This is a genomic window from Micromonospora globosa, from assembly GCF_000717585.1.
Taxonomy (GTDB): Bacteria; Actinomycetota; Actinomycetes; order Mycobacteriales; family Micromonosporaceae; genus Micromonospora; species Micromonospora aurantiaca.
Genome location: NZ_JNZR01000017.1, coordinates 55,822 through 112,528, shown reverse-complemented (window position 1 = coordinate 112,528; position 56,707 = coordinate 55,822). Strand labels below are relative to the sequence as shown.

At 73.8% G+C, this 56,707-nt stretch carries 49 protein-coding genes, 2 pseudogenes and 1 riboswitch (2 of these 52 running past the window's edge); of the genes and pseudogenes, 25 read left to right on the top strand and 26 right to left on the bottom strand.

The window, feature by feature from the left end:
- Positions 1–49, top strand: partial view of an FAD-binding oxidoreductase gene (locus IF06_RS0116910; protein WP_030272124.1) — the end only. It extends 1,352 nt beyond the left edge of the window; the window shows 49 of its 1,401 coding nt (coding positions 1,353–1,401); its start codon lies beyond the left edge, outside the window; its stop codon occupies positions 47–49.
- On the opposite strand, the gene IF06_RS0116905 is transcribed toward IF06_RS0116910, so the two are convergent.
- Positions 46–549: a hypothetical protein gene (locus tag IF06_RS0116905; protein ID WP_030272122.1), complete on the bottom strand. Its 504-nt coding sequence runs from the start codon at positions 547–549 to the stop codon at positions 46–48. The genes IF06_RS0116910 and IF06_RS0116905 overlap by 4 nt on opposite strands.
- Positions 550–615: 66 nt before the next feature.
- Entirely contained in the window at positions 616–2,433 is a 1,818-nt protein-coding gene (locus IF06_RS0116900) for a glycerol-3-phosphate dehydrogenase/oxidase (RefSeq protein ID WP_030272120.1), read from the bottom strand.
- A 68-nt stretch (positions 2,434–2,501) separates the two neighbouring features.
- Between IF06_RS0116900 and IF06_RS0116895 the strand changes: the two genes are divergently transcribed.
- The 3 genes from IF06_RS0116895 (at position 2,502) to IF06_RS0116885 (ending at position 6,196) form a co-directional block, all read left to right on the top strand.
- Positions 2,502–4,913, top strand: coding sequence for a S8 family serine peptidase (locus tag IF06_RS0116895; protein ID WP_013288850.1), 2,412 nt, complete (start codon positions 2,502–2,504; stop codon positions 4,911–4,913).
- A gap of 43 nt (positions 4,914–4,956) precedes the next feature.
- Positions 4,957–5,883 carry a GNAT family N-acetyltransferase gene (locus IF06_RS0116890; protein ID WP_013288851.1) on the top strand — a complete coding sequence of 309 codons (927 nt, stop codon included), beginning with the start codon at positions 4,957–4,959 and terminating at the stop codon, positions 5,881–5,883.
- A gap of 70 nt (positions 5,884–5,953) precedes the next feature.
- Entirely contained in the window at positions 5,954–6,196 is a 243-nt protein-coding gene (locus IF06_RS0116885; protein WP_013288852.1) for a hypothetical protein, read from the top strand.
- A gap of 72 nt (positions 6,197–6,268) precedes the next feature.
- On the opposite strand, the gene groL is transcribed toward IF06_RS0116885, so the two are convergent.
- The 3 genes from groL to IF06_RS0116870 form a co-directional block, all read right to left on the bottom strand.
- On the bottom strand, positions 6,269–7,891 hold the full coding sequence (gene groL / locus IF06_RS0116880) for a chaperonin GroEL (protein ID WP_013288853.1): 1,623 nt from the start codon (positions 7,889–7,891) through the stop codon (positions 6,269–6,271).
- Between the two features lie 274 nt (positions 7,892–8,165).
- Positions 8,166–9,545: a hypothetical protein gene (locus IF06_RS0116875; protein ID WP_030272118.1), complete on the bottom strand. Its 1,380-nt coding sequence runs from the start codon at positions 9,543–9,545 to the stop codon at positions 8,166–8,168.
- Between the two features lie 110 nt (positions 9,546–9,655).
- Complete coding sequence (locus IF06_RS0116870) at positions 9,656–9,859, bottom strand: cold-shock protein (protein WP_013288855.1); 204 nt, start codon at positions 9,857–9,859, stop codon at positions 9,656–9,658.
- A 218-nt stretch (positions 9,860–10,077) separates the two neighbouring features.
- On the opposite strand from IF06_RS0116870, the gene IF06_RS0116865 reads away from it, so the two are divergent.
- The gene (locus tag IF06_RS0116865) at positions 10,078–10,593 is read left to right on the top strand and encodes a GNAT family N-acetyltransferase (protein ID WP_030272116.1); all 516 of its coding nucleotides are present in this window, start codon (positions 10,078–10,080) and stop codon (positions 10,591–10,593) included.
- A gap of 63 nt (positions 10,594–10,656) precedes the next feature.
- Here IF06_RS0116865 and paaN read toward each other — a convergent pair whose 3' ends face one another.
- The 3 genes from paaN to thrC form a co-directional block, all read right to left on the bottom strand.
- Positions 10,657–12,330, bottom strand: a complete 1,674-nt coding sequence (paaN, locus tag IF06_RS0116860; protein ID WP_030272114.1) for a phenylacetic acid degradation protein PaaN — start codon at positions 12,328–12,330, stop codon at positions 10,657–10,659.
- A gap of 52 nt (positions 12,331–12,382) precedes the next feature.
- A complete protein-coding gene (locus IF06_RS0116855) occupies positions 12,383–13,402 on the bottom strand; it encodes a GNAT family N-acetyltransferase (protein ID WP_030272112.1) in 1,020 nt (339 codons plus the stop codon).
- Positions 13,403–13,784: 382 nt separating this feature from the next.
- Complete coding sequence (gene thrC, locus IF06_RS0116850; RefSeq protein ID WP_013288859.1) at positions 13,785–15,074, bottom strand: threonine synthase; 1,290 nt, start codon at positions 15,072–15,074, stop codon at positions 13,785–13,787.
- Between the two features lie 12 nt (positions 15,075–15,086).
- Positions 15,087–15,219: riboswitch (SAM riboswitch) on the bottom strand.
- Between the two features lie 170 nt (positions 15,220–15,389).
- Between thrC and IF06_RS0116845 the strand changes: the two genes are divergently transcribed.
- Positions 15,390–16,043: a DUF4232 domain-containing protein gene (locus IF06_RS0116845; protein ID WP_232236699.1), complete on the top strand. Its 654-nt coding sequence runs from the start codon at positions 15,390–15,392 to the stop codon at positions 16,041–16,043.
- Between the two features lie 55 nt (positions 16,044–16,098).
- Here IF06_RS0116845 and IF06_RS0116840 read toward each other — a convergent pair whose 3' ends face one another.
- The 4 genes and pseudogenes from IF06_RS0116840 to IF06_RS34970 all read right to left on the bottom strand — a co-directional run.
- Positions 16,099–16,545 carry a DoxX family protein gene (locus IF06_RS0116840; protein ID WP_013288861.1) on the bottom strand — a complete coding sequence of 149 codons (447 nt, stop codon included), beginning with the start codon at positions 16,543–16,545 and terminating at the stop codon, positions 16,099–16,101.
- Positions 16,546–16,697: 152 nt separating this feature from the next.
- A complete protein-coding gene (locus IF06_RS0116835; protein WP_013288862.1) occupies positions 16,698–17,615 on the bottom strand; it encodes an ABC transporter permease subunit in 918 nt (305 codons plus the stop codon).
- A pseudogene (locus IF06_RS0116830) lies at positions 17,615–19,672 on the bottom strand (ATP-binding cassette domain-containing protein); the annotation flags it as partial. The pseudogene IF06_RS0116830 and the gene IF06_RS0116835, both read right to left, overlap by 1 nt.
- Positions 19,673–19,776: 104 nt before the next feature.
- Positions 19,777–20,479 (bottom strand): annotated as a pseudogene (locus IF06_RS34970) (alpha/beta hydrolase); the annotation flags it as partial.
- A gap of 374 nt (positions 20,480–20,853) precedes the next feature.
- Here IF06_RS34970 and IF06_RS0116825 point away from each other — a divergent pair.
- The 7 genes from IF06_RS0116825 to IF06_RS0116795 are packed head-to-tail and all read left to right on the top strand — an operon-like array spanning position 20,854 to position 29,179.
- On the top strand, positions 20,854–22,032 hold the full coding sequence (locus IF06_RS0116825) for a hypothetical protein (RefSeq protein ID WP_013288864.1): 1,179 nt from the start codon (positions 20,854–20,856) through the stop codon (positions 22,030–22,032).
- Positions 22,019–24,715, top strand: a complete 2,697-nt coding sequence (locus IF06_RS0116820; protein ID WP_030272106.1) for a nitrate- and nitrite sensing domain-containing protein — start codon at positions 22,019–22,021, stop codon at positions 24,713–24,715. The genes IF06_RS0116825 and IF06_RS0116820 overlap by 14 nt, the downstream gene beginning before the upstream one ends.
- Positions 24,712–25,176, top strand: a complete 465-nt coding sequence (locus IF06_RS0116815) for a roadblock/LC7 domain-containing protein (RefSeq protein WP_013288866.1) — start codon at positions 24,712–24,714, stop codon at positions 25,174–25,176. The genes IF06_RS0116820 and IF06_RS0116815 overlap by 4 nt, the downstream gene beginning before the upstream one ends.
- Complete coding sequence (locus tag IF06_RS0116810; RefSeq protein ID WP_013288867.1) at positions 25,173–25,622, top strand: DUF742 domain-containing protein; 450 nt, start codon at positions 25,173–25,175, stop codon at positions 25,620–25,622. Before IF06_RS0116815 ends, IF06_RS0116810 begins: the two co-directional genes overlap by 4 nt.
- The gene (locus tag IF06_RS0116805) at positions 25,600–26,361 is read left to right on the top strand and encodes a GTP-binding protein (protein ID WP_013288868.1); all 762 of its coding nucleotides are present in this window, start codon (positions 25,600–25,602) and stop codon (positions 26,359–26,361) included. Before IF06_RS0116810 ends, IF06_RS0116805 begins: the two co-directional genes overlap by 23 nt.
- 45 nt (positions 26,362–26,406) lie before the next feature.
- Positions 26,407–26,901 (top strand): hypothetical protein, encoded by a 495-nt coding sequence (locus IF06_RS0116800; protein WP_013288869.1) that lies wholly within the window; start codon positions 26,407–26,409, stop codon positions 26,899–26,901.
- Positions 26,902–26,938: 37 nt separating this feature from the next.
- Positions 26,939–29,179 (top strand): AAA family ATPase, encoded by a 2,241-nt coding sequence (locus IF06_RS0116795; RefSeq protein WP_013475078.1) that lies wholly within the window; start codon positions 26,939–26,941, stop codon positions 29,177–29,179.
- A gap of 19 nt (positions 29,180–29,198) precedes the next feature.
- On the opposite strand, the gene IF06_RS0116790 is transcribed toward IF06_RS0116795, so the two are convergent.
- The 4 genes from IF06_RS0116790 to IF06_RS0116775 form a co-directional block, all read right to left on the bottom strand.
- A complete protein-coding gene (locus IF06_RS0116790; RefSeq protein WP_030272101.1) occupies positions 29,199–30,230 on the bottom strand; it encodes an SRPBCC family protein in 1,032 nt (343 codons plus the stop codon).
- A 3-nt stretch (positions 30,231–30,233) separates the two neighbouring features.
- Positions 30,234–30,689 carry a hypothetical protein gene (locus IF06_RS0116785; RefSeq protein WP_013288872.1) on the bottom strand — a complete coding sequence of 152 codons (456 nt, stop codon included), beginning with the start codon at positions 30,687–30,689 and terminating at the stop codon, positions 30,234–30,236.
- A 149-nt stretch (positions 30,690–30,838) separates the two neighbouring features.
- Positions 30,839–31,348, bottom strand: coding sequence for a GNAT family N-acetyltransferase (locus IF06_RS0116780; protein ID WP_036310976.1), 510 nt, complete (start codon positions 31,346–31,348; stop codon positions 30,839–30,841).
- 150 nt (positions 31,349–31,498) lie between these two features.
- A complete protein-coding gene (locus IF06_RS0116775) occupies positions 31,499–32,401 on the bottom strand; it encodes a hypothetical protein (RefSeq protein WP_030272098.1) in 903 nt (300 codons plus the stop codon).
- Between the two features lie 151 nt (positions 32,402–32,552).
- Between IF06_RS0116775 and IF06_RS0116770 the strand changes: the two genes are divergently transcribed.
- The gene (locus IF06_RS0116770; protein WP_030272096.1) at positions 32,553–32,765 is read left to right on the top strand and encodes a hypothetical protein; all 213 of its coding nucleotides are present in this window, start codon (positions 32,553–32,555) and stop codon (positions 32,763–32,765) included.
- 6 nt (positions 32,766–32,771) lie between these two features.
- Here the strand turns inward: IF06_RS0116770 and IF06_RS0116765 are convergent, their stop codons facing one another.
- From IF06_RS0116765 to IF06_RS0116750, 4 genes are all read right to left on the bottom strand, one after another.
- Positions 32,772–33,260: a DUF3263 domain-containing protein gene (locus IF06_RS0116765; protein ID WP_030272094.1), complete on the bottom strand. Its 489-nt coding sequence runs from the start codon at positions 33,258–33,260 to the stop codon at positions 32,772–32,774.
- 136 nt (positions 33,261–33,396) lie between these two features.
- A complete protein-coding gene (locus IF06_RS0116760; RefSeq protein WP_013288877.1) occupies positions 33,397–34,410 on the bottom strand; it encodes an ABC transporter permease subunit in 1,014 nt (337 codons plus the stop codon).
- Positions 34,407–35,405: an ATP-binding cassette domain-containing protein gene (locus IF06_RS0116755; RefSeq protein ID WP_013475073.1), complete on the bottom strand. Its 999-nt coding sequence runs from the start codon at positions 35,403–35,405 to the stop codon at positions 34,407–34,409. Before IF06_RS0116755 ends, IF06_RS0116760 begins: the two co-directional genes overlap by 4 nt.
- Before the next feature lie 142 nt (positions 35,406–35,547).
- Complete coding sequence (locus IF06_RS0116750; RefSeq protein WP_013288879.1) at positions 35,548–36,333, bottom strand: DeoR/GlpR family DNA-binding transcription regulator; 786 nt, start codon at positions 36,331–36,333, stop codon at positions 35,548–35,550.
- A gap of 199 nt (positions 36,334–36,532) precedes the next feature.
- Here IF06_RS0116750 and IF06_RS0116745 point away from each other — a divergent pair, with 199 nt between their 5' ends.
- The 3 genes from IF06_RS0116745 (at position 36,533) to nagA (ending at position 39,613) form a co-directional block, all read left to right on the top strand.
- Positions 36,533–37,462, top strand: coding sequence for an SIS domain-containing protein (locus tag IF06_RS0116745; RefSeq protein ID WP_013288880.1), 930 nt, complete (start codon positions 36,533–36,535; stop codon positions 37,460–37,462).
- Between the two features lie 112 nt (positions 37,463–37,574).
- Positions 37,575–38,507, top strand: coding sequence for an ROK family protein (locus IF06_RS0116740; protein WP_013475069.1), 933 nt, complete (start codon positions 37,575–37,577; stop codon positions 38,505–38,507).
- On the top strand, positions 38,504–39,613 hold the full coding sequence (gene nagA / locus IF06_RS0116735; RefSeq protein WP_013288883.1) for an N-acetylglucosamine-6-phosphate deacetylase: 1,110 nt from the start codon (positions 38,504–38,506) through the stop codon (positions 39,611–39,613). The genes IF06_RS0116740 and nagA overlap by 4 nt, the downstream gene beginning before the upstream one ends.
- A gap of 13 nt (positions 39,614–39,626) precedes the next feature.
- On the opposite strand, the gene IF06_RS0116730 is transcribed toward nagA, so the two are convergent.
- Positions 39,627–40,835 (bottom strand): DUF4032 domain-containing protein, encoded by a 1,209-nt coding sequence (locus IF06_RS0116730; protein ID WP_013288884.1) that lies wholly within the window; start codon positions 40,833–40,835, stop codon positions 39,627–39,629.
- A gap of 112 nt (positions 40,836–40,947) precedes the next feature.
- Here IF06_RS0116730 and IF06_RS0116725 point away from each other — a divergent pair, with 112 nt between their 5' ends.
- Positions 40,948–41,715: a phosphatase PAP2 family protein gene (locus tag IF06_RS0116725; protein WP_030272090.1), complete on the top strand. Its 768-nt coding sequence runs from the start codon at positions 40,948–40,950 to the stop codon at positions 41,713–41,715.
- Between the two features lie 85 nt (positions 41,716–41,800).
- Positions 41,801–44,353: a chitinase C-terminal domain-containing protein gene (locus IF06_RS0116720; RefSeq protein ID WP_030272088.1), complete on the top strand. Its 2,553-nt coding sequence runs from the start codon at positions 41,801–41,803 to the stop codon at positions 44,351–44,353.
- Between the two features lie 97 nt (positions 44,354–44,450).
- Here the strand turns inward: IF06_RS0116720 and IF06_RS0116715 are convergent, their stop codons facing one another.
- Entirely contained in the window at positions 44,451–45,596 is a 1,146-nt protein-coding gene (locus IF06_RS0116715) for a hypothetical protein (protein WP_030272086.1), read from the bottom strand.
- Between the two features lie 297 nt (positions 45,597–45,893).
- Here IF06_RS0116715 and IF06_RS0116710 point away from each other — a divergent pair, with 297 nt between their 5' ends.
- Complete coding sequence (locus IF06_RS0116710) at positions 45,894–47,135, top strand: APC family permease (RefSeq protein WP_030272084.1); 1,242 nt, start codon at positions 45,894–45,896, stop codon at positions 47,133–47,135.
- Between the two features lie 198 nt (positions 47,136–47,333).
- On the opposite strand, the gene IF06_RS0116705 is transcribed toward IF06_RS0116710, so the two are convergent.
- Positions 47,334–49,118, bottom strand: coding sequence for a potassium channel family protein (locus IF06_RS0116705; protein ID WP_186461593.1), 1,785 nt, complete (start codon positions 49,116–49,118; stop codon positions 47,334–47,336).
- Positions 49,119–49,205: 87 nt separating this feature from the next.
- On the opposite strand from IF06_RS0116705, the gene IF06_RS0116700 reads away from it, so the two are divergent.
- From IF06_RS0116700 to IF06_RS0116685, 4 genes are all read left to right on the top strand, one after another.
- Complete coding sequence (locus tag IF06_RS0116700) at positions 49,206–49,685, top strand: MSMEG_6728 family protein (protein ID WP_030272080.1); 480 nt, start codon at positions 49,206–49,208, stop codon at positions 49,683–49,685.
- A gap of 197 nt (positions 49,686–49,882) precedes the next feature.
- Complete coding sequence (locus tag IF06_RS0116695; protein ID WP_030272078.1) at positions 49,883–51,427, top strand: FAD-dependent oxidoreductase; 1,545 nt, start codon at positions 49,883–49,885, stop codon at positions 51,425–51,427.
- Between the two features lie 54 nt (positions 51,428–51,481).
- Positions 51,482–52,618, top strand: a complete 1,137-nt coding sequence (locus tag IF06_RS0116690; protein WP_030272076.1) for a hypothetical protein — start codon at positions 51,482–51,484, stop codon at positions 52,616–52,618.
- Positions 52,619–52,786: 168 nt separating this feature from the next.
- On the top strand, positions 52,787–53,227 hold the full coding sequence (locus IF06_RS0116685) for an HNH endonuclease (protein ID WP_013475060.1): 441 nt from the start codon (positions 52,787–52,789) through the stop codon (positions 53,225–53,227).
- A gap of 75 nt (positions 53,228–53,302) precedes the next feature.
- On the opposite strand, the gene IF06_RS0116680 is transcribed toward IF06_RS0116685, so the two are convergent.
- Positions 53,303–53,926, bottom strand: coding sequence for a TetR/AcrR family transcriptional regulator (locus tag IF06_RS0116680; protein WP_030272074.1), 624 nt, complete (start codon positions 53,924–53,926; stop codon positions 53,303–53,305).
- Between the two features lie 69 nt (positions 53,927–53,995).
- On the opposite strand from IF06_RS0116680, the gene IF06_RS0116675 reads away from it, so the two are divergent.
- Positions 53,996–54,547: a peroxiredoxin-like family protein gene (locus IF06_RS0116675; protein WP_030272072.1), complete on the top strand. Its 552-nt coding sequence runs from the start codon at positions 53,996–53,998 to the stop codon at positions 54,545–54,547.
- Between the two features lie 48 nt (positions 54,548–54,595).
- Here IF06_RS0116675 and IF06_RS0116670 read toward each other — a convergent pair whose 3' ends face one another.
- Positions 54,596–55,360, bottom strand: a complete 765-nt coding sequence (locus tag IF06_RS0116670) for an enoyl-CoA hydratase/isomerase family protein (protein ID WP_030272070.1) — start codon at positions 55,358–55,360, stop codon at positions 54,596–54,598.
- Between the two features lie 76 nt (positions 55,361–55,436).
- Positions 55,437–56,707, bottom strand: partial view of a M4 family metallopeptidase gene (locus tag IF06_RS0116665; protein WP_013475056.1) — the 3' portion only. It continues 1,129 nt past the right edge of the window; only the last 1,271 of its 2,400 coding nucleotides appear in the window; its start codon lies off the right edge, out of view — the gene reads right to left on this strand; the stop codon is at positions 55,437–55,439.

Below are 56,707 nucleotides of genomic sequence, written 5' to 3'. Positions count from 1 at the left end.
GGCGGCGCTGGACCCGGCGGGGCTGCTCAACCCCGGCAAGGTCTTCTAGCCCTTGTCCTCGGCCGGCGTGGCCTGGGTGACGAGCAGCAGCACGTCGTAGGCCACCTTCGGCTTCGGCTCGCCCGGGCAGTCCTGGATGGTGACTGTCAGGTCCGGCGGCACGAGCAGCGTCGAGGTCAGCACGCCGATGCAGCCCTGCTTGTAGCTGCGGGCCTGGTCGGTCTCCTTCGCGATCGCCGGGTCCGCGAGCATCCGCTGGAGCCGCCGCGTCTGGTCCGGGCTCAGCGTGCCGGTGGCGTCCACGCCGTCGCCGGCGCAGTCGCGGCACTGCCAGCGGCCGGACGGGTCCACGTCGAGGTTGCGGACCGGGCCGTCACCGAGCCGCTGCACCAGGGAGACGCGTCTGCCGTCCGGTGTCGGGCCGGCCGTGCCCGCCGCCCCGGGTGCGGTGGCGCCCTCGGCCCGTCCGAAGGAGCAGCCGGTCAGAGCGGCCGCAAGCAGGACGACGGCGGACAGAGCGGGGACGCGCGACCAGGATGGGCGAACCACGCGGGGAAACCTACACTTCCGTAGGTAGCGCGCACTACCGGCCGAGCGGCCCGGGTAGGGGATCCCCTACCTGGGGGAGGCCGGAAGTTCAACGCCCGGACCGTCGGTGCCCCGGTCGGCCTCGAATCCGCGGACGTCGGGCGCGCCGAGGCGGGCCGCGTCGGCAGCGATGTCGTCCGGCATGAGCTGCGACTCCCGCTCGGCCAGCACCCGCGCCCGGTAGTGGGCGACCTCCCGGTCCCGGGTCGCCGCGTCCCAGCCGAGCACCGCACCCATCAGCTCCGCGGCGTGCTCCGCCGACTCCAGGCCGCGGTGGCTGGTCTCGATCGAGATCCGGGTACGCCGGGTGAGCACGTCCTCCAGGTGCAGCGCGCCCTCGGCGCGGGCGGCGTACGTCACCTCGGCGGCCAGGTATTCCGGCGCGCCCGCGAGCGGCGAGCCGAGCAGCGGATCGGCGTCGACCAGGGCGAGCAGTTCCAGCGTGAGGCTGCCGTAGCGCTCCAGCAGGTGCTCGACCACGCCGACCGCCACCCCGTGCCGGCGGGCCAGGTCGGCCCGGTCCCGCCACATGGCGGCGTACCCGTCGGCGCCGAGCAGCGGCAGGTCGGCGGTACGCGAGGAGCGGGTCCGGCCGAGCCGGTGCATCGCGCGGTCGACCACGTCGGAGGCCATCACCCGGTAGGTGGTGTACTTCCCGCCCGCGACCAGCAGCAGGCCGAGCATCGGCTCCACCACGGCGTGCTCGCGGGACAGCTTGGAGGTGGAGTCCGCCTCGCCGGCCAGCAGCGGGCGCAGCCCGGCGTAGACGCCCTCGATGTCGGCGGTGGTCAGCGGCCGGTCCAGCACCATGTTGACCTGCGACAGCAGGTAGTCGATGTCGCTCGCGGTCGCGGCCGGGTGGGACCTGTCGAGTTGCCAGTCCGTGTCGGTGGTGCCGATGATCCAGTGCCCGCCCCAGGGGATGACGAACAGCACGCTCGTCGCGGTACGCAGGATCAGGCCGGTCTCGCCGACGATCGCCGAGCGGGGCACCACGAGGTGCACCCCCTTGGAGGCCCGGACCCGCAGCTTCGGGCGCAGCCCGACGTCGTTGAGCATCCGCGACATGTCGTCGCTCCACACGCCGGTGGCGGCGATCACGGTGCGGGCGCGTACCTCGAACTCGGCGTCCGGCGAACCGGCGGGCGCCTCCAGGTCGCGGACCCGCACGCCGGTGACCTCCCGGGCCTGCCGGGTCAGGCCGACCGCGCGGGCGCTCGTCACCACAGTCGCGCCGAGGCTCGCCGCGGTACGCGCCAGCGTCACCACCAGGCGGGCGTCGTCGACCTGGCCGTCGTAGTAGCGGATCGCGCCGGCCAGCTTGTCCGGCCGGAGGCTGGGGAAGATCCGGCGGGTGCCCTCGCGGGTGAGGTGCCGGTGCAGCGGCATGCCGCGACCGCCGCCGAAGATCCCGGCGAACGCGTCGTACGCGGCCACGCCGAGGCCGTAGTAGGAGCGGCGGAAGAACCGCCGGGGCAGGTCGCCCGCGCCGCCCTCGGCGGGCAGCGGCACCAGGATCGGCACGGGCCGGACCAGGTGCGGCGCGAGCCGGGTGGCGAGCAGACCGCGCTCGGTCAGCGCTTCGTGGACCAGGTGGAACTCCAGCTGCTCCAGGTAGCGCAGGCCGCCGTGGATCAGTTTGCTGGACCGGCTGGACGTGCCGGCGGCGTAGTCGCGCGCCTCCACCAGGGCGACCTTCAGCCCTCGGGAGGCGGCGTCGAGCGCGGCGCCCGCTCCGGTGACGCCACCGCCGATGACCAGCACGTCGAACCGCTCGGCCCGGAGGCGGCGCAGGTCGTCGGCGCGGCGCTCGGCGGACAGCCGGCCGGCCGTGGATCGGGACACACTCGGGTCACGCACCAGTCAACGGTAACCGTCCCGGGCGCGCGGCGACACGGCCCGGCCGTACCGTGATGACCATGCTGACCGGTCCGCCGCTCGCCCCCGTACCGCCGCCACCGCGCGAGACCGGTCCGTGGCCGGTCGTGGCGGCGGTGGCGACCGGGGTGTGGATCGTGCTGGTCACCGTGCCGGGCCAGATCACCGGCTGGCTGGTCGACCAGGTGGCGCTGGTCATCGGCGCGGACCGGCCGGTGGCGGCCTGGCCGGTGGTCGCGGTGGCCACGGTGCTGCTGGCCGGCGCCCCGGCGCTGGCGCTCGCGCTCGCGCCCCGCTCCCCCGCGCTGCGGGCGACCGGCCGGGCCTGGACCGCCGCCGTGGTCGCGCTCGGCGCGACCACGCTGCTGCGGACGGTGCCGCCGGTGCACCACGAGGCGTACCTGGCCGCGCTCGCGGTGACCGCCGCGGCGCTCGCGCTCGTCGCCGTCCGTCTCGGCCGGGTCCGGCCACCGGTGGTGGTGGACGCGACCCCGGAGGGCCGGTTCGGGTCGGTGTCGCTGCTGGCGATCGCGGCCGGGCTGGCCGTACTCCTGCCGTGGGCCTGGGTGGGCGCGCTCGGCGGAGCGCTGGAGACGCTGCTGGCCGGCCTGGCCGCCGCCGCGCTGGGCGCGCTCGCCGGGGCACTGCTCGGCGCCGGTTTCTGGGCCGCGTTCGGGCCGGGTCCGGTCCGGCTGGTGCTCGTCGGCGGTCTGGTCGCGGGGGTCGCATTGACGCCGCTCGCGGCCGGCGCCGGGCAGTCGGGCGTGCAGTTGCCAGCGCTGGTGCTGCTGCCGCCGCTCGGTTTCGTGCTGGCCGCGCTGGAGGCGGCGGCCCGCCACGCGGGTCGTCCGGCCGGGCCCGCGCCGGTGCGCCGGCTGGTCGGGCTCGCCCTGCTGGGGCCGCTCGCGTTCACCGACCCGGAGGAGATCAGCCTCCTGCTGTCCGCCACCCGCGACGCGCCGTTCTGGGTCGCGGTGGGCACCGGCGTGGCGTTCGCCGTCGCGGGCCTGCTCGCAGTCGGGTACGGCGTGCTGCTCGCCCGGTCCCGCACCCGCGCGCCCCGGCGCGGTCCGGCCGCGCTGGTCGCCGCCGCGCTGCTCGCCGCCGTCGCCGTGGTGTACGTGGTCCCCGGCCGGCCGGGACTGTACGGCGAGCGGCTGCTCGTGGTGCTGCGCGAGCAGGCCGACCTGACCGGCCTGCCGGCCGGGACGCCGGGCCGGGCCGGACGGGACGTCCGGGCGACCGAGGTCTACCGGCGGCTGGTGGCCACAGCCGACAGCACGCAGGGCGACCTGCGCCGCACGCTGGCCGGGATGCGGCTGAACCCGACGCCGTACTACCTGGTGAACGCGATCGAGACGGACGGCGGGCCGGCGGTGCGGGCCTGGCTGTCCAGCCGTCCCGAGGTGGCCCGGGTGCTGGTGAGCCAGCGCCTGCGCCCGCTGCCCGCGCTCGCCCCGCAGGCGCGCGGCGACGCCCCGGCGCCGGCCGGCCCGGCCTGGAACGTCTCGCTGATCGGCGCGGACCGGGTCTGGTCGGACCTGGGCGTCACCGGGTCCGGCGTGGTGGTCGGCAGCTCCGACTCCGGGGTGGACGGCCGGCACCCGGCGCTCGCGGGCGGCTTCCGGGGCGGCGACGACTCGTGGTACGACCCGTGGGAGGGCCGCCGCGCCCCGGCCGACCGGGGTGGCCACGGGACGCACACGCTCGGCAGCGCGGTGGGCCGGGACGGGATCGGCGTGGCGCCGGGTGCGAGCTGGGTCGGCTGCGTCAACCTGGAGCGCAACATGGGCAGCCCGGCCCGCTACCTCGACTGCCTCCAGTTCATGCTGGCGCCGTTCCCCGAGGGCGGGAACCCGCTCACCGACGGCCGTCCCTCACGCGCCCCGGACGTGCTCACCAACTCGTGGGGCTGCCCGCCGGTGGAGGGGTGCGACCCGGGGGCGCTGCGACCGGCGACCGCCGCGCTGACCGCGGCCGGCATCCTGGTGGTGGCCGCGGCCGGGAACACCGGCCCGTCGTGCGGCTCGATCAACGATGCGCCCGCGCCGTACCCGGACGTGCTGACCGTCGGGGCGGTGGACCGGCAGCGGCGCGTAACCGAGTTCTCCAGCCGCGGCCCGGCGCCGGACGGTCGGGCCAAGCCGGACCTGGTCGCCCCGGGCGCCGCGGTGCTGTCCGCGATGCCGGGCGGCGGGTACGCCACCCTGGACGGCACCTCGATGGCCACGCCACAGGTGGCGGGCGTGGTGGCACTGATGTGGTCGGCGAACCCGGCGCTGGTCGGAGACCTGGAGCGGACCCGGGCGATCCTGCGCGACACCGCGCAGCCGGTCACCCAGCCCGCCGGGGCGGACACCTGCGGTGGACCGCAGGACGTCTCCGGCGCCGGCCTCGTCGACGCGTACGCGGCGGTCCGCGCGGCCCGGTCGGTGGCGACCGGTTAACAACCCTGTCCATTGGTCTGCCGATGCCCTAGGGTCGGCGTCCATGGACGTGGAGATCATCGAGCTGGGCCGGGACCGGCTGCCCGAGGTGGTCGAGCTGTGCCGGCTCTCGTTCGATCTGCCGGAGGACGCGGCCGAGGCGTCAGCCGTGGTGGTCACCGTGGCGGAGCGGGCCGCAGCCGACCGTCCGGTGCTGCGCCTCGGTGCGGTACGCGACGGCGCGCTGGTCGGCGTACTCGTCGGGTCGCTGTCGGCGGCCGATCCGCGCCTCGGCCACGTCGACCTGGTCGCTGTCGCGCCCACTGAGCGCCGCCAGGGCGTGGGCGGGGCGCTGCTGACCGAGGCGGAGAGCCGGCTCGGCGCGCTCGGCGCGGCCGAGGTGCTGCTCGCCGGCAACCCGCCGCACTACGCCTGGCCGGGCGTCGACGTGCGCTACACCCCGGCGGTCTGCGCCGCGCAGCGGCTGGGTTACCGGCAGGACCGTACCGCCTGGAACATGACCGCCGAGCTGTCCGAGGGGTCGGCGGCGCTGCGCCCCACCGAGGCCGCCGAGCAGCGGCTGGCCGGGCGGGGCGTGACGGTACGCCGTGCCGCCTCCGACGACCTGCCGGCGCTCGCCGCGTTCGCCAGGTCCACGTTCGGCGGCGCCTGGGACGGTGAGCTGGCCGGTTCGGTGGGGCGGCCGGACGCGGGTGTGCACCTGGCCGAGCGGGACGGCGAGATCCTCGGGTTCGCCGCGTACGGTTCGGCGCGGCCGAGCTGGTTCGGGCCGATGGGCACCGCACCGGCGGCGGAGGGCTCCGGGATCGGCGGCGTGCTGCTGCGCCGGTGCCTGCGCGACCAGGCGGCGGCCGGGATCACCGCGGCGCAGATCGGCTGGGTGGGGCCGGTGCCGTTCTACTCGAACGCGGCGGGCGCCCGGATCGAGCGGGTGTTCTTCCTCTACCGGAAAGCCATCAAAGGGGCATAGACGTCAATAGTGCCATTCAGCCTCCTTCGCCATCGACCGGGCTCTACGGTCGGAGCAGAGGAGGCGGTGCATGACCACGAATGACGAACGGGCCGAGGATCCGGCGGCGGCCCGGCGCCCGGCCGACGAGCTTCCCGGCCAGCTCCCGTTCGACCGGCTCGACGTCGGCGACGCCGAGCAGCTCGCCGAGCTGACCGGCGCAGACGCACCACCGGTGGAGGAGCCACGGCAGCCGGTGGACGAGCCGAGGCGGCCGCCACCGCCGTACGACAGGGCGCACAAGCGGCGCAACCAGCGCCGGCTGCCCACCTGAGCCGGATACGCGGAAAGGGGGCGGACCGCTGACGCGGCCCGCCCCCTTTCGGCGTACTGGGTGGAGCTGGACTCAGAAGTCCATCTCCCCGCCACCCGGGCCCGCCGGGGCGGCCGGGGTCTTCTCCGGCTTGTCCGCCACGACGGCCTCGGTGGTGAGGAACAGCGCGGCGATCGAGGCGGCGTTCTGCAGCGCGGAACGCGTCACCTTGGCCGGGTCGATGATGCCCGCGGCCAGCAGGTCCACGTACTCGCCGGTCGCGGCGTTGAGGCCGTGACCCGGGTCGAGGTTGCGGACCCGCTCGACGACGACGCCACCCTCCATACCGGCGTTGACGGCGATCTGCCGCAGCGGGGCGTCCAGCGCGATCTTGACGATCTGCGCGCCGGTCGCCTCGTCGCCGGCCAGGTCCAGCTTGTCGAAGGCGGTCTTGCCGGCCTGCACCAGCGCGACGCCACCACCCGGGACGATGCCCTCCTCGACGGCGGCCTTCGCGTTGCGGACGGCGTCCTCGATGCGGTGCTTGCGCTCCTTCAGCTCGACCTCGGTGGCCGCGCCGACCTTGATCACCGCAACACCGCCGGCCAGCTTGGCCAGACGCTCCTGCAGCTTCTCCCGGTCGTAGTCGGAGTCGCTCTTGTCGATCTCGGCCCGGATCTGGTTCACCCGGCCCTGGATCTGCTCGGCGTCGCCGGCACCGTCGACGATGGTGGTCTCGTCCTTGGTCACCACGACCTTGCGGGCGCGGCCCAGCATCTCGAGGCCGGTCGCGTCCAGCTTGAGGCCGACCTCCTCGCTGATGACCTGGCCACCGGTGAGGATGGCGATGTCGGTCAGCATGGCCTTGCGGCGGTCACCGAAGCCCGGCGCCTTGACGGCGACCGACTTGAAGGTGCCACGGACCTTGTTGACCACCAGGGTGGCGAGGGCCTCGCCCTCCAGGTCCTCGGCGATGATCAGCAGCGGCTTGCCCGACTGCATGACCTTCTCCAGGATCGGGAGCAGGTCCTTCACCGACGAGATCTTGCTGTTGACGATCAGGATGTACGGGTCGTCGAAGACGGCCTCCATACGCTCCGGGTCGGTCATGAAGTAGGCGGAGATGTAGCCCTTGTCGAAGCGCATGCCCTCGGTGAGCTCGAGCTCCAGGCCGAAGGTGTTGCTCTCCTCGACGGTGATGACACCTTCCTTGCCCACCTTGTCCATCGCCTCGGCGATGATCTCGCCGACGCTGGGGTCGGCGGCGGAGATGGAGGCGGTGGAGGCGATCTGCTCCTTGGTCTCCACGTCCTTGGCGAGCTTGAGCAGCTCCTCCGAGACGCTGGCCACGGCGGCCTCGATGCCCCGCTTCAGGGCCATCGGGTTGGCGCCGGCGGCCACGTTGCGCAGACCCTCACGGACCAGGGCCTGGGCCAGGACGGTCGCCGTCGTCGTGCCGTCACCGGCGACGTCGTCGGTCTTCTTCGCGACCTCCTTGACCAGCTCGGCGCCGATCTTCTCGTACGGGTCCTCGAGCTCGATCTCCTTGGCGATGCTCACACCATCGTTGGTGATGGTGGGGGCACCCCACTTCTTCTCGAGCACGACGTTGCGGCCCTTGGGGCCGAGGGTCACCTTCACGGCGTCGGCGAGCTGGTTCATGCCCCGCTCGAGGCCGCGGCGCGCCTCTTCGTCGAACGCGATCATCTTGGCCATACGGCGTTGTCCTCCTGGACACTCACGGGCCACCCGGATGCCCGGATGGGCCGTCTGGTGTACGCACCTTGGGGACGTCGCCACCTGGCGACGACGACGTCTCCTCGGTCGGGCCGGACAGCCCGCGACGACCGGCCTCGTACCGCTCCGGCGTCCCTTCGGACACCGGCGCGGCCGTGGCCCTACCGCCCCGACCTTCTGGCACTCACCGTACGCGAGTGCCAATGACTTGTTTAGCACTCTCCCTAGCCGAGTGCAAGCACGACAGCCCCGCTCAGCCGAGTTCCGCCGCCAGCCGGGCCGCGTTCACCGGGCCTTCCTGAGCCCGCTGTTCGGCGTACGTGACGACCAGCCCGACCTGCTGCGCCAGGTAGGCCGGGGCAGCCAGCAGGGCGCCGAACACGGCGAGCGCCACGGCGCCGATCGCGGTGCCGACGGCCTTCATCGGCTCGACGCCGAACACCGCCCCGCTGATCCCGCCCACGACCGCGTCCAGCACCGTCGCCGCGAGGAGGACAGCCATCACCAGCGCGACCCGGCCCAGCACCATGCCGAACCGGCTGTGGAACATCCGCCACGCCCGCCCGATCGGCTCCCGCCGCTCGAACAGGTAGACCGGACCGAACAGGGCCAGCGCGAACGCGGCGTAGAGGCCGGGCAGCAGGCAGAAGCAACTGCCGATCATGACCAGCAGCGAGACCAGGAGCGTCCAGCCCCACAGGCCGAGGGCACGGCGCAGCCCGTACCGGAAGGCGGCACCGAGTCCGGTCGGTTCGCCGGCCGCCTGGCGGGCGACCACCCAGGTGCCGGCGGCCCAACCCGCCGCCTGGAGCAGGCCGAAGACCAGCCCGGCGGACAGGAGCACGCCGTAGAAGGCGAACATCTGCCCCCAGAAGCCGGCCGGCAGCACCGGCGCACCGTCCGGGGCGGTCGCCATCTCGCCCTCGGGGCTGAAGACGAGCGTGAGGACGCCGATCACCGCCGCCGGGACGACCTGGGTGAGCAGCACGATGGGCAGCAGTTGCCGCCAGCCGCGCCGCAGCGCGGCGGTGCAGCGGGCGAACCAGGGACCGATGCCCGCGTGCGGCGGGTTGACGAGCGGATCCTGCGGGTCGATGCCCGGGAACCAGCCGGCGTACGCCCCGGGACCGGCCGGCACCGGGTACGCCGCACCGGGGACCGGGTAGGCCGCACCGGGCATCGGATAGCCCGGGTACGCGGGGCCGCCCCAACCCGGCGGCGGGGTGCCCGGCGGCGCGTTCCAACCATGCGGAGGAGTGCCCGGCGCGTTCCAACCGTGCGGAGGAGTGCCCGGCGCGTTCCAGCCCTGCGGAGGAGTGCCCGGCGCGTTCCAGCCCTGCGAGGTGTGGCCGGGTGAGGTGTCATCCGGCGCGGTCCATCCGGGCGGGTTGGCCGGGAACGGGGCGCCGGGCTGCGGGGTGTCGTACCCCGGCTCGGCCGGGACGATCGGCACGGGGCCGGTGTGACCGGCCCACGGGTCGGCGCCGGACGCGCCGGAGGCGGGCGTGGCCCCTCCGGTGGTCCCCGGCGGTCCCGGTGCCGGCTCGGCGGCGGGCGGCGGGGGCGCGGTCGGGTCGGCCGGAGGGCCGGACGCCGCCGGCTCGGTGGAACCCGACGGGGGCAGATCGGACATGGGCCCTCCTCAGCGACTACGGCTGGAACGGCTCATGATCTTCCATGGTGGTCGGCCGCAACGCAGCCCCCGGGCCGGGGTCCGGTCGCGGGAGCACCGCCCGCCGCAGGTCAGGCGATGACGCGGACCCGCTCGGCCTGCGGACCCTTCTGCCCCTGCGCGATCTCGAACTCGACGCGCTGGCCGTCGTCGAGCGCCTTGTAGCCGTCCATCTCGATCGCGGAGAAGTGGACGAAGACGTCCTGCCCGCCGTCGACGGCGATGAAGCCGTAGCCCTTTTCGGCGTTGAACCACTTCACGGTGCCCTGTGCCACGGTGCACTTCCTCACTCTGCGCGGCGTTCCAACACCCGGAAACCGGCGGACCGGCACCGGTGGCGCACCGGTCCAGCGATCGGCGACGCTGAATTCGGTGACCGAAATCGCACGCTACACGAGGCGTGACGACGGCGCACGACCACAAATCGGGCATATTCCGGGGCGTACCCGGGCCTGTCGCACACCCGCCGCGGGCCGTCCGGTATGCATGCGGCATGACCAGCGTGAGCACCACGACCACCGTCCGCCGGGTCCGGCCGGAGGACGCCGGCCGGATGCGGGCGCTCCGGCTGGAGATGCTGGCCGACTCCCCGCTGGCCTTCCTGGAGACGGTGGCCGAGGCCGCCGCCCGGTCGCACGCGGAGTTCGCGGCCCGGGTCGCGGCCGTCTCCCGGGGCGACCACACCGCGCAGTTCGTGGCCGACCCGGGCGGCCGTCTGGTCGGCCACGCCGGCGGCATCGCCGCGCCGGACGAGCCGGGCCTGACGCTCGTCTACGCGGTCTACGTGACACCGGCCCGACGGGGCAGCGGCCTGCTGGCGGCGCTCGTCGACGAGGTGGCGGCCTGGTCGCGCGCCTGCGGACGGCCCGAGCTGATGATGGAGGTGGTGGTCGGCAACGACCGCGCCTACCGGGCCTATCAGAAGCTGGGCTTCGTGGACACCGGCGTACGCGTGCCGCACCCCCGGATCGCCGGCCTGCACGAGCTGCAGATGCGCCGTCCGGCCTGAGCCGGCGCGGCGTTAATAAGGGGCCCCTCCTCTACCGGAGGCGTTAAGAAGGGGCCCCTCCTTTCAGACGTGCCGGCGGCTCTGCACGATGCGGAACCGGTTGGCCACGTACGCGCCGTCGGTCAGCGCCGAGTTGGCCGCCGCGTTCGCGCCCGAACCGTGGAAGTCGGAGAACGCCGCCGACTGGTTGACGAACACACCGCCGGTCAGGTTGCAGGACAGGTGCACCCCGGCGTCGATCGCCGCCGCCTCGGCCGCGTCCAGCACCGCCTCGTTCGTGGAGTAGACGCCCGCGGTCAGCGCGCCCTTCTCCCCCACCGTCTCGCGCAGGATGCGCAGGCTGTGCTCGGTGGAGTCGGTGGCGATGGCGAACGAGATCGGCCCGAACCACTCCCGCGAGTAGGTGGCGGTGTCGGACGCGTCGAGCTTCACCACAGTCGGCGTACGCACCACCGCGCCGGGGAAGGACGGGTGCTCGACGGTGCGCGACTCCAGCACCGGCTCGCCGACCTTGGTGACCTCCTCCAGCCGCTCCAGCACGCCGTCGTTGACGATCGCGCCGGTCAGCTCGACGCCCCGGGCCGGGTCGGCGGTCAGCTTGGCGACCGCGCCGGCGATCCCGGCCGCCACCTCGTCGAAGCTCTTGTGACCCTGGTCGGTGTCGATACCGTCGCGCGGGATCAGCAGGTTCTGCGAGGTGGTGCACATCTGGCCGCTGTACAGCGTCAGCGTGAAACCGAGGTTGCGGCAGAGCCCGGCGAAGTCGTCGGTGGAGTCGATCACCACCGTGTTCAGGCCGGCCTTCTCGGTGTAGACGGCGGCCTGCCGGGCGTTCGCCTCCAGCCAGTCGCCGTACTCGGTGGAGCCGGTGAAGTCGACGATCTTCACGGCCGGGTGCAGGGCCAGCGTGGTGGCGAGCTTCTCGCCGTCGGTCTCGGGGGCGAGCTGCACCAGGTTCGGGTCGAAGCCGGCCTCGGCGAGCACCTGCCGGGCGTACCTGACGGTGATCGCCAGCGGCAGCACCGCGCGCGGGTGCGGCTTCACCACCACCGGGTTGCCGGTGGCGAGCGAGGCGAACAGACCGGGGTACGAGTTCCAGGTCGGGAACGTGTTGCAGCCGATGACCAGCGCGACACCGCGCGGCACCACGTGGAACGTCTTGGTCATCCGCAGCGGGTCGCCCTTGCCCGCGGCCTTCTCCCACCCGGCGGTCCCCGGGTGGCGGGTCATCTCGGCGTACGCGTAGGCGACCGCCTCCAGCGCGCGGTCCAGCGCGTGCGCGCCACCGGCCTGGAACGCCATCACGAACGCCTGGCCGCTGGTGAACTGCACCGCGTTGGCCAGCTCGAACACGTTGCGGTGCAGCCGGTCCAGGATCTCCAGGCAGACACCGGCCCGGGCCTGCGGGCCCGCGTCGCGCCAGGCGGGCAGCGCGGCGCTCGCGGCGGACACCAGCTGGTCGGCGCCCGCGTGCGGGTAGCGCACGTCCAGCGCCACCCCGAACGGGCTGGCCTCGGTGGCCACCGTGGTGCCGTCACCGGCCTGGTCGAGCGGGAAGTCCCCGCCCAGGTACGCCTCGAAGGCGGCCTTGCCGTCGGCGGCGGCGGTCTCGCCGTACACCCGGGGGCTGGGCGACTCGGGATAGGCCGACCAGTACCCGCGCTCCGCGATGGCGGTCAGCGCCCGGTCGAGGGTCTCGCGGTGCCTGTCGTACAGGGGGTGCGGGGTCTCCGTCATGCCCGCCATCATGCAACAGAAAGGCACCAGATCAGTAGGGGCGTGTCACAACTCAGATCGTCAACTGCCAGTCGACCGAACCGGCGGCGGGGCGGAACCCGAGTTGCTCGTTGATCGCGATCATGTGGCGGTTCACGGCCGCGTTCCAGGTGTCGACGGCCCGCAACGCCGGTTCGTGCGCCAGCGCGTACGCCAGGTTCCCGGCCTTGCAGAGCAGGCCCAGCCGGTGGCCGCGGTGGCCGGGGTCGACGAGGGTGATCTGCTGCCAGGCGTGGTCGGTGCTGCTCGCGTCCAGGCTGAGCTGGGTCCACCCGACCAGGCGGCCGGTCGCCTCGTGCACCGCGCCGGTGTTGTACCGGCGTACGCCCCGGGCGTCCAGCGCCCGCTCCGCGTCCCGCACCCGCGCGGCGTCCACCTGCTCCGGCTCCCAGTCCAGCTCGCCCATCGGCGCGTCGAGCAGCAGCCGGCCCTCCAGGTAGGCGACGTCCGCGACGTACTCCTCGGGCGTGTGGTCGCGCCACCACACCGGCCGGTAGCCGGTCGCCGCGGCGCGCGCGTCGGCCAGCAGCGCGGCGAGCCGGTCACGGTCGAGCCCGGCCACGTCGAGGCGGCGGCGGACGTCGGCCAGCGCCGGCTTGGCGCCCACGGCGGCGGCGAACGCGGCACCGGGGAAGACCCGCCCCTCCTCGCCGGGCAGCGCGGCGACGGTAGCGCCGACCAGTCGTTTGCCGCCGTGCTCCCGCAGCAGCCGGACGCCGTGGTCGTGCAGCGTGCGCCCGATGCCCTGCCGCCGGTACGCCGGGTCCACGGTCAGCTCGACGCTCGCGTTCTCGGTGTTGTCGATCGTGTGCAGGTAGAGCCGGAGCCAGCCGACGGGCTGCCCGTCCAACCGGGCCACCAGCCAGCGCGTGTCGATGCCGGGCATCGGGTGCCGCAGCGGCGCCTCGAACCGCCGCCGGCAGAGGTCGGGCAGGTCCGGCTCGTCGACGGCCTGCGCGCCGCAGGCGATCCGGTAGACCGCGTCGAGCGTCTGCCGGTCGGTCGGATCCAGCGGCGTCACCGTGAGCGTCATGCCACCGAGGGTGCGCCGGACACAGCGAAGAGGCCAGCGGTTTTCCGCTGGCCTCTTCGGACGTTGGTCGGGAGGGACGTCCGCACAACGCCTCCGGCGTTGGGTCGCAAGAACTTGAAAAGTCTCCGGCGGATGCCCTCCCGCACGAAGCATCTTGCGCCGTCCGGTTCCTGCCGTCAAGTCCTTGAGGGCGGTTTTCTGGCACTCACCGCACATCACCGGTTACCCACCGGTCTCACCCGATCCCCCACCCGGGCGAGCCCCACCTCCCCCACCCGGCCACCCCCGCCGACGGCGGTGACCAAGGAGTTCGTGTCACGAAACGGCCCGGCCGGCGACACATACTCCTTGATCACCGCGCAGGTGGCGGAGGACCGGAAGGTCAGGCCAGGAGGCCGGCGTCGCGGGCGGCGCGGAGGCTGGGCTTGATGCGGTGGGTGGGGCCGACCTGGGTGGCCACCGCGTCGAGCGTCTTCAGGCCCTCGCCGGTGTTGAACACCACCGTCTCGGCGGCCGGGTCGAGCCGGCCCGACTCGACCAGCTTGCGCAGCACCGCGACCGTCACGCCGCCGGCCGTCTCGGCGAACACCCCTGTGGTACGGGCGAGCAGCCGGATGCCCGCGCGGATCTCGTCGTCGTCGGCGTAGTCCATCCAGCCGCCGGTACGCCGCACCGCCTCCAGCGCGTACAGCCCGGCCGCCGGGTCGCCGATGTTCAGCGACTTGGCGATGCCGGCCGGCTTGACCGGCACGATCGTGTCGGTGTCGCCGTGCAGCGCGGTGGCGATCGGGTTGCAGCCGGCCGACTGCGCGCCGAACACCTTCCAGCCGCCGGCCGGCGCCTCGACCAGCCCGATCTCGACCAGCTCGGCGAACGCCTTGTCGATCTTGGTGAGAAGTTCGCCGCTGGCCATCGGGATGACCACCTGGGCCGGGATCCGCCAGCCGAGCTGCTCGGCCACCTCGTAGCCGAGCGTCTTGGAGCCCTCCGCGTAGTAGGGCCGGACGTTCACGTTGACGAACGCGGTGTCCTCGAACTCGTCGGTCTCCACCAGCTCGCCGCAGAGCCGGTTCACGTCGTCGTACGAGCCGTCGATGGCGACCAGGTCGCCGCCGTACACAGCGGTGGTGACGACCTTGCCCTGCTCCAGGTCGCCGGGGATGAAGACGATCGACGGCACGCCGGCCCGGGCCGCGTGCGCGGCGACGGAGTTGGCGAGGTTGCCGGTGGAGGCGCAGGCGTAGCGGGCGAAGCCGAGCGCGCGGGCCGCGGTGAGCGCCACCGAGACGACCCGGTCCTTGAACGAGTGGGTGGGGTTCGCGCTGTCGTCCTTGACCCAGAGCGGCGCGGTGAGCCCCAGTTCGGCCGCGAGGTGCGGGGCGGCGACGAGCGGGGTCAGCCCCGGGTCGAGCGTGACCCGGGTGGCCGGGTCCTGACCGGCCGGCAGCAGCGCCGCGTACCGCCAGATGTTGTCCGGACCGGCCTCGATCTGCTCACGGGTGACGGTGGCGAGCGCGGCGGTGTCGTAGTCGACCTCCAGCGGCCCGAAACACTCGTAGCAGGCGTGCTGCGCGGCGAGCGGGTACCGCGCCGAACAGGCACGGCAGACCAGGGCGCGGGCCGGGCTGAGGGTGGTGTCGATACCGGTGGCGACGGGAAGCGTCGACGTCATGTCGAGGAGTTCCTCTCATCTTTCCCCGCATCGCCGGGTGCGGCGGGGACGGAATTGGCACCTGCCCGCTGTCGCTCGTCGTCGAGCGTGCGGGTGGTTGCCGGGGCGTCGTCGGGCCGTATCCCTCAGCCCCTCTGGATGAGGTATTCAGTTGTGCCGCCGAGTCTAGGCGCTGCTCACGGCCGCGCCACCTCGGGATCCCACGCTGTGGGCCGGCTCGGCGTCCGACCACCGCGACCGGCTCCACCACAGCGGGCTACCCGGGCCTGCTCGATGCGGTCCTCGCCGAGCGCGGCCGAGTGGCATGATCACCCGATGCGGAGATCGGCGCGCCTGATCGGCGCCCTCACCGGCGTGACGCTGATGGCAGCCTGCGCCCCGGCGCAGGGGCCCGCGGAAGGACTGTCCGATCCGATGCCCACGGCGCCGCCCCGGCCGGGTGCCCCCACGGCCGAGCCGACGCCCGCCGCCACCTGCTCCCCGGAGGGCGTCGCGATCACCGAGCTGGGGGTGAGCGCCGCGATGGGGCTGCGGGCGATGGGCCTGGACCTGCTCAACTGCGGCGACCGGCCGTACGAGCTGCGCGGCTATCCGGCGGTCGCGCTCCGGGACGCCGACGGCGACCCGATCGAGGTGCGGATCATCCCGGGCGCCAAGCCGATCACCTCCGGCTTCGACCACCCGCCCACCCGGATCGTGCTGGCCCCCGGCGAGCGGGCCGGCGCGGCGCTGATCTGGCGGAACCTGGTCACCGACGCGACGGTGCCGGCGACGAACGGCACCGGACTCGACGTCGCGCCGGTGGCCGGCCGGCCGGCGCACCCGGTCGCCCTGGACGGGCCGATCGACCTCGGCAACACCGGCCGGCTGGGCGTCAGTGCGTGGGAGCGCCGCAAGCCCGGCCCGGCCGACACGCCCACGCCGGCCGCCCCGCCCCCGCCCACGACTCCGCCGGTCAATCCGCTGTAGGAACCAGAGCCCGGCACGGGAGCACTCCGACCGGGATCTGGTTCGGCGCGAACGCTCAGACCGGGACCGAGGCCGGCGCGGCGGCGGGCTCGGTCGCGGTGGACCGGCGGCGGGCCAGCAGCGCGTCGAGCGCCCAGTTTCCCGGGCCGAGCACCGCGACCAGCAGGAACGACCAGCAGAAGAGCGCGGCCAGCTCGCCGCCGTTCTGCATCGGCATCAGGTGGTGCGGCTGGTGCACCACGAAGTACGCGTACGCCATCGAGCCGGAGGCGAGCAGCGCGGCCGGCCGGGTGAACAGGCCGACGAGGACCAGCGCGCCGCACACGAGCTGGATCAGCGCCGCCCACCAGCTGGGCCAGGTGGCGAACGGGACGGCACCGCCGGTGGCCGGGTTGCCGCCGAACAGGCCGAAGATCGAGGCGGCGCCGTGGCAGAGGAAGAGCAGGCCGGTGACGATGCGGAACAGGGACAGCACGGGGTCTTTCAGCTGCGCCGGGATCATAGGGAACCTCCTGGTACGGGTGCCGGACGCCGTCCAGGATGGCGGGAGTATTGATTGATGTTAATCGATATCTTTGCAGGCGGGACAATCACATGGGAACGCTCCCATGATATGGGCCGAGGCGCTCCCGTGGTGACCCCGTCCGGGTCACCTCAGCTCGTGACGTCCTTGCGGGTGAAGCGCCAGAAGGCCAGGCCCCAGAACAGCGTGGCGTAGACGACCGCCGAGAACGCGCCCTTGACCACGTCGTCGGTCTGCATCGGCGTCGACAGCAACCCCAGCCAGGCGCTGCTGTAGTGGGTCGGCAGCAGGTTCCGCAGCCCGCCCAGCGCGGTGATCTGGTCCAGGATGCTGGACAGGATCCACAGCAGCACCGCGCCGCCGACCGCGCCGAGCGCGGCATCGGTGGTCACCGACAGCAGGAACGCCAGTCCGGCCACCACCAGCAGCACGACCGCGAGATAGCCGAGCACGCCGAGCAGCCGCAGCAACCCGTCCGCCGGCGCCAGCTCGGCCGAGACCTGGCTGCTCAGCGGCTTCCAGCCGTACCGGAGCGTGCCGGCGAGCAGCGCGGTGCCGGCCAGCAACAGCAGGGCCAGCCCGGAGTACGCGAGCGCGACGACCAGCTTCACCGCGAGCAGCCGGGCCCGGGGCACCGGCACCGCCAGCAGGTAGCGCAGGCTGCCCCAGCTCGCCTCGCTCGCCACCGTGTCGCCGCAGAACAGCGCCACCACCACGACCAGCAGGAACGACGCGGACACCAGGATCGAGAACAGGGTGAAGTTGAGCCCGCCCGACGTGGCCAGGTCGGCCAGGCTGGAGAACTCGCCCCGCCCGCCGCCGTCGTCGTCCCCGGCGTCGAACTGGAACGCCACCAGGATGATCAGCGGCAGCAGCACCATGAACCCCAGCGCGAGCTGGGTACGCCGGCGCGACGCCTGCCGCCGGAACTCCGCGCCGAACGGGAGCGTGGCCGAGGGCCGGTAACCGGCCGCCGCCCCGCCCGCGCCCGGCGCCGCCGTACCGGACGTGCCGCCACCAGGCGACGATGCCACAGACGAACCCGCCATCACCGGTCCCCGCTTCCCCGAGAGTTCTCGCCCACCAGGGCGAGGAACGCGTCCTCCAGGCGGCGCCGGGGCACCACCCGGTCCACCCCGATGCCGGCGCGGACCAGTTCGGCCACCACCTCGCTGCGGGCGGTGCCGTTGGTGTCGACCACCAGCCCGCCCTCGGCGTCGGGCAGCACCCGTACGCCGTCGAGCCGGTCGAGCACCGTACGCGCCGCGTCCGGGTCGCTCACCTCGAACAGCACGCTCGGCGACTCGCCGACGATCTCCTCCACCGGGCCGGACGCCACGATCCGCCCCTTGTTCACCACCACCGCGTGCGTACAGGTCTGCTCCACCTCGGCCAGCAGGTGGCTGGAGACCAGCACCGCCCGGCCGTCGGTGGCGTAACGCTGGAGCACCCGGCGCATCTCGGCGATCTGCGGCGGGTCCAGCCCATCCGTCGGCTCGTCCAGCACCAGCAACTCGGGCAGGCCGAGCATGGCCTGGGCGATGGCCAGCCGCTGCCGCATGCCGTGGCTGTACTTCTTCGTCCGCCGGTGCACCGAGTCGCCCAGGCCGGCGATCTCCAGCGCCTCGTCGAAGTGCGCGTCCTCCCACGGCCGCCCGGTCGCCCGCCAGTACGCCTTGAGGTTGTCCAGGCCGGACAGGTGGGGCAGGAAGCCCGGCCCCTCGACCAGCGCGCCGATCCGGGACAGCACCGGTGAACCCGGCACCAGCCGGTGACCGAAGACGTAGATCTCCCCGGCGGTGGGCTGGGTCAGCCCCATCAGCACCCGCAGCGTGGTCGTCTTGCCCGCGCCGTTGGGTCCGAGCAGGCCGACCACCTGGCCGGGGTGCACCTCGAAGTCCACGTCGGAGACCGCGACGAAGCCGTCCGCGTACTCCTTGCGCAGGTTGCGCACGGCGAGCGGGACGCCCGCGTACTCCGGGTGCACGGAGTCGTCCTGGCGACGGTGCCGGCGGCGGGTGAGCAGCACGACCACGACGAGCCCGGCCACGATCGCGACGAGCAGGCCGGCCAGCGCCCAGCGCCAGATCGCGGCGGTGGTGGGGATCGGCGTGGCGTCGACGGTGGGCAGCGTCAGCGGCCCGTCGGCGAGCGCCACCGTGTGCACGGCCGGTTCGGCGGGCGAGGCGTACGCCTGGTCCGACGTCGCCACCACGAGCCGCAGCCGGTGCCCGGCCTCGACCCGCCGGACGATCCCCGGCAGCGTCACGGTGACCGGCGTGGCCGCGTCGACGGTGGCCGGCAGGCCGGTCAGGCGCACCGGCGCGACCAGGCCGGACGGCAGCGTGGCCGCGCCCTGCGGGTCGACGTCGTAGAGCTTCACGAACAGCACCGCCTCGCCGGTCGGTGAGGCGGCCCTGATCCGCACGGTGGGCGCGCCCACCACGTCGACCGGCTCGTCCAGCGGCGCCGACTCGAAACGGGCGTGCTGGCCGGGGATGTCACCGGCGACGCCGTCCAGCAGCGAGCCGAGCGCGCCCGCGAACGGCACCGAGGAGATCGCCGCCGGGTTGCCGTTCGGCGGTACGGCGACCGGCTGGGGCGGACCGGCGAGCGTCACCTCGCGGCGGTCCTGCCCGGCCAGCCCCGGGTAGTCGGCGGTACGGAAGCCGGTCGCCACCAGGCCCCGGTCGAGCGCGTCGAACCCGGCGATCCGGGAGAACGTGAACGTGTCGCCGGGCGCCGCCCCGTCGCCCTTGACGTAGTGGTCGAGCCACTGCGCGGTCAGGAACTTCACCCGGTCGGAGTCGGAGGTGGGTCCGGAGCCGCCGTCGTGGCCGCCGGTGAACCAGGCGACCCGTACCGGGGTGCCGGCGGCGGCGATGCCCCGGGCGTTGGCGTCCGCCTCGGCCAGCGGGAACAGCGTGTCCGCCTCGCCCTGCACCAGCAACGTCGGCGACTTGATCCGGTCCAGCACGCCGGCCGGCGACGACCGGCGCAGCAGTTCGACCGCCGCCGCGTCGGCCCGGCCGGTGGTGGCGATGCGCAGGTACGCGGCACAGACGTCGGCCGCGAAGCGCCCGCAGGACGGGTCGGCGGCGCCGGCCGGCGCGCGACCGGCACCGGTGCCCGGCCCGGCGCCCGGCTGCGGGCTCGGCGGGCCGGCCGACTCGGGTGCGCCCTCCGGTGCGGCGGCGGTGGCCCCGGAGAGCCCGGCCGGGCCGGATCCGGCGTTCCCGCCGCCGCCGAAGAAGATGCCCGCCCAGCCCTTCTTGAACACGCCGTCGGTGGGCTGCCGGCCGCTGCTCTCCGGCAGGAATGCGCGGGACAGGTCGTTCCAGGTGATCATCGGGACGATCGCGTCGATCCGCTGGTCCTGCGCGGCGAGCAGCAGGGCCAGGCCGCCGCCGTACGAGCCGCCGACCACACCGACCCGGGGGTCGCCGGCCGCGTCGAGGCGGATGTCCGGCCGCTGCGCGAGCCGGTCGAGCAGCCGCTGCGCGTCCCGCACCTCGTAGTCGGGGTTGTCCAGGTGGATCTGGCCGCCGCTGCGCCCGAACCCGCGGGCGGTCCAGGTGAGCACCGCGTACCCGCGGGCGACCAGGTCCTCGGCGTCGGAGCGGACCGAGTCCTTGGTCCCGCCGAAGCCGTGCGCCAGCAGCACCGCCGGCACCCGGTTCGACGACGAGGCGTCCTCCGGCAGGTAGAGCGTGGTGTCCAGGTCGACCGGCTCGTCGCCGGAGGGCCCGGAACGCACTGTCACCAGGGCCGGCTCGGTCCGGAAGTCCGCGCCCTGCGGCCGGGCCACCCAGACCAGCGCGGCGGCGACGAGGACGACCACCACCACTGCGGCGACGATGCGGCGCGGATGGCCGGCCAGGGCGCGCCGGAGCCGCGCGGCGGTTGATCTCATGCGCCACACGGTACGGGCCGACGGCTGAGCATTCGCTGAGATCCGCCGTACGTCTGTCCGGTTGCACCGATCGTCGCGTAGCGTCCGTCATCCGCCAAAGGTCCAGAGCATCCCAGCGGGACGTATTCGGATCATGTGAATTCACATCTACAGGCGCAAACCATCGTCGATGTCATTTCTCGGCGACACGATCACACGCTACGTACCTTTCGCCCTGACGCAGGGTCACCCAAAATGGACTGACGTGAAGCCGACTCATCGGCCGAGGTCTGACGCGCGTCCGGTTCGGCTACTTTTCCGGTCCGGTGCACGGGACTGCGTACGGCGACCTCCCGGGGCACCGATCGCCCCGCCGTCGCCGGAGGAGACACACCATGACAGTCCCCGCGTCGCGGGTTCGCCGGCGGCCCGCCGTACCGGGCCGCACGCTCGCCCTGGTGCTGGTGCTGGCGCTGCTGGCCCCGCTCGGGCTGATCTTCGTCCAGGCCGAACGCGACTTCGCCGACGACCACGACCTGGTGAGCCGGGAGCGGCTCGGCGTCCGCTACCTGCGCGCCCTCGGGCCGGTCACCGACACGCTGGTGGAGGCCCAGGCCATCGCCGTCGCCGAAGGGGCCGTCTCCCGGGCCTCGCTCGCCGCCGCCATCGAGGGCGTCGCGGAGGTGGACAACGCCGTCGGCGACGAGCTGCGCACCCACGAACGCTGGGCCGGGCTGCGGGCCAAGCTGGAGGCGCTGCCGGACCGCGGGATCGGTGACCCCGAGGCCGCGTACCGGGCCTACGGCGAGGCGTCCGACCTGCTCCTGGCCCTCTACCGGAAGGTACGGGAGAGCTCCGGCCTGATCCGCGACCCGCGCTCCGACTCGTTCTTCCTCCAGGACGGCATCGGCGGGGACCTGCCCACCGCGACGGTGCTGGCCGGGCGGCTCGTCGACCTGGCCCGGCTGTCCGCCAAGCGCCCAGCCGCCGAACGCGCGCGGGTCGGCGCGGAGCTGGCCGAGCTGCGCGTCTCCGCGCTCGGTCCCGCCACCGACCTGGTCGCCGACCTGCGCTCGGCGGTCGACAGCTCGGAGAGCACCGACCTGGGCGCCAACGTGCTCACGCCGCTGGACACCTACCAGCGCTCACTGGAGACGTTCGCTGTCTACTCGGCGCCCGGCGCCGGCCGCTCCGCGCCGAGCACCGACCAGCTCACCCGCGCCGGGATCAGCGCGCAGAACGCCGCCAAGCAGCTCCGCACGGTCATCCTCGACCAGCTCGACGCGCTGCTGCGGGAACGACTCGACGCCCTGGAGCGGGACCGGCTGCTGGGCCGGATCGCCGCCGGGGCGGCGGTGGTGCTGATCGCCGGGATCGTCGCGCTGCACGTGGCCGCGCTGCGCCGGGACCGGTCCCGGGCCACCCCGGCACGCCGGGAACCGGCCGAGGCCGGGCCGGCGCCGACTGTCCACCCGGAGCCACCGCTCTCCGCGCCCGGGGCCGACCGCCAGCCGGTCGCGGTGGGGCACGGTGGCGACGCCGACCGGTGGAGGCCGTTCGATGCTGCTCGGTAGGTTACGCATCCGGGGCAAGCTCGCCCTGCTGGTCATCATTCCGCTGCTCAGCATGGTCGGACTCGCCGTACCGGTCGTCATCGACCGGGTCACCGCCGCCCGGGATGCAGCCGACACCGCCGAGACCGTCCGCGTCGCCAGCCGGGTCGGCAGCCTGGTCCAGGACCTCCAGCAGGAACGCCTGCTGTCGGTCGGGCTGCTGCTCGGGCGGGTGAGCCGGACCGAGCTGATCCAGAAGTCGGCCACCGTCGACGACCGGGTCGCGGACCTGCGCGCCGAGACGCTGCCGACGGCGGTCCGCAAGAGCCTCGACGGGGTACGCCGGCTGGAGGACGTCCGCAACGCCACGCTCGGCGGCCGGGCCACACCGCAGCAGATCCTGACCGTGTTCGGCGAGGTCGACACCGCCCTGATCGACGCGCTACGGCTGCCCTTCCAGGTGGACACCGACACCGCGGCCGGACGGCAGGTGCTCGCCCTGGACGCGCTGCTGCGCGTCGACGAGGCACTGAGCTCGTGCACCACGCAGATCGTGCTGGTGAAGGCGACGGGCGATCCGCAGGTGGCCCGGTCGTTCGTGGCCTGCATGGCGGGGCTCAACGTCGACAACCGGCGGTTCCGCAAGCTGATCACGCCGGAGCAGCTGAAGGTGGCCGAGCTGGACGACGCGGCGGTGGCCGCCCGGACCAGCCCGACGTTCCTGGTGGACAGCCTCCGGGATCCGGACAAGGCGATCGCGCCGGTGCCGCTGGACGTGCTGTTCCCGTCGGCCCGGTCGATGATCACGCTGGGCCAGTTCGTGGAGAAGAAGGTCGTCGCGGACGTCATCGCGGAGACCCGCGCCCGGGAACGGGAGGCCCTGACCGCGGCCTGGCTGGTCAGCCTGGCGGCGGCGGCGATCCTGCTCGTCGTGGTGCTGCTGAGCATGACGGTGGCGCGTACGGTGGCCCGGCCGCTGAGCCGGCTCACCCGCTCCGCCGAGCGGGTCGCCCGGGTCACCGAGGCCGAGCTGACCCGGGTCGCCGACGACGAGTCCGAAACGGTCCCCCCGGTACGCCTCGACCCGGTGGAGATCAGCGCCCGGGACGAGATCGGCGACCTGGCCCGCGCGTTCGACCGGGTGCAGCACACCGCCGCCCGGCTGGTCGAGCGGCAGGTCGCCGGGCGGCGCAACGTGGCGCAGATGTTCGGCCACGTCGGCCGGCGTACGCAGAACCTCGTCGGCCGCCAGATCGCGCTCATCGACCGGCTGGAACGGCAGGAGACCGACCCGGGCCGCCTGGAGCACCTCTATCGGCTGGACCACATCTCCAGCCGGCTGCGCCGCAACGCGGGCAGCCTGGTGGTGCTCTCCGGCGCCACCGGCTCGGACGGTCACGTGGCGCCGGTCCCGCTGGCCGACGTGGTCCGGCTCGCGCTCGGCGAGATCGAGGACTACACCCGCGTCGACGTGGAGGTACCGCCCGGCGTGGCGGCGGCCCCCGCCATCGCGGGCGACCTGGTGCTGACGCTCGCCGAGCTGATGGAGAACGCCACCTCGTTCTCGCCGCCGCACACCCGTGTGGTGGTGACCGGTGAGCTGACCGACGGCGGCGCACGACTTGTCGTGGTCGACCACGGCATCGGCCTGACCGAGGACCGGATGACCGAGGAGAACGCCCGGTTCACCCGGCGGGAACGCCTCGACCTCGCCCCGACCGAGGTGCTCGGCCTGTTCGTGGTCGGCCGGCTGGCCCGCCGGCACGGCTGGAGCGTCCGGCTGAGCCACACCCCCGGTAGCGGCGTCACCGCCGCCCTGGAGATCCCGGGCGCCTCGCTCGTGATCCGCCGCCCCGAGCCGGTCGGCGCCGGCGCCGGCCGGGCCGCCGTGCCCGGCACCCGCGAGCCGGAGCCACCGGCCGTCGAGGCGCCGTCCGGCTTCGACGCCGAGCTGCTGACCCGGGCCACGCGCAGCATGTCCAGCGGCGACCCGTGGAACGCCTTCGGCCACCAGGCCGACACCGCGGAGCCGATCGAGGACCAGGGCCAGGCCACCGGCGGTCCGCCGCCGGCCTGGCCGCCGTCGGACACCCGGCCGGCCGGACCGGCGGCGCGTCCCGGGCACGTCTCCCCGCCGACACCGGTCGTCGGCCCGGCCCCGGCCGCTCCCCCGGCCGCCGGGCCGGCGACCGGCCCGACCCTGACGCCGCCGGCCACCCGCCCGGCCCCGGCGCCCGCCGGGTCATCCCCGGTCATGCCGGCGCCGACCGGGCCGAACCCGGTCGGGCCGCCCGCCGGGCGGCCCGGTACCCGCTCGCCGATCCGGCAGCGGGTGCCCGGCGCGAACCTGCCGGCCACCCCGCCCGCCGGCCCGGCCGGACCGGCCACCGGCGGACCACTGATCGGCGTACCGGCGGACCCGTCGAGCGTCCGGGCCCTGGTCGAGGCGTTCCAGGACGGGGTACGGCGGGCCGAGGGCGACGTCGACCACGCGCCCCCGGCTGCGGAACGGCCCCGGCTCAGCCGCCGGGTGCCCGGCGCGAACCTGTCCGTCTCCCCGGCGCAGTCCGTGCCCCCCACCAGCTCCGACCCCGGCGACCCCGTCGAGGTACGCAACCGGATCAGCGAGTTCGAGGCGGGCGTCGCCCGTGCTCTGCGCGAAGTCAGTACCGACCGCCGCTACGAAGAGGACCCATCACGGTGACCAGCCCCTTCCTCCACGAGAACGTCGAACAGAGCACCACCGGCGACCTCAGCCCCGAGGCACGCACCTTCAACTGGCTGCTCGACTCGTTCACCTCCAGCACCGCCGGGGTGATGGAGGCGATCGCGGTCTCCTCGGACGGGCTGCTGATGGCCATGTCCGCGATCAAGGACCGGTCCAACGCGGAACGGCTCGCCGCCGTGGTCTCCGGCATGACCAGTCTCGCCGGGGGCGCGGCGAGCTGGTACGCGCTCGGCGCGCTCAACCGGGTGATCGTCGACATGGCCGAGGGATACCTGCTGATCAGCGCGATCAGCAGCGGCTCGGTGCTCGGCGTCGTCGCCGACCGCACGGCGAACCTGGGCACCGTGGCGTACGAGATGACGCTGTTCGCCGGCCGCGCCGGCGGCGCCCTGAGTCCGCGCCTGATCGCCGAGCTGAAGAACGCCGTACAGCAATGATCCCAGGGGCCGCCGGCGCGGACCCGGAGCCGGAACCCGGCGTCCGGATCCGCCCCTTCCTGCACGCGTCCGCTCCGGTGCCGGAGCCGGACGCGGGCGACGGGGAGCCGACCGGCCCACGCCCCTTCGTGCTGACCTCCGGACGGGTGGACGGCGACCCGGCGATCGGCCTGGAGACCCAGGTCACCGCTCGTCCGGGCAGCACCTCGTGGGCGGTGACCGCCCGGTTGGCCCCGGAGCTGGCGGCGATCGTCGCGATCTGCGCCGAGCCCGTCTCGGTGGCCGAGATCTCCGCCCGGACCCGGATGCACTTCGGGGTGACCCGGGTGCTGGTCGGCGACCTTCGCGCCGCCGGCCATCTCGACGTGCACGTCGCGGACGTCGACGACGCCCTCGATCCCGACATCATCCTGCGAGTGATTGATGGACTTCGTGCGATCTCCTGAATGGCCGGCGGCCGCCACGGGTGGGCCGGCCGCCAACAGCGCCCCGAGCCGCTACGGCGGCCCGGCGCCGCTGATCGGCCGGGCCACGCCACCCCCGCCCACGCCGCCGCTGCCGTACCTGCCGCCGGGTGTGCCGCCGGCCGAACCTGCCCCGATCGTCAGCCGGGTACCGGCGCCCCGGCCGCCGATCCCGGTCAAGATCCTCATAGCCGGCGGGTTCGGGGTCGGCAAGACCACCACTGTCGGCGCGATCTCCGAGATCGCGCCGCTGACCACCGAGGCGGAGATGACCACCGCCGGCATCGGCATCGACGACCCGGGCGGGGTCGCCGGCAAGACCACCACCACCGTCGCCATGGACTTCGGTTGCGTGACCATCGACCGCAGCCTGAAGCTCTACCTCTTCGGTACGCCCGGCCAGGCGCGCTTCGGGTTCATGTGGGACGACCTGGCCCGGGGCGCGCTCGGCGCGCTCGTGGTGGTGGACAGCGCCCGGCTCGACGACTGCTACCCGGCGATCGACTTCTTCGAGCGGTCCGGTCTGCCGTTCGCGGTGGGCGTCAACGCCTTCGACGGCCGGCTGGCCCTGGACCTGCCGTCGATCCGCTGGGCGCTGGCGATCGGCGAGCACGTGCCGCTGGTGCAGTTCGACGCCCGGGACCGCCTCTCGGTACGGGACGCCCTGCTCGTCGTCCTGGACCGTGCGCTGGACCGGGCCACCCGATCCCGGGCAGGCTGAACTCGCAGTCGTTTCGATCCGTTGTCTGGCGAAGGGGTGGACGCCATGAGAGGTGATCTGGACGAGACACTGGCCCGGATGGCACGGCGCGAGGAGGCGCTGCGCCGCCGGGCGCCGATGCCCGGCGAACCGGCCGGGACGCCCGAGCGGGACGTGCCCGTGGAGGCGGCGGACGAGCCGGGCGACGAGCGGGCGGGGCGCGGCGCGTACCGGCTGCGCGGTGGCGAGGCGCCGGTTCGGCGTGACCCGGTCGAGGAGGTCGCCGAGGCGGTCCGGAGGGTGGTGGCGGAGCACCCCGGGCTGGCCGTGACGCTGCGCGTGGAACTGGGCGAGCAGGCGTACCCGCTGCGGGTCTCCTGGTCCGGCGCGGCGGTGACGGTGGGCCCGGCGGCGCCGCCCGCGCCGCCGCCGGCGTGGCCCATGTCGGTGAAGACGGTGCCCGCGCCCGGCCACGACCCGCTGGAATCCGACCCGGCGGCCCGGCTGGCCGAGATGATCCGGCGCGACCCGTCGCTCCTGGACGACCCGGGCCCGCGCTGACCCGGCACCCGATGATCGGGGCGGCTACTGTCGGCGGGTGGCCGAACCCGACCTGACCCTGACCGCGACGCTGCGGCCGGCCGCGCTCGACGCCCGCCGCGGCGTGGTGCGCCTGCATCCCGAGGTGCTCACCGCGCTGGCGCTGCGCCCCGGCGACCCGGTACGCCTGACCGGCCGCCGGGTCACCGCCGGCATCGCGGCCGCCGCCGAGCCGAGCACCAGCGGCGCCCTGCTGCACGCCGACGACCTGCTGCTGGGCAACCTCGGCCTGCGGGCCGGCGGCCAGGTCACTGTGAGCCCGCTGCCGGCGACCCCGGCACGCCGGCTCACGCTCTCCGGCCCGGCCGCTGTGGTCGCCGCGGTCCCGCCGGAGATGCTGCGGCTCGCGCTGCTGGGCAAGGTGGTCACCGCCGGGGACGACGTCTCGCTGCTGCCGCAGGACGTGCTGCCGGACGCCGCCGTGCGCGGCCTGATCGAGGCCGCGCGGCGCAGTCTGGCCAGTTCCGTCGGGTACGCCTGGACGAGCACGCTGCTCACAGTCGTGTCGGCCGAACCGGCGGTCGGCGCGCTCGTCACCATGGACACGGTGGTGGGCTGGGAGCACGGCGCCGCCACCCGCGGCTCCGGCCCGGCGTCCTCGGCCTCCCCCGCGCGGTTCTCCGCCCCCGCCACGCCGCCCGGGACGGAACCCGACGGGGACCTGCTCGGTCCGGAGGACGCGCCCGACGTGGACGAGTTGCCCGGCCTGCGCGCCCAGGCCGAGGAGCTGACCGAACTGCTGGATCTGGGCTTCCACCACCGCGAGGTGCTGGGCCGGCTCGGCACCACCGTGTCGCTCGGTGTGCTGGTGGAGGGCCCGGCGGGCTCGGGCAAGTCCGCGCTGGTGCGTGCCGTCGCCGCCCGGGTCGGCGCGGGCGTACGGCCGCTCTGGGCGCCCGAGCTGGCCGCGCTCAGCAATGACGCGGCGGCCCGCCGGCTGCGCGAGGCGGCCTCGGCGGTACGAGCCGGTGGTCCCGCCGTGCTGCTGGTCACCGACGTGGAGTCGATCGCCCCGGCCGACGAGCCGGGCCCCCTGGCCACGGTGTTCCGCCAGGTGGTGGCCGAGACGCTGCGGGCCGGTGCCGCTGTGGTGTGCACCAGCGGACGCCCCGAGGCGGTGGATCCGGCGCTGCGCGGCCCGGACCTGCTCGCGCTGCGGATCACCGTGCCGCTGCCCGACGCGGCGCTGCGCCGGGAGCAGTTGACGGTGCTGACCCGTGAGGTGCCGCTCGCAGGTGACGTCCGGCTGGACGAGGTGGCCGCCCGTACCCCCGGGTTCGTCGCGGCGGACCTGGCGGCGCTGGTACGCGAGGCAGGGGTACGCGCGGCGCTGCGCCAGAAGACGGCGGAGACGCCGACGGTGGCGATGGCCGACTTCACCGCCGCGCTGGAGGTGGTCCGGCCGACCACGATGTCCGCGTCCACGCTGGAGCTGGCGTCGGTGACGCTGGACGACGTGGGCGGGCTGCACGAGGTCAAGCAGACGCTCACCGAGTCGGTGCTGTGGCCGCTCACCTATCCGGACACGTTCGCCCGGCTGGGCGTGACGCCGCCGCGCGGGGTGCTGCTCTACGGTCCGCCCGGCTGCGGCAAGACCTACCTGGTGACCGCGCTGGCCGGGTCCGGGCGGGCGAACGTGCTGTCGGTGAAGGGCGCGGAGCTGCTCTCGAAGTGGGTGGGTGAGAGCGAGCGGGCGGTCCGGGAGCTGTTCCGCCGCGCCCGCCAGGCCGCACCCACGCTCGTCTTCCTCGACGAGGTGGACGCGCTGGCCCCGGTACGCGGGCAGGCCACCGACGGCGGTACGACCGACCGGGTGGTGGCGGCGCTGCTGACCGAACTGGACGGGGTGGAGGCACTGCGCAACGTGGTGGTGGTCGGCGCGACCAACCGCCCCGAACTGGTCGACCCGGCGCTGCTGCGTCCCGGCCGGCTGGAACGGCTGGTCTACGTGCCGCCGCCGGACGGCCCGGCGCGTACGGAGATCCTCCGCGCCTCGGCCCGGGACGTCCCGCTCGCGCCGGACGTGGACCTCGACGCGCTCGGCGCGGAGCTGGACGGCTTCTCCGCCGCCGACTGCGCCGCGCTGATCCGGGAGGCGGCGCTGGCAGCCATGCGGGAGTCGCTGAGCGCGAGCACCGTGACCGCCGCGCACGTCGAGGCGGCCCGGAACCGGGTCCGCCCCTCCCTGGACCCGGTGCAGCTCGCGCACCTGGAGTCGTACGCCACCGGCCGGTCCTGACGAACCGGCCCGCCTCCGGTCAGCGCTCGTCGCGGCGGCGGGCGGCCGGGCGGCGGGGCCGCTCCGGGACACGGCGGCGGCGCTCGGGTTCGCGCTGCCCGCGTGCCGTCCGGCTGCGGGCACGCTCCGGCTCGGTCAGGACCGGCTCGTCGGCGTACTCGTCGTCGTCGAAGTCGTTGCCCTCGTCGTAGGCGGCGTACTCGTCGTCGGCCGGCCCGGCGTCTCCCCGCTCCTCCCGGAGCGCGGTCTCGTGGTCCTTGACGACCTGGGAGTCCTCGATCTCGCCGCGCCAGCCCTCGACCGCGTCCGGGTCGAGCACGGTCCGGGTCATCACGTGCCGGACGAAGTGCTTCAGCTCCAGCCGGACCCGCCGGCCCTGCGCCCGCCACAGGTTGCCGGTGTGCTCGAAGAAGCCCTGCGGGTGGTACTCCAGCACGACCAGGATCCGGGTCAGCTCCGGGGCGACCTCGTGGAAGCTGACGGTGCCGTCGACCGAGCCCTTCTCGCCCTTCGACCGCCAGTGGACGAGCCGGTCCGGGATCTGCCGGACGATCGTCGACTCCCAGCTCCGGTGCGACCAGAGCACCTGCGCCTTCCAGGTCATCTTCTCGTCGGCGTCGCAGTCGGCCTGCTCGACCTTCTTCATGAAGCTCGGGAAGTCGCCGAACGTCGTCCACTGGTTGTAGGCGACCCGGACCGGCACGCCGACCTCGATGGTCTCGACGATATTGGTGACCTTGAGCTTCTGGCCGCCGTCCCGGCCACCCTTGCGACCGAACGCCGCCATCAGCTTCTCCTTACCGCCGGCCAGGCCGGCATGGAACATCGCCCTCACCGGGGAGGCGCCCTCGGCGAGCCGTTGCGCGCCGGTGGCGGCGGCGACCAGGCCAGGGTCGCCGCCCTGCTTCGCGTACTCGCTCAGCCGCCCGGTGGCGTCGGTGACCCGTTCGGTGACCACCTGCACGGCCCGCTCACCGAGCGCGGAGGCGAGGTTGCGCAGCTCCCCGCCGATCTGGTCGCGGGCCCGGTCGGCCAGGCTGCCCGTCGCCACGGCTCACCGCCCCCGATCGGCTCGGGCCGGCACCGGCGCGCCGGGCTGGTCGTCCAGTTCCTGCTCCTCGTCCGGCGCGGAACGCTCGGCGCCCGGCCCGGAACGGTCCTCGTCCGACGCGGAACGCCCGGCGTCCGGCCGGCCCGTACCCGCCTTGCGGCGCAACGCACCGGCGCCCTCACGCAGTCGTCCGCCGATGGCGTCGATGCCGTTGCCGGCGGCGGCGGTCGCGGCCGCCCGGCCCGCGGCCACCAGCGGCGGTGCCAGCCCGCCGAGGTTGCGCAGCTGCGGGTTCGCGGCCATCAGGTCCGCGCCGAGCTGCTTCAGGCCGCCCGGGCGCCGGCTGGCCCGCCCGGCGGCGACCGCCGCGGCGAGCGTCAGCGCGGTACGCATCTTCTTCCGGCGACCCAGCAGGTAGCCGAGACCGACGGCGAACGCCACCCGTGTTCCGCTCTTCATCCGCTCTCCTCCGCGCTCCCCGGGAAAGTCAGGTCCCGGAGACGCGGGCAGTACCCGTCACCCCCTCGGCAAAACACTTCCGTGCAAGCACGAAACCACCCACCGAGGCGACTCTGAGCAGGAGAAACGTGATCGGGGAAGGAAGCGGGTCAGCGGATCGGCAGGGCCGAATCCAGGGACATCCGGGCGTGCAGCACTCCGTCTTCCTCACGCAGTTCCGCGCCGCACTTACGCAGCACCGAGATCGCCCCCGCGTTGTCCGGCGTGGTGTTCGCGACCACCGTGTGCATCCCGGCCCCGGCGGCGATGTGCAGCAACTGCCGCAGCGCCGCGGCGCCCAGGCCCCGGCCCCGCGCGGACCGGCCGAGCCACATGCCGGTCTCCACTGTTCCCGGCTCGTCCCGGCGGGTCATCCGCACCATGCCGACGACCTCACCGCCGGAGACGATCGCGTACATGGCGGTGCCGGTCGGGCCGTTCAGCCCGCCGAGGCTGGCGCGGTGAAACTCGCGGAACGCGTCGCGGCGGGCCAGCGACCAGCCCGCGGGGGCGTCCACCGGAGGCATGACGTCCTCCGGTTCCGCCTCGGCCGCCGCTACGGAGAGCAACGGTTCCAGGTTCCGTTCGTCCACCGGCTCCAGCCGTACAGCACCCGTCACGTCGCGCAGTCTGCCGCGCGTGGTCCGGGTCGTCCACCCCTTTGGGGAGGGATTGCCGCTATGGCCGACCGCCTCGTCCGGTCGTACCCCCGGGGTGTTCCCGCCTCACGCTGCGTTGTCATCCGACCGGTCGTTCCGACGTGAGCGTGCTCACGCCGAAGGGCCGAACTCGCAGAGCACAGCCGAGGCGTCGTCGGTGCGCTTGTGCCGCCGCAGCCGGTCCGGGTGGTCCCGCTCGGCAGCGCGGACCCGGTCGATCAGCCCTTCCGGACCCTCCACGGTGAGCACCTCCAGCAACCCGGCCCAGTCGAACAGGCCGAACTGGTCGACAGCGCAGGAGGCGCCGTCGCTGAGCAGCGCGGCCCGGCGCAGCGCCCCCGGACCGCGCAGCGGAAGCGTCCCGGTGAGCGCGTGGTAGGCCGCGTCCGGGTCGCTCGCCGCCGCCCAGTAGCCGTGGGTGCGGTTCATCCGGGTCCGCTGCACGGTCGTCGCGCGCCGGAACCGGGTCACCGGGTCGGTCTCGCCGTCCGGCAGTGCGGCGACGCTGCGGCGCAGGTCCGCCACCGCGTCGGCCAGCCGGTCGTCGGTGACCACCTCGATCCCCTGGTCGGTGTCGAGCACCAGCGGGCTGTCGCAGAGCACCAGGTAGTCGACCCGGTCGCCGCCGGCCCGCAGCAGGCAGACGGTGGACGACGGGGTGCCGGGATGGTCGAGGTCGCACGTCCCGCCGTGGTCGGCCCGTACCGCGAGGATCGCCGCCGCGAGGCTGCTCATCAGCGTGGCGGCGGGGCGGGCCGCGACCGCCAGGCCGATCCGGGCGGCCAGGTGGCGGACGTACCAGGCGGGGCCGTGCGCGCAGCCGGTGTCGAAGCCCTCGGGCACCGTGGCCCCGTCGAGGACGCCGACGAGCGGGCCGAAGCGGAAGACCACGTCCTCGTTCTCCGGCCGGCCGGGGGCCGGGTCGGAGGCGGAACGCACCCGCATCACCGGCGCCTGCGCGGCCGGGCGGGCCGGGCTGCTGCCGATCGCGTACCGGCGGTCTGGTGCCCCCATCGTCGGCCTCCGTTCGTCGTCGCCGGCCGCCTACCCGGACCGCGCCGGGTCATCCGCCGCCGACCCGATCGTGGTAACCGTGCGTCATCTTCTCCGGACCTTCGGTAGCGTCGGACGCGACCGGGTCGGTCCCGGTGACAGGGGGTACGAGATGTTGGAGCGGTTGCACGAGGGCGGCGTCCGGGCGGAGCACGCCTACCTCGCCGGGTTCGTCAGCATCGGCCTCTCGATGACCAGCTGGTTCCTCTCCAAGCACATGGAGCGCGCCGGGGTGGCGCGGGCGGACCGCTGGGGCATCTTCATCGGCGAGTGGGCCCCGACGTTCTTCGCCATCGGCAACGGGTTGCGCACGTACGAGAAATGACGCCGGTCAGCGGCGCCGGTTACGGGCACGCGACGAGCGCAGCCGACGCAGCCGGCCGATCAGCACCGGCTCGGCGGCGAGCGCGGCCGGCTGGTCGAGCAGGGCGTTGAGCAGCTGGTAGTAGCGGGTTGCGGAGAGCCCGAACGTGTCCCGGATGGCCTGTTCCTTGGCGCCGGCGTGCTTCCACCACTGCGCCTCGAACGCGAGGATCCGCTGCTCCCGCTCGGTCAGGCCGGCCGGCGTCGTGCCTACAGCGGCCGCCTCCGCCGCGTCTGGACCGGCCTGCTCGACCGGGGCGGCGGACTCGACGGGCGGCGAGGCGGGCCCGGCCGTGGCGGGCTCGGCGGGCCGGGCGGACTCCGACGGCTCCGACGGTGCGGTGGACTCGACGGGCGGAGCGGTGCGCGGTGGCGGAACGGTCCCGCCCGCGTGGCGCGTACCCGCTGCCGGGCCGGACCGGTCGACGGCGGCCCGCTGCGAGGCGTCGGCGGACATGGCGCTCCTCTCCGACGGCGGGTGACCGGCACGCGGAGCGCGCCGGCCGGGGGAGCCCCAGCGTAACCAGGGCCGCCCCCGGCCGCATCGGACGCGGGGTCCGCGCCGCCGGCACCGGCCGGCGGCGCGGACCAGGTCAGGCGATGTCCCGCCGGCGCATCGTCCAGAACGCGGCCGCCAACGCGCCCACCAGCGCCACGCCGAACACCACAGCCGACTGCTGCCAGGTGACCACGTATGTCGCAGGCTCGCAGGCGCCCTGGGAGAACTGGCAGGTGTCGTAGTCGAACAGTTCCGCCTGCTTCAGGAACCACGACTGGGCGTACGTGGACAGCACGTACCGGTCACCGAACTGGACCCCGAGCACGGCGACCGCGATCCGGATGCCGATCTCGCTCACCGCGAAGATGCCCACCGCCGCGCCGAGCGCCATCGCCGTGTGCCGGCCGAGCGAGGCCAGCGCGAACCCGACCGCCGCCACGAGCAGCGTCATCCCCAGCGCCCGCAGACCGTCCAGCCCGATCGACTGCCACACTCCGGCGGTCATCTTCGCGGTGCTGCCGCGCAGGCTGGCGATCAGCCAGAACGCCGCCGTCCAGAGCGCACCGAGCACCACGGTCAGGCCGAACACGGTGGTGAGCAGGGCGGCCAGCTTCGTGCCCAGCACGGTCAGCCGTTTCGGCCGCCAGAGCAACAGGTTCATCATTCCGCCGGTGTTCCACTCGGCGCCCACGAAGGAGGCGCCGACGATGAAGCCGAACAGCGCCACGGAGGCGGCGAACACGGCGATGAACAGGGGGAACTCGGCCCGGAAGTCGAACTGGTACGGCAGGTACCACTTCGCCTCGAACATGTCGGGCTGCGGCTGGTAGTCCTTGCCGCAGTTCGGGCCGTACCGTTCCTCGGTCTTCTCGCCGCGCGCCTGGGCCGCCTCGCACTCCGCGATGGTGCGCTTCCATTCCGTCATCGCGGACTGGTAGTCGTTGTTCGCCTTGGCCTCGGCCTCTGCGACCACGACGGGCGAGAGCTTCTCGCTGGAGAAGCTGAACGCGGTCGCGACGGTGGCCAGGCCGAGCACCAGCAGCACGAGCATCAGCCGGGTCACCCGGCGCTTGCCGAGCCGGCGCAGCTCGGTGACGAACAGGCTCATGCGCCCCAACCTCCTGCGGTGCCGGTCTGGTCGACCTTGGCGGACTGATCGACCTGACGGTGCTGGCCGGGGACCGGCGCGGTGGCGGTCAGTTCGAGGAAGACGCTCTCCAGGTCGACAGCGACCGGGGTTAGCTCGCTGACGTACAGGCCCTGCTCGGCGAGGAGCCGGCTGACGGTGGCCGGCTTGTCCACGCCGGACAGCATCAGGTGGTCCGGCTCGGCGGCCACGTGGACCCCGGCCCGGGTGAGCGCGTCGGCGGCCTGGGGCAGGTCGCTGACCGCCTCCAGGCGTACCCGCACGGCGCCCTGGGAGTGGGCCGCGAGCACCTGGTCGACCGGACCGAACGCGACCCGGCGGCCGAGCGAGATGATGGTGACCGAGTCGCAGATGAGCTGGATCTCGCCCAGGATGTGGCTGGAGAGCACCACTGTCATCCCGGCCTCGGACAGCTCCCGCATCAGCCCGCGCATCTCCCGGATGCCGCCCGGGTCGAGGCCGTTCGCCGGCTCGTCGAGGATCAGCAGCTTGGGGTTCTTGAGCAGCGCGGAGGCGACCGCGAGGCGCTGCTTCATGCCGAGCGAGTAGGTCTTGACCCGCTCGCCGGCCCGGTCGCGCAGCCCGACCAGTTCCAGCACCTCGTCCACGCGCTGCTTGGGCAGCTCACCGGCTTGGGCGAGCAGGCCGAGCGTGTCCCGCGCGGTGAAGTGCGGGAAGAACTGCGGACTCTCCACGATGGCGCCGACCTGCCCGGCGACCGCCGGCAGCGCGTGCGGCAGCTCCTGGCCGAGGATGGCCATCCGGCCGCCGTTCGGCTTGATCAGGCCGAGCAGCGTCCGCAGCGTGGTGGTCTTGCCCGAGCCGTTCGGGCCGAGGAAGCCGTGCACCTGGCCGGCTTCCACTCGCATGTCGAAGCCGTCGAGCGCGTGGCGAACCCCGCGTTTCCGGCTTCGGTACGTCTTGCGGAGACCTTCGATCTCCAGGACAGCCGACACAGCTGACCTCCCCCGATAAGTAGGCGTCAGCGACACCATACGCGGTATGCACCGGAAGGCAATACCCGGTATGCAGTGTCGGCGCGTTAAAAGGGGGCCCCTCCTCTACCGCAGGCGTTAAGAAGGGGCCCTTCCTTGCACGTCAGGCGCAGACGACGTGGACGCCCGCCTCACGGAACGCCGCCACCACGTCCGGCGACGCGCCGGAGTCGGTCACCAGCGTCTCGACCCGGTCCACCGGGCAGATCCGGGCGAACGCGTGCCCGCCGAGCTTCGACGAGTCGGCTATCACGACGACCCGCTTGGCCCGGGCCACCATGAGGCTGTTCATGGCCGCCTCGCCCTCGTGGTGCGCGGCGGCGCCGAGCTGCGGGTCGATCGCGTCCACGCCGAGCAGCGCCACATCCAGCGTGACCTCGCGCAGCAGCGCCCCGCCGAGCGGGCCGACCAGTTCGAACGACTTCGGCCGGACCACGCCGCCGGCCACCACCACCTTCATCCGCGAGCGCACCAGCAGCTCGTTGGCGATGTTCAGCGCGTTCGTGACCACTGTGAGCTGGGCGCCCTCGGCGCTGGTGTTGAGATCGGGGCGGACGGCGAGCGCCCGCGCCACCTCGGTGCTCGTGGTGCCGCCGTTGAGACCGACGACGGTGCCCGGCGACACGAGCGCGGCGGCGGCGGTGCCGATCCGCTGCTTCTCGGCCGAGTGCTTCGCGGTCTTGTAGCGCAGCGGCAGGTCGTAGGAGACGCCGTTGGCGACCGCGCCACCCCGGGTACGGGTGATCATCTGCTGCTGGGCGAGCTGGTCGAAGTCGCGCCGGATGGTGGCCTGGGAGACGTCGAGCCGCCCGGCCGCCTCCTCGACGCTGACCCGGCCGCTGTCGGTCAGCATCTCCAGCAGCGCGTTCCAGCGCGCGTAGCGGTCCACCGCGGGGCCCTCCCCAGACTGTGCGTGAACGGTGATCGGTTGCGTGCACACTAGTGCGCGAAACTAGGTCCGCGCAAAACCCTGCGCTGCGCGAACGGGGAGACGGTTGCCACGGCCACCAGGTTTCACGCAGAATGACGCGCGAAAGGCGGCCGTATCGCGCCGTATTGCGCAAGGTCTCCCCTGGGGAGGAGTTGTCATGGCGTACGTGCACGCGGAGATCGCGAGCCAGCCCGACTGCTGGCGGGAGGCGGCGCGACTCGCCCCGACCGTCGCCGAGCACCTGCCGCGCCCCGGCGAGCGGGTCGCCGTGGTCGGTTGCGGCACGTCGTGGTTCATGGCGATGGCGTACGCCGGGCTGCGCGAGGCCGCCGGCCAGGGCGAGACCGACGCCTTCCAGGCCAGCGAGTTCCCGGCCGGCCGGAACTACGACCGGCTGATCGCGATCACCCGCTCCGGCACCACCACCGAGGTGCTCGACCTGCTCACCGCGTTGCGCGGGCGGATCCCCACCACGGTCCTGGTCGGCGACCCCGACTCGGCCGCCGTCGCGCTCGCCGACGCCACGGTCGCGCTGCCCTTCGCCGACGAGCGGTCGGTGGTGCAGACCCGCTTCGCCACCACCGCGCTGGCGCTGCTCCGCGCCCACCTCGGCGAGGACCTCGGACGGCTGGCCGCCGACGCCGAGGTGGCCGTACGCGCGCCGCTGCCGATCGACCCGGCCGGCATCGAGCAGGTCACCTTCCTCGGTCGCGGCTGGACCGTCGGGCTGGCCCAGGAGGCCGCGCTGAAGTGCCGCGAGGCGGCCACGTTCTGGGCCGAGGCGTACCCGGCCATGGACTACCGGCACGGCCCGATCTCGGTCGCCGCGCCCGGCCGGCTGGTCTGGGCGCTCGGCGAGATCCCGGACGGCCTGCCCGAGGACGTGGCCGCGACCGGCGCCGCTTTCGTGCACAGCCGCACGCACGGCTGGCGCACGGTGCTGACGAGCTGGTCGGCCGGCCGCAACCCGGTCGACCCGATGGCCGACCTGATCCTGGCCCAGCGCTTCGCGGTCGCGCTCGCCACCAGCCGCGGCCTCGACCCGGACGCGCCGCGCCACCTGACCCGGTCCGTGGTCCTGGCATGAGCGAACGCACCGAGCGCAGCGAGGGCCGTGAGCGCATGCGAAGCCGGCACGGCATGAGCGAACGCACCGAGCGCAGCGAGGGCCGTGAGCGCATGCGAAGCCGGCAGACGGCGTGAGCGCAGGCGACGAGGTCGTCGTCGCGCTGGACGTGGGCGGCACCGGGATGAAGTGCGCCCTGGTCCGGCCGGACGGCACGACTGTGCACACCGAACGGCACGCCACCGACGCGCAGCGCGGCCCGGAGGCCGTGGTCGGCACCATCCTCGACGTGGCCGAAGGGCTCGCCGGCAAGGCCCGCGCCGACGGCCGTACCCCGGTGGCCTGCGGCATCGCCGTACCCGGGGTGGTCGACGAGGCGCGCGGCGTCGCGGTCTGGTCGGCGAACGTGGGCTTCCGGGACGTACCCCTGCGGGAGCTGGCGGGCACGCGGCTGGGACTGCCGGCGGCGCTCGGCCACGACGTGCGGGCGGGCGGTCTGGCCGAGGCCCGGCTCGGCGCCGGACGGGACGGCGGGCATGTGCTGTTCGTCGCGATCGGCACCGGCATCGCCGCCGCCCACGTGGTCGACGGGTCGGCCGCCACCGGCGCGCACGGCGCCGCCGGGGAGATCGGCCACATCCTGGTACGCCCCGGCGGCCCGCGCTGCGGATGCGGGCGGACCGGCTGCCTGGAGGCGGTGTCGTCGGCGTCGGCGATCGGGCGCCGGTACGCCGAGCTGTCAGGCGCGCCCACCACCGCCGCCCAGGTGGCCGACCGGGCGGCCGCCGGTGAGCCGCTCGCCGTGGAGGTGTGGCAGGAGGCGGTCGAGGCCCTCGCCGACGGACTCGCCACCGGGCAGGCGCTCTACGATGTCTCGACAGTGGTGCTCGGCGGCGGGCTGGCCCAGGCCGGTCCCCGGCTGTTCGACCCGCTGCGGACGGCGTTGCGCGAGCGGCTGACGTTCCACCGCGAGCCGCGCCTGGTCGCGGCCGACCTCGGTGACGAGGCCGGCTGCCTGGGCGCCGCCCTGCTGGCCCTGGACACCCTGGCGAAGGAGAGTCGATGACCCGGCGCGTGACCGGCAAGGTGGTGACCCCGACCGGCGTCATCCGGCAGGGTTGCGTGGAGATCGCCGACGGGCGGATCACCGCTGTCGCCGAGTATCCGTCGGTGCGCGACGGCCACTGGATCGTGCCGGGCTTCGTGGACATGCACACCCACGGCGGCGGCGGGCACACGTTCACCACCGGCGACGCGGAGTCGGCCCGGCAGGCCGCCGCGTTCCACAGCGGGCACGGCACCACCACGCTGCTGGCGAGCCTGGTCAGTTCCCCGTTCGAGCTGATGCGCGACGCGACCGCCGCCTACCGTCCGCTGGTGGAGTCCGGCGTGCTCGCCGGCGTCCACTTCGAAGGCCCGTACCTGTCCGCCGACCGTTGCGGCGCACAGAACCCGGAGTTTCTGCGCGACCCGTCCACCGCGGAGCTGACCGAGCTGATCGAGCTGGGCGGCGGCGCCGTACGCATGGTCACGATCGCTCCCGAGCGGGACGGCGCCACCAAGGCGATCGAGCTGCTGGTGTCGCACGGCGTGGTCGTGGCGGTCGGGCACACCGACGCCACCTGGGAGCAGACCCGGGCGGCGGTGGCCGCGGGCGCGACGGTCGGCACCCACCTGTTCAACGGGATGCGCCCGGTGCACCACCGCGAGCCCGGCCCGGTGGTGGCGCTGCTGGAGGCCCCGAACGTGGTGTGCGAGCTGGTCGCCGACGGGGTGCACCTGCACGACGGCATGCTCGGCTTCGCCACGTCGGTGGCCGGCCCGGAGCGGGCCGCGCTGATCACCGACGCGATGGCCGCCGCCGGGATGCCGGACGGCGAGTACGAGCTGGGCGGCCAGGCGGTCACCGTGTCCGGTGGGGTGGCCCGGCTCAGCCGTGACGGCGCGATCGCCGGCAGCACGCTCACGATGGACGCGGCGCTGCGGCACGCGGTCGGCGCGGGTGTGGCCCTGCCGGACGCCTGCCGGATGGTCGCCACCACCCCGGCCCGCGCGATCGGCCTGGGCGACCGGGTGGGCGCGCTGGTCGCCGGGCTGCGCGCCGACCTGGTGATGTTGGACGACGACCTGAACGTGGTGCGGGTGATGCGCGGCGGTGACTGGGTGGAGTGATCCGCCCCCGCCGTCAGGCGCTCGGCACCTCGACGCCGAGCACCGCCTGCTCGTCCGGCCGGTGCACGAGCACGTCGGCCAGGTACGACTGCACCGCCCGGCGCATCCCGACGTCCCGCCCGGCCTGCTCGGAGAGCAGCCACTTGTGCTCGATGATCTGGGCGAACAGCTCCTGCGGCTCCAGCTTGTTCCGCAGGTGCGCAGGCACGGCCCGGACCACCGGCTCGAAGACCTCGGTCAGCCAGCGGTGCGCCGCTTGCTGCTCGTCGGTCAGGTCGCTCTCCAGCCGGTAGGCGTCGAGGTCGTTGAGGAGCCTGCGGGCCTGGTTCTCCTCGGCATCCAGGCCGGTCAGGCGCAGCAGCCGCCGGGTGTGGTAGCCGGCGTCCACCACCTTCGGCCGAACCAGGTAGCGACCGTTGTCGACTGTCGACATGGCCACCTCGGCCACGTCGAAGCCCAGCTCGTTGAGGCGGCGGATGCGCCCCTCGATGTCGTGCCGGGCGGCGCGCTCGACCTGCTGCTCGTAGGTGATCTCGTGCCAGAGCCGCTCGTAGCGCTGCACGACCTCCTCGCAGACCACCTCCGGGTCGATCGACTCGTGCAGCAGGCCGGCGGCCTGGAGGTCGAGCGCCTCGCCGAAGATGTTGACCCGGGCGATCTCCAGGTCCTCGCCGCGCTGGCCGTTCGACAGCGACGGGTGCAGCGCGCCGGTCTCCGCGTCGACCAGGTACGCGGCGAACGCGCCCGCGTCCCGCCGGAACAGCGTGTTCGACAGCGAGCAGTCGCCCCAGAAGAAGCCGGTCAGGTGCATCCGCACGATCAGCGCGGCCAGCGCGTCGAGCAGCCGGTTCATGGTCTCCGGGCGCAGCGTGTTGGAGAACAGCGCCCGGTAGGGCAGCGAGAACTGGAGGTGCCGGGTGATCAGCACCGGGTCCAGCGGTTCGCCGTCGTCGGTCTGCCGGTCGGCCACGATCGCGATGGCCTCGACCGACGGGAAGTCGATCCGCTCCAGCGCCCGCAGCAGGTCGTACTCGCGCTCGGCGACCCGCTCGCCGGTCTCCTTCACCGCGTAGACGTACCCGCCGAGCCGGACGAACCGCACGATGTGCCGGGAGATGCCCTGCGGCAGCGCCACCAGGTGTTCGGCAGGCCACTGCTCCAGCGGTGTCGACCAGGGGAGGTCGAGCAGCGCCGGGTCGACGAGAGCCGAGGTGATCCGCACGGCAACCAGTGTGACCGCTGACCCCCGCGCCGCGCTTCCCTTCGTGGTTGGGCACACAGCCGCCGATGCCCGCGCCGCCCCCGCCGCCGGCGGCGGCCGGTAGCGTGGTCGCGTGCGTCAGACCTCGGGGGTACGCGGTGACCTGCGGCTGCGGCCCGTCCGGCCGGCCGGGTGGTGGTTCGACCTGCTGCTGCTCGCGGCAGTGGTGGCGCTGACCGTCGCGCTCGCCTCCGGTCACCTGTTCGGCCTCGACCGGGCGGTGGCCGACTGGTCCGACGAGAACCGCCCGGCCGCCGCCCGCTGGGTGGCGATGACGCTGAACCTGCTCGGCCAGGGCACGCCGCTGACGCTGCTCGCGGCCGGGCTGGGCGTGCTGCTGGCGTGGCGGCTGCGCTCGGTGCGGCCGCTGCTGCCGCCGGTGGCCGGGTTCGTGCTCACGTTCTTCACGATCGGCCCGCTGAAGGTGTGGACGGCCCGCCCGGCGCCGAGCGCCTCGGTCAAGGAGCCGTTCCTGTCGCCCGAGCAGACGCTGCCGCTGTTCCAGCACGACCTGCCGGTGCGTTTCGCGCAGTCGTACCCGTCGGGGCACGTCGCCAACTCGATCGTCTGGTACGGCGTCCTGGCCCTGCTGCTGGCCCCGCTCGTGCGTACGTTCGGCCGCACAGTGCCGCCCCGACTGGTCACAGTGGTCCGGGTGGTGCCACCGGCGGTGGTCTTCTGCACCACCGTCTACCTGGGCTGGCACTGGCTGACCGACTCGGTCGCCGGGCTGCTGCTCGGCCTGCTGCTGGACCGCCTGCTGCACCGGGTGCCCTGGAACAGCCTGCCGCTGCCGGCGCGGCTCCACGGCTGGGCCCGGCCGGCGGAGCATCTCGACTAGCAGTCCGCCTCTTGTCTCGGCGTATCGACACCGGTATACATTTAGCAACCTTAACAGTTAAGTTTGTTAAATGTAGGAGGTGCGCGTGCTGGCGAGACGAATCAGCCGCTGGCTGTCGGCCGGCGCCGCCGGTCTGCTGACCGCGATGACGGCGGTGGTCGTGGCCGCCCCGGACGCCCGGTCGGCCGCCGCCGACGACGAGGCGTGCCGGCCCGACGGGCTCTACCGCACGCCCGGGGTCTCGGTGCCCTACTGCACCGTCTACGACACCGCGGGCCGGGAGAAGATGGGTGCGGACCACACCCGCCGGATCATCGGCTACTTCACCAGCTGGCGGACCGGCCGCAACGGCGCCCCGGCCTACCTGGTGAACCAGATCCCCTGGCAGAAGGTCACCCACATCAACTACGCGTTCGCCCACGTCGACGGCGGCAACCGCATCTCCGTGGGCGACCCCGGCGCCCCGGACAACCCGGCGACGAACATGACCTGGCCCGGCGTGGCCGGTGCCGAGATGGACCCGGCCCTGCCGTACACCGGGCACTTCAACCTGCTCAACAAGTACAAGAAGCAGAACCCCGGAGTCCGCACGCTGATCAGCGTCGGCGGCTGGGCCGAGACCGGCGGCTTCATCGACGACAGCGGCAACCGCATCGACTCCGGCGGCTTCTACCGGATGACCACCACCGGCACCAACACGGTGAACACCGCCGGCATCAACACGTTCGCCGACTCGGTGGTGACGTTCCTGCGCACGTACGGCTTCGACGGGGTGGACATCGACTACGAGTACCCCACCTCCAACAACAAGGCCGGCAACCCGCTCGACTTCGCCCAGGCCGACGCCAAGCGGGCCGGTCTCAACGCCTCGTACCAGGTGCTGATGCGCACGCTGCGCGAGAAGCTCGACCGGGCCGCCGCCACCGACGGCAGGCACTACCTGCTCACCGTGGCCGCGCCCGCGTCCGGCTGGCTGCTGCGCGGGATGGAGTCCTACCAGGCGTTGCAGTACCTCGACTACGTCAACGCGATGTCCTACGACCTGCACGGCGCGTGGAACCACTTCGTCGGGCCGAACGCGGCGCTCTACGACAACGGCGACGACGCCGAGCTGGCCGCGGGCGGCGTGTACGGCGCCTACTCCGGCATCGGCTACCTGAACACCGACTGGGCGTACCACTACTTCCGGGGCGCGCTGCCCAGCGGCAGGGTGAACATCGGCGTGCCCTACTACACCCGGGGCTGGCAGGGCGTCACCGGTGGCACCAACGGCCTGTGGGGACGGGCGGCGCTGCCCGACCAGACCAAGTGTCCGGCCGGCACCGGCGGCTCGATCGGCTCCACCACCCCCTGCGGCAACGGCGCGGTCGGCATCGACAACCTCTGGCACGACCTCGACGCCGCCGGCAACGAGGTGCCCGGCGGCGCCAACCCGATGTGGCACGCGAAGAACCTCCAGGCCGGCATCACCGGCGACTACCTGGCCGGATACGGCCTCACCCCGGCCACCGACCCGGCCGACCGGATCAGCGGCAGCTACGCCCGTAACTACTCGGCCGCGCTGGTCGCGCCCTGGCTGTGGAACGCGGAGAAGAAGGTCTTCCTCTCCACCGAGGACGACCAGTCGCTCGCCGCCAAGGCCGACTACGTCGCGGCCAAGGGCCTCGGCGGCGTGATGATCTGGGAACTCGCCGGCGACTACGCCTACGACTCCGCCAAGGGCCGGTACGGCATGGGCGACACGCTGACCACGCTGCTCTACGACCGGCTGAAGGCCGCACCGGCGTACGGCGCCCGCAAGGCGGGCATCACCATGCCCACCCGGACGCTGGACGTGGCGGTCGGCATGGGTGGTTTCGCGCTCGGCGACAGCAACTACCCGATCAACCCCGAGCTGCGGCTGACCAACAACACCGGCGCGCCGATCCCGGCCGGCGCGCACCTGGAGTTCGACTATCCCACCACCACCCCGGCCACGCTCAGCCAGCAGTCCGGCTGGGCGCTCACCACTGTCACCACCGGCCACACCGGCAGCAACGTGGGCGGCCTGAAGGGCGACCACAACCGGGTACGCCTCACCGTGCCGGCCGCAATCGCGCCCGGCTCGTACGCCGAGGTGACGCTCAACTATCAGCTCCCGATCTCCGGCCCGGCCAACTTCACGCTCGCCTTCGGCGGCCAGACGTACGCGCTGGCCGGGGACTGGGCACGTGGTGGCGAGGTGGTCACGCCGTCGCCCAGCCCGAGCGGTTCCGTCCCACCCGGCGGGGGCACCTGCACCGCGCCGGCCTGGTCGGCGTCCACCGCGTACTCCGGCGGTGCAACCGTCTCGCACGCCGGACGGACCTGGAGCGCGAAGTGGTGGACCCAGGGCGAGACGCCGGGCAGCGCCGCGGTCTGGGCCGACCAGGGTGCCTGCACGGGCTCCCCGACGCCGACCACCTCCCCGACGCCCACCGGCTCGCCGTCACCCACCGGCGGTGCATGTGCCGCGCCGGCCTGGGCCGCGGGCACCGCGTACCCCGGAGGTGCCGTGGTGTCCTACGGCGGACACCGGTGGACCTCCCGGTGGTGGACCCAGGGAGACGTGCCGGGGACCAACAGCCAGGGCGTGTGGACCGACAACGGGCCCTGCTGAACCCGATCCCGGTGCCGCCGGCGGAATCCTGCCGGCGGCACCGGCCGTTCACCCGGCGGACCCGGGCCTCCGGTGTGTGGAACGGCGGGCACGGCGCTCAGCCTCCCGTCCGGATCTCCACGATGCTGATCCGGGTACGGGTGCTGTAGGTCAGCCTCCGGCGGTGGTCGTCGTCCGCCGGCCGCACCGCCACCTGGACGCGGATCTGGGTGCCCTTCGGCAGCTCGACCCGTTCGTCCGGCGTGCTCACCACGAACACCCCGCCGGTGGTCTCCGGGTCGATCGACACCCGCTCCTGCCGCAGCAACGGGGTGTCGTTCTCCGCGTCTCCGGGCCGGGTGTACTCGGCGCGTATCCGGACCAGGTCGTCGCGTCGCAACCCGCGCAGGTCGACTGTCGCCTGGATGCTCACCAGCCCGGTCTCCGGCACCGTCCAGTGGTACAGGCCGGTGGCCCAGCGGATGGCGTGGAACCGGTCGGTGGTGTCGAGCGTGTCGCCGGCGTGCGCGGTGCTGTGGAAGGTGGCGATCACGTCCCGCTTGGTCGTCGTGGACGTCTTCTCCCCGATCATCTTCGCGAAGTCGTCGGTGGTGCCGCGGAACGCGTCCGCGTCGCAGGTGTGCTGGCGGCCGATGATGGCCGAATCGGTGAACTGCCAGATGCGCGGCGTCTCCGCCGGCTTGCCGTAGCGCGTCCAGCCCGGGCCGGAGTCCCCGCCGGCCCGCGCGTACGCGGCCTTGAAGTCCTCGGCCACCCGGTACGGGTAGTCGGCGTTCCAGCGCGGGAAGTCGCCCAGGTCGTCGTCGCCGTACTGGCCGCGCGACGCGTACATCACCGCCACCTTGCCGGTGCGTTCCTCCAGTTCCCGGCCCACGTCGACGCCGATGTGCGGGGGCACGTCGTCGGTCGGCCAGCGCTCCAGGTCGATCTGCCAGAAGAACCCGTCGTACGTGCGCCACCAGGGGGTGTGCTTGTCGGCGTAGTCGATGGCGGTGGCCGCCTGGTCCTCGATGGAGACGTCGGAGTGCACCACCACGTACATGCCCAGGAACGGGATGCCCGCGTCCTTCGCGGCGGTGAGCATCACCCCGTAGTACTGGCTGTGGAACGTGCCGTCGCGCGACTGTTCCGTGCCCTTGTAGGTCATGAAGTCGATGCCCGCGGCGCGGGCGTCCCGGATCCGGTCGGCCGTCAACCCCCGGTCGACGTCGTAGTCACTGGCGTCCCAGCCGAAAAGCGTCATGTGCGGTACCTCCCGCGTTCGCGGAGAAGACGTTCCCGAAATTGCCGGAGCCGATTCGAGGGCACCATTGCCCGATCGACGCAGAAAGAATCTGATCATCGCCATCGGATAATCGGCACGGAACATTTGCGAACCGCGCTGGCGGGGCGATTCGCTCCCGCTTTGACCTGCGTAAACGACTCTACCGAGGGGTTCGGCGATCGGCCACCGCTGAACGCGATTAATTATGCAAATCATTTTCGTCAATTTCCGGGCGGCGGGCACCTGCCGTTCACCTGAGCGCCCTAGGCTGCCGGTGTGGAACAACTGGCGCGGCGACTCGGCGTACCCGATGCGGTGGTCATCGGTCTGGGCTCGATGCTCGGCGCGGGCGTCTTCGTGGTCTTCGCACCGGCCGCGGCTGCCGCGGGCGGTCCGGGCCTGCTGGTCGCGCTGGCGGTCGCGGGCTTCATCGCCTACTGCAACGCGACCAGCTCGGCCCGGCTCGCCGCCCGCTACCCCGAGTCCGGCGGCACCTACGTCTACGGCCGGGAACGGCTGCACCCGTTCGCCGGTTTCCTCGCCGGCTGGGGATTCGTGGTCGGCAAGACGGCGAGCTGCGCGGCCATGGCGCTGACCGTCGGGGCGTACCTGTGGCCGGGGCGGGCGCGGCTCGTCGCGGTCCTCGCGGTGGTGGCGGTGACAGCGGTGAACCTCCGCGGCATCGGCAAGACCGCCACCGCCACCCGGGTCCTCGTCGCCGTGGTGCTCACGGTGCTCACCGTGGTGGCGGTGACCGGGGCGCCGCAGGTGGCGGCCGACCGGCTCACCGCGCCGGCCGGAATCGGGGCGGGCGGCGTGCTGACCGCCGCCGGCCTGCTGTTCTTCGCCTTCGCCGGGTACGCACGGATCGCCACGCTGGGCGAGGAGGTCCGCGACCCGGGGCGCACCATCCCCCGGGCGATGCCGCTGGCGCTCGGCGCGGTGCTGGCGATCTACCTGACGCTGGCAGTGGTCGCGCTCGGCGTGCTCGGCGCCGACCGGCTGGCGTCCACCGACGCGCCGCTGGTCGAGGTGGTGACCACCGCCGGGCACCCGGGCCTGGCCTGGCTGGTCCGGGCCGGCGCCGCAGTCGCGGTGACCGGGGTGCTGCTGTCGCTGCTGGCGGGCGTCGGCCGCACCATGCTGGCGATGGCCCGCCGCCGGGACCTGCCCGGCGCGCTCGCGGCGGTCCATCCGCGCCACCGGGTGCCGCACCGCGCCGAACTGGCGGTGGCCGCCGTGGTCGCCGTCGTGGTGACAGTGGGCGACATCCGGGGCGCGATCGGCTTCTCCAGCTGCACGGTGCTGGTCTACTACGCGATCACCAACGCGTCGGCGCTGACGCTCGGCCCGGACCCGGCCCGGCGCGTCCCGGTACGGCTGCTCGCCGCCCTCGGGCTCGTCGGCTGCCTGGTGCTGGCGGTCAACCTGCCGCTGCCGAGCGTCCTCGCCGGGTTCGGCGTGCTCGCCCTCGGCGCGCTCGGGTACGCGGTCCGCAGCCGTCGTCGACCTGCCTGACGCGGCCCGGCCGCCTTGCCGCGGCCGGCAGCCCTTGATGCGCCGGCTGCCCTTGATACGCCCGGCGGCCTTGACGCGCCCGGCGGCCTTGACGCGCCCGGCGGCCTTGACGCGCCCGGCGGCCTTGACGCGCCCGGCGGCCTTGACGCGCCCGGCGGCCTTGAGGCGCCCGGCGGCCGTGACCGCTGGCGCGTCCGGTCACTCCTGCGGGCGGCGTGCGGCGGGCGGGCCGGTGGGTGCCGGCGGCGGCGCGGGCGTGGTCTCCCGGAGCAGGGCGGTCAGCCCGGCCCGCCGGGCCACCACAGTCAGCCGGTCACCGGCCTGGATCACCATGCGGGGGTCGGCCGACCAGTCGGCTTTCTGGTTCGGCCGGGTGTGCGCGAGCAGGCGTACCTCGCCGGGCCGGGCCACCGCGCTCAGCGGACTCCCGTCCAGCGGCGAACCGGCCACCACCGGCACCTCGGTGACCAGCAGCGCGTGCCGGTCGACCGGGATGGTGGCGACCACAGCGCGATCCAGCAGGGCCGCCGCGAACGCCGGCGCGGCCAGATAGGACACGCTGCGCGAGATGCCGATGCCGAACGCCTGCTGGATCCGCTCGGCGAAGTCGCCGTCGAACAGCCGCAGCACCACGCGCAGGTCCGGGTCGAGGGACCGTGCGATCAGCGCCGCTCGCAGGTTCGTCCCGTCGTCGGTGGACACCACCACGAGCGCCTGGCAGGTGTCCACCGAGGCGGACCGGAGCGTCTCCTCCCGGCCCGCGTCGCCCACGATCAGCGGCACCCCCAGCCGGCGCGCCAGCGGGGCGCCGCGCGCGTCCGCGTTCTTGTCGATCGCCACCACCTCGACACCGAAGTCGTGCAACTGCGCCATCACCCGGGTGCCGATGTTACCCAGCCCGACCATCACCACGTGCCCGGAGCGGTCCGGCTGGACCCGGCCCGCGTGCAGCGCCAGCCGGGCGTTGACGATGCCGTCGACCACCGCGGCCGTGATCAGCGGGATCAACGCCAGCCCGGCCAGGTTGAGCACCACCTGCATCACCTGGGCCGCGACCGGCTTGTTGACGTCCGGATCCTGGCCGGTGAGCGTGGTGACCAGCGTCAGGTAGACCGCCTCGCTCCAGCTCACGTCGGCGGCCCGCGCGTTGAGCCAGCCCAGCGCCGCGATCACCCCGAGCAGCACCAGCACCGCGATACCGATCTTGCGGGTGGCGAAGTGACGGACCGCCCGCAGCAGGACGGCGACCGGCTGCCGGCGCCGCCGCGCCCGTACCAGCCGCCGCGCGGCGACCTCGGTGCCCGCCGGCCGCCCGGTCGCCTCGGCCAGCACCACGTCGGCCGCCGCCTCGTCAGCGGGCAGCACCCGGACCAGGTCCGGATCGGTGGTGACGGCCAAGCCGCAGACCACGTCCTGCTGGCGTACGTCGTCGCGGCGGGCCACGTAGAGCGTGCGCCCCGCGTGCCGGAAGTGGGTCGGCGCCACCTCACCCAGCGCGGCGGCCACGAAGGCGGGTGCGGCGATCGAGGCGTCCGAGAGCACCGCCGAGTCGGGGAAGAGCTGCCGCAGCCCGTCCGCCAGGTTGGTGTTGAACATCCGCACCACCAGGCGCAGCCGCGACTCGACCTCCTGCGCGCAGAGCGCGGCGTGCATGTTGCCCACGTCGTCCTGGTGCAGCAGGGCCAGCCCGGCCGCGCCGGCCAGCCCGGCCCGGCGGAACGCGGCCTCGTCGAGGCGCTCCGCCGTGACCACACGTACCCCCGGCACGTCCCGGCCGTCGGGGCCCTCGGACCGGCGGCGGCCCGGCACCACGAGCGTGACCCGCACCCGGCCGTCGGCGCTGTCGGTGGCGAGCAGCGACCGGACCACCCAGTAGGCGAGCGGGTCGGAGCCGCAGACCACGTAGTGGGGGCGTTCGTCACCGTTCATCCGGAGCCGCCAGCCGGTTGCGCGGCGCGCGCGGTCGCGCAGTGGCTCGGCCATGTCCGGATCGTAGTCAGCCGCTCGCGATCCGCGCAGCCCCGGCGATCATGAACGCATGGCACGGCCGGGTACGGGTAGAGCACGGCCATGCAGACGTTCCTGCCGTATCCGGACTTCCTGGCCAGCGCGCGCACGCTGGACCAGAAGCGGCTGGGCAAGCAGCGCGTGGAGGCGATCCAGGTGCTGCGCGGGCTGACCCGGCCGGACTACGGCTGGCGCAACCACCCCGCGGTGAAGATGTGGGCCGGGTACGAGGAGGCGCTGACCCGGTACGGGCTGGACATGTGCGCGGTGTGGTGCGAGCCGGGCCGGGCCGACACCTGCGCCGGGACGCTCGCCACCGACCTCGCCGCCGCCTGCGCCATCTCGGTGATCCGCACCCAGGACGAGCTGGCCGCCGCCGGTGAGCTGCCGCCCTGGCTGGGCCGCGACGACCTGCACCGCAGCCACCAGTCGTCGCTGCTGCGCAAGGACCCCGCCCACTATGCACCGCTGTTCGCCGACGTCTCCCCCGACCTGGAGTACGTCTGGCCGCCGTCGGACCGCCCGCGCCGCTGCCTGCCGTGAAAGGAAGGGCCCCTTATTAACGCCTGCGGTAGAGGAAGGGCCCCTTGTTAACACCTCGCCCCACACACCCACGCGACGCACCCAGCACGGGGGCGACGCGGCGTTAAGAAGGGGCCCCGCACATCCGTATGCGTTAAAAGGGGCCCCTTCCTTTCACCTCGGGCAGACTGGGGGGACCGCCGACTGGAGGATGCCCCGTGGGTCTGTCGCAAGTGGTAGGTCGCCTGATCGGCGTACGCGAGCACGTGGTGGACCCGGGCGGCGGTGGCGCCGACCGCGTGCCGCGCCCGGTCCCGGCGCTGGTGGTCGGCGGCGGCATCGCCGGCATGTCGGCGGCGGTGGTGCTGGCCGAGCGTGGGGTGGCGGTGACGGTGCTGGAGGCGGCGCCGCACCTCGGTGGGCGGCTCGGCGCCTGGCCGGAGGATCTGTCCGACGGCGTCCAGCGCAACGAGCACGGCTTCCACGCGTTCTTCCGGCAGTACTGGAACTGGCGGTCGATCCTGCGCCGCGTCGACCCGGCGCTGGGCTTCCTCAAGCCGATCCCGGGCTACCCGATCCTGTCCGAGCAGTGGCCCACGGAGGAGTTCGGCAAGCTGCCGCCCGCGCCGCCGGCGAACCTGCTGGCGCTGCTGCTGCGCAGCCCGAGCCTGCGCCTGGCCGACCTGCGCACGATGGACCGGGACGCGGCGCTGCCGCTGCTCACCTACGACCCGGTACGCACCTACGAGGAGTTCGACGAGCGGACCGCCGACGATCTGCTCACCTCGCTGCGGCTGCCGGACCGGGCGCGGGCCATGCTGTTCGAGGTCTTCTCGCACTCGTTCTTCAACCACGAGGCGGAGATGTCGGCCGCCGAGATGATCGCGCAGTTCCACTTCTACCTGCTCGGCAACCCGGAGGGGCTGGCCTTCGACTGCCCGGATCGGGACTACGGCACGGCGATCTGGGAGCCGCTGACCCGGTACGTGGAGAAGCACGGCGGCCGGGTGCTGACCGGCGCGGCGGCGGCCCGGCTGGACCGTACCCCGGCGGGGTGGCGGGTGACCGGCGCGGACGGCGACGTCTGGGAGGCGCCGCACGTGGTGCTCGCGGTGGACCCGCCCGCGCTCGCCGCGCTCGTCGACGCCTCCCCCGGCCTGGTCGCGGCGGCACCCGAGCTGGTGGCGCGGATGCCCGCGTTCGGCAGACCCGGACCGCCGTACGCGGTGGCGCGCTACTGGATGGACGGGGACGTCCGGGCCGACCGCGCGGTGTTCAGCGGCGTCTCCCGGCAGCCCACGCTGGACTCGGTGACGCTCTACCACCGGCTGGAGGACGAGCCCCGCCGCTGGGCCGCGCGCACAGGCGGCTCGGTGGTGGAGCTGCACGCGTACGCCTGCGAGCCGGACGTGCCGGCCGACGAGCTGGCCGCCCGGATGCTGCGGGAGCTGACCGCGCTCTGGCCGGAGGTGGCCGACCTTCGGGTACGCGAGCTGCGGGCCCGCGTCGAGGCGCAGGCGCCTGCGTTCACGCCTGGCAGCCACGCCTGGCGCCCGGGGGTGGAGACCGACGCGCCGGGCCTCTACCTGGCCGGGGACGGCATTCGCACCGACTTCCCGAGTGCGCTGATGGAACGGTCGGCGGCCACCGGGATCATCGCCGCGAACCACATCCTCCGTGCCGAGGGCGCGGCGGCCGAGCCGGTCCGGTCGATCCGGCCGCGCGGCCTGCTGGCCGGCAAGGCTGGGCCGAAACGGTCATAAGCGCATAAAATCGACTCTACGCTCGACTGATCCGGCGACACGGGAGGTCGGGCGGTGAGCACCGCGACGCGGGATCGGCGCGACGAGGAGCACGGGACACCTCGGGACGAACGGACCGCGGTGGTCACCGCGCTGCGACTCGGCTGGTCCATGGCGGACGCCTACCACCACGCGCAGACCGCCGACCTGACCGGGGACGGGCACCGGCCGGCGCCCGCGCCGCCGAAACTGTCGAACCTGACCGAGCTGGCCGGACGGCACCGGCTCGGCATGTACCTCGACGGCGTGGACGTCGCGCTGGCCCAGATCGCGCCGCTGACCACTGCGGGCCGTACGGTGCCGTCCACCGCCGCCGCCCGGGGCGCCACCGAGGCGGGCCGGGAAACGCTGCTGCGCGCGCTCGACGACCTCAACATCGACGTGCTGCGCTGGACGATGGCGACGAACCACCGGGTGGGTGTGGCGTACCGGCTCGGGCGCTCGCTCGCCGACACCGTGCGGCGCGGCGACGCCGGCCAGCTCGCCGCGCGCTTCGGCGGCCGGCATCTCCAGATCAGCAGGTGGCTGGACGAGCTGGCGAGCGTGCTGCCGCCGTACTCGGCCGCCGTGGTGCGCCGCTCGCTCGCCGCCTGGGCGAAGGCTGTCGGTCGTGCCACTGTGGGCGACCCGGGCGAGGCTGGGCTCGCCGAGCTGGCCCGCGAGCTGCGCAACCAGGGCGACCTGTGGCAGGACGTACTGACCGGCGGCCTGCACCCGCGCGACCTGCTGGACGAGGAGAACTGGGCGGTGATCGCCCGCAACGTCGTCATCCGGGACCGGAAGCTGGTGGCGCAGGCCGCCCGTGGGATCTTCTGGCCGGTGCTGGCGCCCCTGCTGGTGGTGCTGCTGGCGGTCGTCGGGGTCAGCGCCGCCGCGGCGGCCGGTTCCCCCACCACCCGGGCGGCGGTGGCGCTCGTCGGCCTGGGCGCCGGGCTCACCGCGATCTGGCGGTCGATCTCCACGCCCACGCTGTCGGTGGCGGCCGAGGTGAACCGCCCGCTGCTGGACAGCGAGCTGGTGGTGCAGATGACCGCCCGCATCGACCGGCCGCTCGCCGCCGCGAGGCGCGCCGGCCGGGCCGGACGGCAGCGGCGGCCCGCCGACGACGGATCGAAATACGTTGCCCACGATTCCCGGATCGATCTACCGTGAGCGCGCAAGGTCAACCACCGCTCCGGGAGCCGCCACGATGACGTCGTGGCTGCTCGGCGACGGCTGCCGGGAACACGGTCCCTGGCCCGGAGGGCACGACTGACGCGCCTCGCGCGTCCCCGTCGTCGCCGCTCGTCGCCGTACCGCCGATCGTGAAGGGAGAACCCGGTGGACGCCGTCCTCGTCGTCAACGCCGACCTCGGCCCGCTGCACCGGGTCACCGTCAAGCACGCGATCCGGATGCTCTGCCGCCGGGTCGCCGAGATCCACGAGGCCGAGCCCGACCGGGTCATCGGCGTCTTCCCGCTGCCGCGTGTGGTCCGCCTCGTCCGGTACGTGGTGACCCGCTGGCGGTTCAGCGCCGGCCCGGCCTGGTCCCGGGCCGGGGTGCTGGCGCGCGACCGGCGGAAGTGCGCGTACTGCGACGGCGCGGCGAGCACGATCGACCACATCCTGCCCCGCTCGCGCGGTGGCCGGAACACCTGGGGGAACACCACCGCCGCCTGCTACGCGTGCAACCAGCGCAAGGGCGACCGGACCCCGGCCGAGGCGGGCATGCCGCTGCGGCGGGAGCCGGTGACGCCGAGCTGGGCCGCACTGGCGCGGTGACGGACGGCCGGCGGGCACAGGGGGCGGTGCCGGGGGTGAGCCCCGGCGCCGCGCCCGCCGGTCCCACCAAGTCGCCTAGCTGTCGAGACGCCGGGCCAGCCCGTCGAGCAGGAGGTCCAGCCCACCGCCGAACTCGTCCTCCGGTGCGACCGCGCCGGCCTCGCGCGCGGTCGCGGCGAGCAGGGGGAACTCGTCGCGGGGCAGCGCCGCGATGACAGCCGTTCCGGGGCCCGACAGCGCGCCGAGGTGTTCCATCTGGATCGCGCCGACCACGTAGCCGAGCAGGGCGCGGAACGCGATCACCCGTCCGACGCCGGTGAAGCCGGCCCCTGTCAGCACCGCGAGCACCGCCTCGCCCCAGCGCAGGATCGTCGGCGAGCGGTGCCGGTACGCGGGGAGCAACGGCACCACTGCCGGATGGACGCCGACCGCGCGGCGCACCCGGTCGGCCAGGTCCCGGATGCCGTCCGGCCACGGGACGTCGCCCGGCGGACGGGTGTCCACCTGTTCGAGGACCCGCTCGACGACGAGCGCCTCCAGTTCGTCCCGGTCGGCGACGTAGCGGTAGAGGCCCATCGTGCTGGTGCCGAGCTGCGCGCCGACTGCGCGCATGGTGAGGCCGGCGAGGCCGTCCCGGTCGAGCACCGCGAGCGCCGCGTCGGCGAGCTGGGCCGGGGTCAGGGAACGGGGACGGGGCATGGCCTTGACAGCGTACAAGATACGCCTACGGTTGTAGGAGTACGTCGTACGCCTACAACGGGAGCGCGCATGGACGTCGTCACCCCCCGCCACCTGACCAGCGTGACCGGCACCGGGATCGACCTGCCGGATCCGGACCGCCTGATCCACCTCCAGTTCCGGCGCTTCGCCGGCTGCCCGGTCTGCAACCTCCACCTGCGCTCGATCGTCCGCCGGCACGCCGAGATCGAGGCCGCGGGCGTACGCGAGGTGGTGCTCTTCCACTCCCCCGCCGACGAACTGCGCGAGCACGTCGCCGACCTGCCGTTCGCCGTGGTGGCCGATCCGGACCGGCGGCTCTACCGGGAGTTCGGCGTGGAGTCGGCGCGGCGGTCGCTGCTCGACCCGCGCGCCTGGCTGCCGATCCTGCGAGCAGTGGTGACCGGCACCTGGCACGTGCTGCGCGGCCGGGAGCGACTGCCGTCCGCCTCCCCGCACGGCGGGCGGCTCGGGCTGCCGGCCGACTTCCTGATCGCACCCGACGGGCGGGTGCTCGCCGAGAAATACGGCGAACACGCCTCCGACCAGTGGTCGGTGGACGAGCTGTTGGCCCACGTCAGCGCGGACCGCGCGTCGCGGTGACGGCGGACCGTGCCGGCCGGCCGTTCGCGGCTGACGCCTGCCGGCCGGTCAGACGGCGGGCGGCGTCCAGCCGAAGCGCGGCGGGCGGCGCTCGTTGATCGCGGCCACGCCCTCGCGTGCCTCGCCGCTGTCCCGCACCTGGGCGTGCCACCAGGCGAGCCGGTCGGCGTCGGCGCGCCCATCGACGATCTCCTTCGCGGCGGTCACTGTGAGCCGGGACCGCTCGGCGACCGTGGCGGTCAGCGCCGCCACCCGCCCGGCCAGCTCACCGGCCGGCAGCACCTCGTCCACCAGGCCGATCCGCAGCGCCCGCTGGGCGTCGACCAGCTCGCTGGTGAACAGCAGGTGCTTGGCCGCCGACGGGCCGACCAGCGCGGCCAGCCGCCGCGTGGTCGGTGCCGGGTAGACCAGGCCGAGCCGGGCCGGGGGTACGCCGAACCGCGCGTCCGCCGCGGCCAGGCGCAGGTCGCAGGCGACGGCAAGCTGGCACCCGCCACCCACGCAGGCGCCCTCGATCGCGGCGACTGTGGGGCGGCCGAACGCGGCGAGCCGTTCCTCGGCGGCCACCGCGATGCTGCCGTCACCGGCGGCCAGCAGCTCGTCCAGGTCGCCCAGATCGGCGCCGGCGCAGAACGTGCCGCCCGCGCCGGTGAGGACCAGCACCCGTACGGCCGGGTCCGCCTCCAGGCCGTCTAGCAACACCGGGAGCTGCCGCCACATGGCCGGGGTCATGGCGTTGCGCCGGGCCGGGTTGTGGATGACGACAGTGGCCACCGGGCCGTCCAGGGTGACTGTCAGTTCCGCGTCGGACATGGGTCCGACCGTAACGGCCGGGGCCCGCCGACCACCCGCGTGGGGTGGCCGCCGGGCCCCGGGATCGGCGGTCAGGTCAGGAGACGTTGATCGCGGTGTCGTCGATCACGAACGAGGTCTGCAGCGAGACGTCCTCGGTGCCGGTGAACTTCAGCGTGACGGTCTGCCCGGCGTACGCCGCCAGGGAGAACGACTTCTGGCTGTAGCCGCTGGCCTTGTTCAGGTTCGAGTAGGTCGCCAGCGTGGCCAGCACCGAGCCGGACGAGTTGAGCACCTGCACGTTCAGCTTGTCGTACTGGACGCTGGTGGTGCTCTCGGCCGAGTCGATGTGCAGCCAGAACGAGAGGTTGTACGCGGAGCAGCCGCTCGGCAGGCTCACCGACTGCGACAGCGTGTCGGTGCGGGTGCTGCCGTAGCCGTTCAGCCACGCGTTCCACGTACCGGTGCGGGTCGGCTGGCCCTGCGAGCCGTACTGGCCGATCACGCCGGAGGTGGTGGCCCAGACCGTGTTGCCGGACTCGAAGCCGGGGTTGCCGAGCTTCTGGCCGGCGCCGGTGCAGCCGCCGCCCGTGCCGGTCACCGTCAGCGAGTACGTGGCGGTCTTGGTGCCCGACGCCGCGCTGCCGGTGACGGTCACCGAGTAGGTGCCGGTCGGGGTGCCGGAGCTGGTGGCGATGGTGAGCGTGGACGAGCCGCCCGAGGTCACCGAGGCGGGGCTGAACGACGCGGTGGCGCCGGTCGGCAGGCCAGACGCGGAGAACGTCACGGTCTGCGCGGTGCCGCTGGTGGTGGACGTGCCGACGGTGGCGGAGGCCGATCCACCCGCGGTCACCGACCCGGAGGTCGGCGAGAGCGAGACGGAGAAGTCGTTACCGGTCGAGCTGCACGGAGCGTCGTTGCCGGCCACGTTCACCGCGGTCCACGCCGCCTGGACGGTCTTGTACTCGGTGGAGCAGTTGCCGTACAGGTCGGTCGCGGCCCGCAGGGTGTACGCGCGGGCGGTGTTGGCCGGGTTGCTGGTGTTGACGTACGAGGTGTTCGAGGTGAAGTACACGTCGAGCGCCCGGTACCAGATCTTCTCCGCCTTGGCGCGGCCGATGCCGGTCACCGCCGGGGCCGAGCCGCAGACCGGCGAGGTGCCGTACGCGGTGGCGCCGGTGCCCTCGGCGAGGTTGAAGAAGAAGTGGTTGCCGACGCCGGAGGAGTAGTGCACGTCCTTGTTCTTCGTGCTGGTGGACCAGCAGGAGTCGGACGAGCCGTCCAGCGACGGGTTGTACATGTAGCGCAGCGGCGTACCGTTGCCGTTGATGTTGATCTTCTCACCGACCTGGTAGTCGCCCGGGTCGC

What these genes read in the sequence shown, in the direction of transcription:
- IF06_RS0116840 (WP_013288861.1), bottom strand. Translation starts at nt 16,545, where the DNA reads ATGATCCCGGCGCAGCTGAAAGACCCCGTGCTGTCCCTGTTCCGCATC.
- IF06_RS0116705 (WP_186461593.1), bottom strand. Translation starts at nt 49,118, where the DNA reads ATGGCCGAGCCACTGCGCGACCGCGCGCGCCGCGCAACCGGCTGGCGG.
- thrC (WP_013288859.1), bottom strand. Translation starts at nt 15,074, where the DNA reads ATGACGTCGACGCTTCCCGTCGCCACCGGTATCGACACCACCCTCAGC.
- IF06_RS0116805 (WP_013288868.1), top strand. Translation starts at nt 25,600, where the DNA reads ATGGACTTCGTGCGATCTCCTGAATGGCCGGCGGCCGCCACGGGTGGG.
- IF06_RS0116865 (WP_030272116.1), top strand. Translation starts at nt 10,078, where the DNA reads ATGACCAGCGTGAGCACCACGACCACCGTCCGCCGGGTCCGGCCGGAG.
- groL (WP_013288853.1), bottom strand. Translation starts at nt 7,891, where the DNA reads ATGGCCAAGATGATCGCGTTCGACGAAGAGGCGCGCCGCGGCCTCGAG.
- IF06_RS0116715 (WP_030272086.1), bottom strand. Translation starts at nt 45,596, where the DNA reads ATGACGCTTTTCGGCTGGGACGCCAGTGACTACGACGTCGACCGGGGG.
- IF06_RS0116820 (WP_030272106.1), top strand. Translation starts at nt 22,019, where the DNA reads ATGCTGCTCGGTAGGTTACGCATCCGGGGCAAGCTCGCCCTGCTGGTC.
- IF06_RS0116810 (WP_013288867.1), top strand. Translation starts at nt 25,173, where the DNA reads ATGATCCCAGGGGCCGCCGGCGCGGACCCGGAGCCGGAACCCGGCGTC.
- IF06_RS0116890 (WP_013288851.1), top strand. Translation starts at nt 4,957, where the DNA reads ATGGACGTGGAGATCATCGAGCTGGGCCGGGACCGGCTGCCCGAGGTG.
- IF06_RS0116895 (WP_013288850.1), top strand. Translation starts at nt 2,502, where the DNA reads ATGACCATGCTGACCGGTCCGCCGCTCGCCCCCGTACCGCCGCCACCG.
- IF06_RS0116885 (WP_013288852.1), top strand. Translation starts at nt 5,954, where the DNA reads ATGACCACGAATGACGAACGGGCCGAGGATCCGGCGGCGGCCCGGCGC.
- IF06_RS0116835 (WP_013288862.1), bottom strand. Translation starts at nt 17,615, where the DNA reads ATGGCGGGTTCGTCTGTGGCATCGTCGCCTGGTGGCGGCACGTCCGGT.
- paaN (WP_030272114.1), bottom strand. Translation starts at nt 12,330, where the DNA reads ATGACGGAGACCCCGCACCCCCTGTACGACAGGCACCGCGAGACCCTC.
- IF06_RS0116785 (WP_013288872.1), bottom strand. Translation starts at nt 30,689, where the DNA reads ATGAAGAGCGGAACACGGGTGGCGTTCGCCGTCGGTCTCGGCTACCTG.
- IF06_RS0116700 (WP_030272080.1), top strand. Translation starts at nt 49,206, where the DNA reads ATGCAGACGTTCCTGCCGTATCCGGACTTCCTGGCCAGCGCGCGCACG.
- IF06_RS0116670 (WP_030272070.1), bottom strand. Translation starts at nt 55,360, where the DNA reads ATGTCCGACGCGGAACTGACAGTCACCCTGGACGGCCCGGTGGCCACT.
- IF06_RS0116825 (WP_013288864.1), top strand. Translation starts at nt 20,854, where the DNA reads ATGACAGTCCCCGCGTCGCGGGTTCGCCGGCGGCCCGCCGTACCGGGC.
- IF06_RS0116855 (WP_030272112.1), bottom strand. Translation starts at nt 13,402, where the DNA reads ATGACGCTCACGGTGACGCCGCTGGATCCGACCGACCGGCAGACGCTC.
- IF06_RS0116765 (WP_030272094.1), bottom strand. Translation starts at nt 33,260, where the DNA reads ATGTCCGCCGACGCCTCGCAGCGGGCCGCCGTCGACCGGTCCGGCCCG.
- nagA (WP_013288883.1), top strand. Translation starts at nt 38,504, where the DNA reads ATGACCCGGCGCGTGACCGGCAAGGTGGTGACCCCGACCGGCGTCATC.
- IF06_RS0116800 (WP_013288869.1), top strand. Translation starts at nt 26,407, where the DNA reads ATGAGAGGTGATCTGGACGAGACACTGGCCCGGATGGCACGGCGCGAG.
- IF06_RS0116680 (WP_030272074.1), bottom strand. Translation starts at nt 53,926, where the DNA reads ATGCCCCGTCCCCGTTCCCTGACCCCGGCCCAGCTCGCCGACGCGGCG.
- IF06_RS0116770 (WP_030272096.1), top strand. Translation starts at nt 32,553, where the DNA reads ATGTTGGAGCGGTTGCACGAGGGCGGCGTCCGGGCGGAGCACGCCTAC.
- IF06_RS0116875 (WP_030272118.1), bottom strand. Translation starts at nt 9,545, where the DNA reads ATGTCCGATCTGCCCCCGTCGGGTTCCACCGAGCCGGCGGCGTCCGGC.
- IF06_RS0116760 (WP_013288877.1), bottom strand. Translation starts at nt 34,410, where the DNA reads ATGAGCCTGTTCGTCACCGAGCTGCGCCGGCTCGGCAAGCGCCGGGTG.
- IF06_RS0116845 (WP_232236699.1), top strand. Translation starts at nt 15,390, where the DNA reads ATGCGGAGATCGGCGCGCCTGATCGGCGCCCTCACCGGCGTGACGCTG.
- IF06_RS0116745 (WP_013288880.1), top strand. Translation starts at nt 36,533, where the DNA reads ATGGCGTACGTGCACGCGGAGATCGCGAGCCAGCCCGACTGCTGGCGG.
- IF06_RS0116775 (WP_030272098.1), bottom strand. Translation starts at nt 32,401, where the DNA reads ATGGGGGCACCAGACCGCCGGTACGCGATCGGCAGCAGCCCGGCCCGC.
- IF06_RS0116675 (WP_030272072.1), top strand. Translation starts at nt 53,996, where the DNA reads ATGGACGTCGTCACCCCCCGCCACCTGACCAGCGTGACCGGCACCGGG.